Below are 55,183 nucleotides of genomic sequence, written 5' to 3'. Positions count from 1 at the left end.
TGATCTCATCATTCACTGGGGCGCCTATCTCGGCACGCCGGACGAGATTCTTGTCTCGGGCCGCCTGGGCGATGTCGGTGCCGAAATTGAAAAGGTCCGCGAGGAGGCCCGCCGGAAAAAGGGCTGGATCATGGACACTTATCTGCTGCGCAAGCAGGAGTAGGGAGTAGGGAGTAGGGAGTAGGGAAGCCGGCATCATTCCCTACTGACTACTGACTACTGACTACTGACTACTGACTACTGACTATTCTCTCACCCCGCGTCGATCTCCGCCTGCAGTGCATCCATGTGAGCCGCCGCCGCGGCGGTCGCCGCGCGCTCGATGGCGCGGAACCGGCTGACCACCGCCAGGCCGATGGCCGTCAGCTGCGCGCCGCCGCCCTTGCGGCCGCCGGTCTGCGCCGCAACCAGCGGCTTGCCGAACACCCGGTTCATGTCCTCGACCAGGTCCCAGGCGTGCTTGTAGGACATCTCCATGCCGCGCGCGGCGGCCGAGATCGAGCCGAAGGTGGCGATATGCTCCAGAAGCTCGATCTTGCCCGGACCGATCCGCCCGTCAGGATCGAGATTTATCCGCAAGCTCAGCGATGGCATTTTTGCTCCTCCTCGCTCACGCCCGGTCCCCATAGTAGAAGGTCTTCGCCGATACCGCTATTCCAAAAAGACATAGCGCACTCATCCATCCGCCTCGGCGGGCAGGCCTGCCCCCGTATTCGCCTGGTCGAAGCTCACTGTCTTGACCACCGCGAAAACCTTGCCGCCAAGCCGCAGTTTCAGCGCCTGCCGCGACTGTTCGGTGATGCGGGCCAGCACGGTCGCGCCATGGCAATCGATGCCGACTTCGACCGTCGGTCCCTCGCCCGGACTGATCGCCACAATCGTGCCGGGCAGGATGTTGAGCGCGCTGAGGCCTGTCGGTTTCTCGGTCGCGATCATCACATCGCGGGCACGAATGCGGACACGCACGCGAGCCCCTGTCATCGTCGCAAGGCGCGGCACGCGGATTTCACCGGCGGCCGAGCCGAGCACGGTCATGCCGAACACCTCGTCGTGACGCAGCACCTTCGTGTCCAGCACGGCGCCACCCTCGCCGCGCTCTTCAGCCGGCAACAGGTCGAGCCTTTGCATGACGGCCTCGGTCGGGCCACTGGCGACGACCTTGCCTTGCGCCAGCATCACCACGTCGCTGGCCAGCCGCGCCACCTCGGCGACCGAATGGCTGACATAGACGATCGGGATTTTCGTCTCGTCGCGCAGCCGCTCGATATAGGGCAGGATCTCGGCCTTGCGCGCCTCGTCGAGCGAGGCCAGCGGCTCGTCCATCAGCAGTAATCGGGGGCTGGCCAGCAGCGCCCGGCCGATCGCAACACGCTGCTTCTCGCCGCCCGACAGCTTTACCGGGCGCCGCCCGAGCAGCGGGCCGATGCCGAGCAGGTCGACGACGCCATCCATGTCGGCATAGCGCTCCTTTGCCGGCGTGAACCAGCGGCCGTAACGCAGATTGCCGGCCACGCTCATGTGCGGGAACAGGCGCGCATCTTGAAACACCATGCCGATGCGGCGTTTGTGCTTCGGCACGAAAATGCCGGCACCTGTGTCGACCAGCACGCGGCCGTCGACCTCGATGCGGCCCTTGTCGGGCCGGATCAGCCCGGCGATCATGTTGATGAGCGTGGTCTTGCCCGAACCGGATGGGCCGAACAGCGCTGTGAGCCGCCCTGAGCTCTCGAAACGGGCCTCGATGGCGAAATCGCCCAGCCGGTGGCTGATGTCGACGATGACGCTCATTCGATGTCCATCCGCCGCCCGACGCGCCGCGCCAGCACCTCCGAGGCGACCAGTGCCGCCATCGAGATGACGATCGAGATCAATGTCAGCCGCAATGCGCCCTCATCGCCGCCCGGCACCTGCGTGAAAGTGTAGATCGCGGACGGCAACGTCTGCGTCTCGCCAGGGATGTTGGAGACGAAGGTGATGGTCGCGCCGAATTCCCCCATCGCCTTGGCGAAGGCCAGGATGGAACCGGCGATCAGCCCTGGCAGGATCAGTGGTAGCGTGATGGTGCCAAACACCCACAAGGGATTGGCGCCAAGCGTGCCCGCCGCCGCCTCCATCTTGCGGTCCACCGCCTCGATCGACAGCCGGATCGCCCGCACCATCAGCGGAAAGCCCATGACGCCGCAGGCAAGTGCCGCACCGGTCCAGCGAAAAGAGAAGACAATGCCGAAATGCTCGGCCAGGAAGGCACCGGCCGGGCCGCGCTTGCCGAAAGTCAAAAGCAGGAGATAGCCGGTCACCACGGGCGGCAGGATCAACGGCAGGTGAACAACGCCGTTGAGCAGCGTCTTGCCCCAGAATTGTCCTCGGGCAAGCAGCAGCGCGATCAATATGCCGGGCGGCAGGCTGGCGAGCATCGCCACAGTCGCCACCTTGACGGACAGCCGGACCGCATTCCATTCGTCGGGAGTGAGGTCCAGCAGCCAGTTCATATTGCGATGTCAGACCCGTCTCAGTTGCTCGGCGTGAGCACGGTGAAGCCCTGTTCCTTGAAAAGCGCGCCGGCCTTGGCGGACTGCAGGCATTTCAGGAAAGCCGGCGTATCCTTGTCCTTTGAATCGGCGGTCTGGGCAACCGGATAGATGATCGGCGGATGCGAATCCTCCGGGAATGTGCCGACCACCTTGACGCCCTTTTCCGCGTGCGCGTCTGTGGCGTAGACGATGCCGAGAGCGGCCTCGCCCGTTGAAACCAGCTTGAGTGCCGCGCGCACATTCTCGGCCTGCGCCACCTTGCCTTCGACCGAGGACCAGACGCCGAGCGATTCCAGTGCCGCCTTGCCATATTTGCCGGCCGGCACCGCCTTGAAATCGCCCATGGCGAGCTTGCCGTCGCCGACCAGCTCGGCGAGGTCAAAACCCTTCTCGATCCTGGCATCGACCGTCGAATCCTTCGGCGCCACCAGCACGATCTCGTTGCCGAGCAGCTTCACCTCGGTGTCCGGCTTGGTCAGCTTCTTGTCGGAGAGATATTTCATCCAGTCGAGATCGGCCGAGATGAAGACGTCGGCCGGTGCCCCGCCCTCGATCTGCTTGGCCAGTGCCGAACTCGCGGCATAGGAGACGGTCGCGGCCTCGCCGACATCAGCCTCGCAGGCCTTGTTCACCGCATCGAGCGCATCCTTGAGGCTGGCCGCCGCGAACACCACGACCTTGTCTTCCGCATGGGCGGCCGGCATCGCCGCCATCAGCGTCGCCGCAAAACCGCCAATGGCGATCGCCCTCAACCCGAAACCTTTGCGCGTCATCGAAAACTCTCCCTGGTTTGAAATCCGTGCGGCTCACGGCCTGCCATCCGATATATCCGCATGAATATAACAAGGGAAGGCCCGGCACCTCGCGAAAACGCCTGTGCGGCGTCGATTGTTCTGGTAGGACGAGCAGGAAACCTGATGCATGTCGCCCAAAAGCGACCTCGGTTTTGAGCGAACGACATGCATGAAAGCAAAGGAGAGCCCGATGAAGGTCAGCGCCCGCAACGTCCTCAAGGGGACGATCACCGAGATCGTCAAGGGAGCCACCACCTCGCATGTCAGGATCGACATTGGCGGCGGCGCCATCGTCACCGCCTCGATCACCAATGAAGCCGTTGCCGACCTCAAGCTCGAAAAGGGCAAGCAGGCCTATGCCGTGGTCAAGGCCTCGGATGTGATGGTCGGCATCGACTGAACCGCTTGCGGCCAGAGACGGTTCGGGAAAACGGGATCCGGCCGAGCGAGGTCGCGATCGAGGCACCGCCGGCGACCGACGCCGGCCTGGTGTTCATCGGCGTCGTCCGCACCCTCTGGGCCTCGCGCGTGGTCACGCCGCGACAGGGCAGTGACGACGGCACGGTCTGCCGCATCGAAATCTTCGATCCCTGAATATCAGCACACTTCAGACCGCGATGGGCGCCTTGATCGAGGCGTCGGCGACATAGTTTTCCAGCCGGAAATCCTCGAAACGGAAGGCGAACAGGTCCTTCACCTCGGGGTTGATCCACATGGTCGGCAGCGCCCTCGGCGTGCGCCGCAATTGTTCGCGCGCCTGTTCGAAATGGTTCGAGTAGAGATGCGCGTCACCCAGCGTGTGGACAAAGTCGCCCGGCTTCAGCCCGGTCACCTGCGCCACCATCAGCGTCAGCAGCGCGTAGGACGCGATGTTGAACGGCACGCCGAGGAAGATGTCGGCGGAGCGCTGGTAGAGCTGGCAGGAAAGCCGGCCCTCGGAGACATAGAACTGGAACAGGCAGTGGCATGGCGGCAGTGCCATGGCTTCCACCTCGGCGGGGTTCCATGCAGAGACAATCAATCGCCGCGATTGAGGATTGCGGCGTATCTCCTTGAGAAGGCCCGCGATCTGGTCGATCGAGCCGCCATGGCCATCCGGCCAGGAACGCCATTGCTTGCCATAGACGGGGCCAAGGTCGCCGTTCTCGTCGGCCCATTCGTCCCAGATCGTGACGCCGTGGTCGGTCAGGTACTTGATGTTGGTGTCGCCGGCCAGGAACCACAACAGTTCATGGATGATCGACTTCAGATGCAGCTTCTTTGTCGTGGTGACGGGAAAGCCGCGCGCCAGATCGAAACGCATCTGGTAGCCGAAGACGGAGCGTGTGCCGGTGCCGGTGCGGTCGCCGCGATCGGCACCGTTTTCCAGCACATGCTGCAAGAGGTCGAGATACTGGCGCATCGGTTCCGGCTCGATTCGAGTGTTTGGGCATTATAGCGGCCAGACCGGCGGCCGAACACAGCAAAACGGCGTAAGTAGCGATTGCGAACCACTCTTCCAAACGTTTGCGCCGCCCCTCATTGCGCTGCCGGGCATTTCTCCCCGTATAGTGACGGGGAGAAAGAAGCTGGGCCGCTTCGCCGCGCCATTTCTGCAACGTTGGCGATTGGCAAAAATGGCGACAACAGCGTCCTTCTCCCCGTTCACGGGGAGAAGATGGCGGCAGCCAGATGAGGGGCAGCGCTGACGCGCGATAAAGTGAAAACAAGGCTGGAGCGGCTATTCTGCGGTGTACCAGCCTTCGCAAACTGATGCGCGAGCGTCACAGCGAGCCGAGCTTGCCCAGATCCTTGGCCACCAGATAGTAGAAAGTCACCCGGCTCTTGGTGTTGTCGGCGTGCATGGCCTTGCAGGTCTTCTCGATCGAGGCGTCGGCTTTCGCGCCGTCGCTGATGCCGAGCTTCTTGGCGACCCAGCTCTCCTTGACGCGTTCAAGCTCCTTCGGGTCCGTGCAGGACACCAGCGAGGAATCGCGGTTCCTGAGCGCAATGCCCAGATGCTTGACGATCTTTTCGACAATTTCGGCGCTGGCGCCCGCGTCGTACTTCTTCACGTCTGCAAGATAGTCGGCCATTAAATTTCCCCTCGTCGGCGCCACGGATCCGATCGATGAGGGCTGCGGCGCGCTTCGCAATCCGTGCGCTAGGTCGATAATCCCTCACCGCCCGCAAAGCTTCGGTTGAGACCGCTCCCAAGTCAACCCTTGCCGTCGCAATTTGACACAGGGACAAAGGTCCATTGCGGCCTTTCATTTCAGTCAAACGCCCCCTATATTCGTTTTGTCGGCTTGACCGACTATGGCGATAAATGGGCGATGAAATAAGCCGTTCGGACCCGGGGGCGGTACCCGGCGCCTCCACCAAAAGCCGCTGTTGAAGACAGAGCGGTTTTTGATGGGGGCGAAATAGGATCGACGAAGGTGTAAAGATCGTACTTTTGCCCGGCATTGTACCACCGTCATCGGGCTAAACTTATAGTTGCCAACGACAACTATGCGGAAGCTCGTCTCGCTGCTTAATGCAGTGCGAACGCTTCAAATCAAGCCCTAGGGGTTCGCACTTCTAGGCGGGGTTCGGAGGTACCTGGCAACAGAAACCTCCACTTCTCCCTCCCTTCAATTTGCGTCACGCAAAATGGTGCTTCCGCTGGCGGCCCCTTCGCATGCCTTCGGCAGCCATGCGTGCGCCCCCTTCTCCATGGATGGGACATTGCAAAACGATTCCGATCGATTCTTCGTGCTGACCGGCGGCCCGGGCTCCGGCAAGACCACCTTGATCGAGGCGCTGAAACAAGCAGGGTTTCCGACGGCGCCGGAGGCCGGACGCGGCATCATCCGCGATCAGGTGGCGATCGGCGGCCCTGCCCTTGCCTGGCGGGATCGCGCGCTCTTCGCCGAACTGATGCTTTCCTGGGAGCTGCGCTCCTGGCATGCCGCGCATGCCGAATCCGGTCCGGTCTTCTTCGATCGCGGCGTGCCGGACACGATCGGGTACCTCAGGCTCTGCGGCCTGCCGGTGCCGGATCACGCCGTCAGCGCGGCGCGGAAATTCCGCTATGCGCGCCGTGTCTTCATCGCGCCGCCCTGGCCGGAGATCTTTACGCAGGACAAAGAGCGCAAACAGACGCTCGACGAAGCCAGGCGCACCCATGACTCGGTGGCTGGCGTCTATGCCGAACTGGGGTACGAACTTGTGCCCCTGCCGCTCGTGCCGGTGGAGGAGCGCGTCCGCTTCATCATCGGCGAGGCCGGCCTTCGGGCATAAGGCCCCGTGGGCATGAAAAAGGCCGGGATGAACCCGGCCTTTTTCATGCGTTTGGTTTGCTTATTCCGCCGGCGCCTCGACCGCCTCGTGCGAGCGGCCAAGCGTGACCTTGGCCAGCGTGAACGAAATCACCGCGCAGAGCGTGATGCCGGCGACCATCGGCAGCGGCGTGCCGTCGAAGAACACCCCGGCGACGCCCATGGCGAGCGCGCCGATGGCGAAGTGCAGCGTGCCCATCAAGGCCGAAGCCGTGCCGGCGATCTCGCCATGTTCTTCCATGGCCAGCACCGAGGTGGTCGGGATAACCAGGCCGAGGAAGCCGTAGCCGACGAACAGCAGGGCCGCCATCACATCGAGCCGGTCGATACCCGCCGCCATCACCGCGAACAGCACCACCATCGTCGAGGCATAGCCGGTCACCGCGACGCGCACCACGCGCCGCAGCCCGAAACGCTCGGCCAGCACTCCCGTCAATTGCGACATGCCGATGAAGGCGACCGCATTGATCGAGAAGAACACGCTGTAGACCGAAGGCGACAGCCCGTAATGGTCGATCAGGATGAAGGACGAGCTCGACAGATAGACGAAGAAGCTCGCAATGCCGAAGCCGGCGATCGCCACGAGGCCAAGGAAATTGCGGTCCCCCATCAGGAAGCGGTAGCCGGCAAGCGCGGTTCCGAAGGAAGAACCGACGCGTTCTTCCGCAGGCCGCGTCTCCTTGAGCGAGGTCGCGAGCAGGATGGTGGCAAGGGCCGCCGCGCCGGTCACCGTCCAGAACACGGCACGCCAGCCGAAATTCTCGATGATCTGGCTGCCGGTCAGCGGCGCCAGGATCGGCGACACCGAAAACACCAGCATCAGCAAGGACATCAGCTTGGCCGCCTCATTGCCTGTGTGCAGGTCGCGCACGATCGCGCGCGGCACGGCCATGCCGGCGCTGGCGCCAAGGCCTTGCAGGAAGCGGAAGGCGATCAGCCACTCGATCGTCGGCGCCATTGCCGAACCGATGCCGCCGACCATGAACAGTGCAAGGCCGCCATAGAGCGGCAGCTTGCGGCCGACCATGTCGGAGATCGGCCCGACGACGATCTGGCCGAAACCCATCGACAGAAAGAAGATCAGCAGGCTCATCTGCACGGCGGCCGTGCCGGCGTGCAGATCCGCGCCGATCGACGGCAGAGCGGGAAGATACATGTCGATCGCGAACGGGCCGATGGCGGACAACAGGCCGAGCACGACCGCGATGCGGAGGAATTTGGGACTCATGATATTGGCTTCTTTCGAATCTGGCTGCCGCCGCCAGGCGACGTCTAACCCTAGGACGGTCCATACCGCGAGATTCCGACTCGCCGGGAGCGAATTCTATTCGTCTCCTCGATGCGAAATCTCTTTGCATCCTGTCCAGAAATTTAGACACTCTTGTCCAAATCGTCAATCACCTCTATATAGAATTTCATGAGACCGGGCGTTTCTCCTGACACTTTCCCGCCACGCGGCCACGAGGCCAAGCGCGTATCGATTGTCGACGCCGCCGCCAGCGTGTTCTGCCGCGAGGGCTTCGCCGGCGCCAACATCGACCTGATCGCCGCCGAGGCGGGCGTCTCGCGCCAAACCGTCTACAACCACCACGGCGACAAGGAAAAGCTCTTCATGGCCGTTGTGCGCGACCTCACCGAGCGCTGCAATGTGGGCATCTTCGCCACCATAGCCACCTTTCCCGACCAGCCAGGGGACCTCGAAGCCGATCTGATCGGCTTTGCCGTGCGCCTGAACCAGAACTGCATCTGCAACCGCGACGGAAAATTCCTGCGCAAGCTGATCCAGACCGAAGGTGAGCGCTATCCCGAATTGTTTGCCGAATGGCGCGAGCAAGGCCCGGGCAGGACATGGCCGGCAATCGCCGCCCGCCTCGCCCGCCTCGCCTATGGCGGCCATCTCGTAATCGATGATCCCGACGTCGCGGCGCGCCAGTTCCTCGGCCTCGTCAATGCCGAACTGCAGACCACCTTCATGCTCGGCGGCACACCGCGCGAGGACGAGGTGGTGCAATCGGCGACAAACGGCGTGCGCACCTTCCTGCGCGCTTTCGGCAAGCGGCCCACGGCGGCCAGCGCGAAAAAGCACGCCACGCTGGCTAACGCATAACATTTGCGGTTGCCATGAAGCCGGCTTGCCGATCAAATCGTTGGCAATAGTCCTCGCTTCGACGCGGCGGTGATCTATATGCGGTTTACGCCGCGCTCAAGCTTGATTACAGCTATGCGGACGATTCAACGGAACCCGACCACCACATGGCCGACGACCACATCCGCTACGACATTCTGGCCCAGGAGGCGTTGCGCGGCGTCATGCGCAAGGTCCTGGCCGAGGTCGCACGCACCGGCCTTCCCGGCAACCACCACTTCTTCATTACCTTCCTGACCGGTGCGCCCGGCGTGCGCGTGTCGTCGCGGTTGCGTGAGCGCTATCCCGAGCAGATGACCATCGTCATCCAGTTCCAGTATTGGGACCTGAAGGTGACGGACACCGGCTTCGAGGTCGGCTTGTCCTTCTCCGACGTGCCGGAGAAACTGGAAATCCCATTCTCGGCCGTGCGCGGCTTCTATGATCCCTCGGTCAATTTCGAACTCGAGTTCGACGTCAAGACCGACGCCCAGCCCGATGAGGAACCAGCCGCGCCCGCGCCCGAGCCGCTGACCATCGTCTCCGAGAAGAAGCCGAAGGCCGAGAAGAAGGCCGCCGCCGAAGCGGAGAAGAAGCCCGCCGCGGCTGAAGCCGGCACCAAGGGCGCCGAAGTGGTTTCGCTCGACGCCTTCCGCAAGAAATAGGCTCCCGGGCTCTCGCCATGGCCGACATCGTCAATCTCCGCCAGGCTCGCAAGCAGAGGGCGCGGGACGAGAAGCTGCGCGTCGCCGAACAGAACCGGATCCTGCACGGCCGTTCCAAGGCGGACAAGCAACGCGATCGGCAGGTCGCCGACAAGGCCGAAAAATTTGTCGAAGGCCATCGCCTCGAGCCGTTCGGCAAGGACGAGCAATGAGCGTTCGGCCGTGAGCGTCGTCGAAAAGCGCTCCGTGACCATTCGCGGCCATCGCACCAGCTATTCCCTCGAAAAACCCTTCTACGACGATCTCGTCGCGATCGCGGCGCAGAGAAAGCTGACGCTCGCAGCACTCGTGGCCGAAGTCGACGAGACCCGGCCCCGTGACACCAACCTGTCCTCGGCGCTGAGGCTGTACGTACTGCAGTGGGTGAAGCGCGGACCGATCTAGGCGCTCTCGACCGGGTCCGTCTTTTTCCCGCGCCTGGTGCCGAAGCCAAGCAAGGTTGAACGATCACGCTCCTCGGCCTGTTTTCTGGAGCGCACGCGCATCAGATCCTTCCAGCCGACATAGCCAACCAGCTTTGCGTCCTCGCGCGAGACGACCGGCAGATGCGACACGTTGGCCATCAACAGCTTGTCGGACAGACCTTCCAGATATTCGTCGGGAAAAGCGAGCGTTACCTTGGTTCCGGCGAGCAACTCGCCGAGCGTCGTGGTCCTGTGCGTGCCGGCACGGCGCCAGCGCAGGATCGCCGGCGGATCGATGAGACCGAGCACCTGCCCGTTGTCATCGATCACGGGAAAACTCGGATGGCGTGTCTCAGGCGCGGTCAGGAAGGCCGCCGCGCCATGCAGCGTCATCGTCGCCGGCACGCTCTCGACCTGCGACGTCATCACCTCGCGCACCCTGGTCAGCGCGAACGGATCGACACGATATTCGCGCACGAGGTGGTGCCCTCGCCTGGCGATCTTCTCGGTCAGGATCGAACGCTTCATCAGGAGCACCGTCACGGCATGCGCCGCCGCACAGGCCGCGATCAGCGGCACCAGCACATGCGTGTTGCCGGTCAACTCGACGGCGAAGAAAGTAGCCGTCAGCGGCGCGCGCATCGTGCCACCCATCGTGGCCGCCATGGCCAGCAGCGCCCAGAATCCCGGATCCGCCGCGGGCAGTATCCCGGCAAGCACAGCGCCCATCGCGCCACCCATGATCAGCAGTGGCGCCAGCACGCCGCCGGATGTTCCCGAGCCGAGCGCCACCGACCAGATGATCGCCTTGACCACGAGCAGGAGAAGCGCCGCGGTGGCGATCGTGCGTCCATCCAGCATGTCGGCGATGTTGTCGTAGCCGACACCGAGTGCCCGTGGTTCGATCAAGCCGCCGACGCCGACCATCAGGCCGCCGATCATCGGCCACCACATCCAGTGGATCGGCAATTTCTGGAAGGCGTCCTCGCAGGCATAGACCATCTGGGTGAGCAGTCCCGACAACAGGCCGGCGCAGATGCCGACCAGAACCCAGCCGCCGAGCCCGGTGAACGACACCGCCATGCCGCCCTGGAACGGAAAGATCGGCCCGGGCAAATGCAGCACGGTGCGCTCGACCTCGGCCACGATGGCCGCCACCGCCACCGGAATGAAGCTGCGCGGCGTCCATTCGAACAGAAGCAGTTCCACCGCCAGCATGATCGCGGCGATCGGCGTGCCGAACACCGTGGTCATGCCCGCCGCCGCTCCCGCCACCAGCAGCGTCTTGCGCTCATTGTCGGTGACCGGCAGCATCTGCGCGATCAGCGAGCCGATCGCGCCGCCGGTCATGATGATCGGGCCCTCGGCGCCGAAGGGTCCGCCCGAGCCGATCGAAATCGCCGATGACAGCGGCTTCAGGATCGCAACCTTGGCATCGAGCTTCGAGCGCCCGAGTAGGATCGCCTCGATGGCCTCGGGAATGCCGTGGCCACGGATCTTCTCGCTGCCATAGCGTGCCATCAGGCCGATGATCAGTGCGCCTATCACCGGCACCACCACCGCGGCGTAACCGAGCGGCGTGTCCTGCAATTTCAGGTCGTCGAGCGTGAACTGGCCGAAATAGGCGATGTTGGTGGCGAGCCGGATCAGTTTCAAAAGCACGATGCCGGCGAACAACCCCGCCGTGGCGACCACCACGGCTATGGTGGCAATGGTCAAGACCCGCGCGTCGGTGGTGAAATCGCGCAAGTGACCGTTTTCGGAATGATGGGGCTTCATGGCTGGCTTTCTGGCGGCGGCCGGATCTCGGATATGTGGCACGGGCGAAGATGCCAGCCGGCTTTGTCGGCTCGCTATGTATCGTAATACGATATAAATTCAAGCCGGTCTGCACCAAAACCGTTTGAGCCTTTTGCCGGAATGGAACAAATGTCTGGAATGACGCAGCCCGGAAAATCTCGCCCCGCCATCAAACAGTCCGACTACCAGCGGCTGTCCGAGTTCCGCTACCTGATCCGCCGCTTCCTCGAATTCAGCCAGGTGCAGGCGGAAGACGCCGGCCTGACGCCGCGCCAGCACCAGGCCCTGCTGGCGATCAAGGGATTTCCGGGCGGCGGACCGGTGACGGTTGGCGACCTGGCGGAACGCCTGCGCATCCGCCACCACAGTGCCGTCGAACTGGTCAATCGCCTCAGCGAGGCGGGCCTGGTCACACGGGATCAGGACAAGGATGACCACCGCCGTGTACTGCTGCGGCTGACCGAGCGCGCCGACGATTGCCTGGCTGAACTGTCGGCGGCGCATCTCGACGAGCTTTCTCGCATCGAACCCATGCTGCGGCGCCTGCTCGACCAGGGTCGCGAGTGACGCGCAGGCGTCTTGCGCCGGATGGCATGGTGATTTTTTGCGGCGCCCGAATCCTTTGACCTCGCCGCAACGTCCAGGGGATGAAGGCCTCAAAGGGAGAGACGCAATCGAAAGGAAGCCCAGCGATGAAACGTCATCTGATACGCTACAAGACCAAACCCGAACGAGCCGACGAGAATGAGCGGCTGATCAAGGCGGTCTTCCAGGAATTGCATGACAAATCGCCGGACGGCGTTCGCTACATGACCTTGCGATCCGGCGACGGGACTTTCGTCCATCTGGTCGAGACGGAAACCGATGCCCATGCCGAGATCATCACCGGATTGGCCGCATTCGAGGCTTTTCAAAACGGCATCAGGGATCGCTGCAGCGAACGTCCGCAACGCGACGAGATGACCGTGGTGGGCAGCTATCGGATGCTGGATGAGTGACAGGGGCAGACGGCGTCATCGAACGGGAGGCTTATGAACATTCCCATTCCCGGCGAGCAGCATCGGCTCTTTGAGCGCCTGTCTGGGGAATTGCGCCCCAAGCTGCACCGCTATTGTGCCCGCATGACGGGCTCGGTCATCGACGGCGAGGACGTGCTGCAGGAGGCGCTGGCCAAGGCATTCGAGGCGTTGCCCAACGCCGGCCCGATCGCCAATCCGGAAGGCTGGCTGTTTCGCATCGCGCACAATACGGCGCTCGATTTCCTGCGCCGGCGCTCCCGCGAAAAGACCACCGCCGATGAGGACCCCGACATGATCGTCGACCCGGTAAACCCCACCATCGATCGTCAGGCCGCGGCCGCCGGGCTGCATACCTTCATGCGTCTTCCCGTCGCACAGCGAAGCAGCGTCGTCATGATGGACGTCCTGGGCTATTCCCTGCAGGAGATCAGCGCGATGCTCGACACCAGCATTCCTGCAATCAAGGCGGCACTGCATCGCGGCCGCGACCGGCTGCGCCGGATCGCCGACGAACCGGACGACCGCCCTCTTCCCAGGCTGGGCGCCACTGAACGACTGCTGCTCGATGCTTACATCGACCGCTTCAATGCCCGTGATTTCGACGCGGTGCGCGACATGCTGGCGCAAGAGGTGCGGTTGGAACTGGTGGCCAGGACACGGCTCAACGGCCGCAAGGACGTCGGCACCTACTTCAACAACTATTCCCGGGTGCAGGATTGGCGTCTTGTGCCGGGCTTCGTCGAAAACAGGCCGGCAATCCTTGTCCGCGATCCTGGCAACCCAATGGCGCGACCCGCCTATTTCATCCTGCTGGCCTGGCAGGACGGCAAGCTCGCCGCCATCCGCGATTTCCGCCACGCCCGCTACGTTGCCGACGGTGCCGAGTTGTTCGTTCCCTGAGACGATCGCCCTTCGGGAGAGCAACTGGGAAGGCCTGTCCTACTGCCCTACTGCCCTACTGCCCTACTGCCCTACTGCCCTACTGCCCTACTGCCCTACTGCCCTACTGCCCTACTGCCCTACTGCCCTACTGCCCTACTGCCCTACTGCCCTACTGCAACGACTTCAGCAGATTGTCGATCGTGAACGGATTGGACTTCGGCTTGGCCGGCGGTGGATTGTCGTTGGCCTCAGGCAGCGGCGCACGCTCGACCTTGGGTGCCTGTTCCGCGGCCTTGCGTTCGGCCTCGAGCCTGGCCCTTTCCCGCGAAGCAACGCGCAGCGCTTCTTCCGCCGTCTGCCGCTCCTGTTCGGCCTGTGCCTTGGCGGCTTCGTCGGCGGCTTGCTGCTCGGCCGCGGCTTTCGCATCGGCCTGGGCTTTCGCCTCTTCGTCGGCCTTCGCTTTCGCTTCAGCCTGGGCTTCAGCCTCCGCTTTCGCCTTGGCGTCCGCCTCGGCTTTCAGCCGCGCCGCTTCCTCCTGCCGGCGCAACTCTTCGGCGGCCTTGTCGCGCGCGTCCTGCAACGCAGCGTAGTAGCGCACCTCGCGCCGCAGCCTCTGCTTTTCGAGCAGCGCCGCCTGCATCGCCTCGACGCGCTGCTGCTCTCTTTCCAGCGCGCGCTGGGTCAGGAACTGCGCCAGCGGCTCGCTGTCGAACCGCCGCGTGACGGCGCCGAAAGGCCCTTCGGCGGTGAAATTGACGACCGGCTCCGAACCGACCAGTGCCTCGTCGCCTGGCCGATAGGTGATCGCGCCCTTGGCGGAGACCGTGCTGGTGTTGAGATCCGCCGTGATGTCGGTGGACAGGGTCGCCGCGAGATTTTCAAGGCTGATCGGCGGCGCCCGCAGCGTGCCGCCGGCAATCGTGAAGGCGATGTCGGCATCCTTGGCGGCGAAACTGCCATCGGCCGCGATCCCGGGCGCGAAGCCGGCGGTCTTTGCCACGTCGATGTCGCGCCCGATCGCATCCGCCTTGGCCAGGAAGGCGCTGAACGCATCGGGATTGACGCCGGCGATCTGCAAGCTTCTCAGCGTCGCGGTACCGGAGCCGGACAGAGCGGCGATCATCGCATCGACCGACTTGCCGCTGGTCGACAGCGTCGTCGAGAAATCGCCGATGCCGCCAACGCCGGCATCCGGCAACACGTTCGCCAGGTCGGCGCCCGCCAGTTTCATCTGGCCGGTGAAGAGCCCGGTGCCTTCATTGTTCTTCAGCTCGAACAGGCCGGTCAACGCACCACCAAGAAGCTTCGCCTTGAGGTCCGAAACCCGGATGCCTTCCTTGTCGAGCTTGAGCGAAAAGGCGGCGTCATAGGCGGTGGCGAACGGTCCGGCGGCAAGCGCTGATGTCGTCAGGTCGAGGTCGGCCGTGAACGGCAGGCTGGATTTCTGGCTGAAGGGCGAGGACGGCCAAACGCCGCCCTTGTCGCTCGCGCTCTTGTCGGCCCCGTTCTTCTTGTCGACAAGGAAAGCGGAATCGCCGAACAGCGCCACGGCCATCGGATCGAGATCGAGCTCATCGAGCGCCAGCGCGCCGGCCAGATGCGGAACGCCGTCTTTGGTGTCGATATTGACGTCGCCGGAGACCGCCGCTTCGTTGACGGCGCCGCTGACACTGTCCAGCACCAGCAGACCGTTGCCATAGTCGCCCTGGGCCGAGAGCGACGTCGACATGCCCGCTCCCATGCCCGGCAGGCCGATGCCTGTCGTCATCAGCCAGGGTTCGATGTCGGCGGCATCGAGATCGATCTTGCCTTTGGCGGTTGGCCCTTGCGGCGTGTCGGCGATCGTCCCTTCGAAGCCGGCCTTGAAATCGTTGCCGACAAGGCTGAAAGTCGTCGCGAGACCGCCGCCAAGCGTGCCTTTGGCCTGGATGTCGGTGTGTGCCTCGCCCAGCATGCCAAGCGGCAGCGCCGGCAGGCCGTAAAGCGCCAGCAGTGCCGTGGCATCCGGGCTCTTGGCGTTGAAGGTCAGCGTCACCGGTGCCTCAAGCAGTCTGTCCAGCGCGCCCTTCCCCGACAGCGAAGCCGAAAAGGCCGAGCCTCCGGCGTTACCCTGCCCGCTTACTGCCAATCCCGTCGTGCCGTCGCCATTGTCGGCGGCGCTCGCCACAAGGTCGACACGGGCATCCTGGAACAGGTCCGGATAGGCGGCGGCACGGCTCGACAGCCCCTTCAGCACCGCACTGTCGGGATAATGCTGCGTGGCAACGTCGATCAGCGGCTTGAGGTCGACAGCGACGACGGAAGCGTCGAGCTTGCCGGTGGGGCTCGCCGGGAAATCCTTGATCCGGCCCGTGGCGCTGATCGAGGCGCCCGCCAGCCCGCCGACCGACAGCCGGTCGACTTCAAGCAAACCGTCACGCAGCCTGAGCGCGGTGTCGACCGTGTCGGCGGTCAACCCGCCGGCGCTGACCGGCCCGGCCTTGATCTGGAAATCGAGATCGCGGTCGGCAAAGCGGTTGGCCCCCTTGTCGCTGACGAAGATCGAGGCGAAGGCCGCCAGCCCATCGACGTCAAGCTCGCCGCCTTCAAGCCGCATCAGCACCGATGGCCTGGCTTCGTCAGGCTGGCTGGAATCGATGCGTCCGGAAAACTTCGCCTTGCCCAGGATCAGTTCGAGGTCGCTGAAGGCCTGGCGCTTCTCGGAGAGATCGACCTTGGCCTTGAAGCCGGCGGCGGGCAGACGGCGGATCGCCTCGTCGACATCCTTCGACAGCCAGGCGGCAAAACCGGATGGCTGCGCCACAGCCAGCAGCAGCGAGCCGGTGAAGCCGAAATGGTCCTCGACGCTCAGCATGCCATTGGCCTCCAGCGTCGTGCGGCCGGGCAAGGTCGCGGCGAGTGATTTCACCGACCAGCCCCCTTCGACCGGCTCGGCGGAAAGATGGACGTCGCGGACCGTCGTATCGCCGGCCACCACCGCCGGCAGCTTCACCTCGACGGTGCCGGGTATGGTCGGCTTCGGCAGCCCGAGCAGCGCTTGCTCCAGCCCGGCAATGCGCTGTTCGAGCGTCAGGCCGGCCCCGGCCTGGGCGCCGACCGCCTCGTCGAACTGTACCTGCGCGCCATTGGCCTCGATGGCGAAGCTGGGCTTCTGGCCGAGATCGACCGAGGCCTTGCCGTCGGCTGTATAGGGGTTGTCCAGCGGTCCGGTCTCGAAGCGGAATTCGTCGACGCCGAGCTTCTGGTGGTCGAGCGAGAACTTGCCGTTCAGCCGGAAACCCGGATCGGGCTTGCCGGCGCTGACCTTCACCGTCTCGCCATCGTTGCCGCGCAGTTGGGCGCTGTTCTTGTCGGCGCCATTCTTGTCAGCACTCGAAATCTTGAACTGGCCGGAATAGACGGCGGCGCCGTTGACGATGCCGGCATTGCCGTCGGTCTCGATGACCAGCGGATAAGCATCGGGATCGGCCTTCAGCCGCAGCCGCATCTGGCCATTGCCTTCGGCCTTGCCGGTCGACGCCGCCACAGTGGTGCGCAACCCGTCCAGCCGCAACGTGCCGTCCATGCGCCATGGGCCGGCCAGCGACTTGGCCGAAATGGTCGAGTTGATTTCGGAAAAGACGTGGCTGCGCCCGCCCGCCGCATGGCGCAGTTCGACCTGCCCCTCCGTCACCGTCAGCTTCTCGATCGAGATCTGGTTGAGATCGAAGGGCGAGGATGGCCGTATCGCCCAGTCGACCGTGCCGTCATTGGCAATATCGATGGTTGCCTTCGGGTGCACCAGCCGCATGTCGAAGATCAGCACCTCGCCGCGCAGGAAGGGTGCCAGTTCCGCATCCATCGAAAACGTCTCGACGGTCATGGCCGGCTGGCCGTTGGGGCCACCGGCGACGGCGACGTTGGAGAACGTCACCGAGGGGAATGGCAACAGCCTGGCCGTGGCGTCGCCCTGCACGGTCACCTTGCGGCCGAGGACGGCGCTTGCCTCGCGCTCGAACTGAGCGCGGTAGCCGGTCCAGTCGACAAAATACGGTCCCACCAGCGCCGCGCACAGCACCAGAACGAACAAGCCACCGAAGATCACGAACAGGCGTGCGAGCATCAGCTCCGAACAGGTTGATTGAAATTCTGCCGCACTCTACCCGCATCCGCGTGTCGATAAAGAGGCAATTCATCCAGTATTGCGTCATCCTGGGCGATCTGAAACAAATCCGGGAAAAGCGGAGATTATCGGATGTCGAGCAAGAATTGGGACCGTGTGCCGATCGATGCGCAGAGCGTCGATGCTCCGCTTTCGCAATCGGCGATTTTCCTCGTCGTCACGGTCGCCGCGGAACAGCCGGCCCTGACCAAGGTTTGTTCCGTGCTCGGCGAGCTTGACGACCTGGTCAAGACTGTCGGGTTCCGCGACCTCGGCGGCCACCTGTCGTGCATTGCCGGCATCGGCCGCGATCTCTGGGACCGTCTCAGCCCGGGCCGGCGGCCGCTGGAACTGAAACCATTCGCGCCGATCAAGGGAGCGGTCCACTCGGCGCCCTCGACACCGGGGGACCTCCTCTTCCACATCCGGTCCGAACGGCCCGACATGTGCTTCGAGTTCGAGCGTATCCTGCTCGACAGGCTTGGTCCCGATGTGACCGTCGTCGACGAGGTGACGGGCTTCCGCTACTTCGATGCCCGCGACCTGCTCGGCTTCGTCGACGGCACCGCCAACCCGACCGGCCTCGACTTGCCCGCCTCGGCGCTCGTGGGCGACGAAGATGGCCATTTTGCCGGCGGCAGCTATGTCGTCGTCCAGAAATATCTGCACGATATGCAGGCCTGGGCGCGCATTCCGACGCCCGAGCAGGAGGCGATCATCGGCCGAACCAAGATCGACAACATCGAGATCGATGATGACGACGCGCCACGCAAATCGCACAAGTCGCTGGCCACGATCGAGGATGCCGACGGCAACGAGTACGACATATTGCGCGACAACATGCCGTTCGGCAGGCCCGGGCAGAACGAGTTCGGCACCTACTTCATCGGCTATAGCAGGTACCTCTGGGTCACGGAGAAAATGCTGCAGCGCATGTATGTCGGCGACCCGCCGGGGGCTTACGACCGGCTGCTCGACGTCTCGACACCGCAGACCGGCACGACATTCTTCGCGCCAACCCGTCCCATGCTGCAAACCCTTGTCCAGAACGCGCAGGACCAAATTCCCGCCGCACGGTAAAGCGGCGGGCCGACAGCCATTGTCCGCAGGGACCTCAGCGTGCGTCGCGCTTGGCTTGCGCCACCTTGGCTGCCTTGCGCTGCCGGCCGAGTTCGGCCGGACGGACCAGCTTTGGCGCCCGCTCATTGGCCACGGCCCGCATACCGTTGTGAGCTGTGCGTGAATTGTGCGCGGGACCATCCGCTGCCGCACCTTGCTTCAAGGCCAGCGCCTTGCGTGCGTTCCCGACCAGGGAAACGCGGGCCGCCAGTTGGCGTCGCCGTTCGGCCTCGCCATTCAGCCGCCGCATGGCCATGGCCAGCACCGCCAGCTTCACCTGCGAGCCACCATCGGACTTTGAAGGTGTAGTGCCTTTCGGCGCACCCTTGCCACGAATCTCGCGCCGACGGCGGTGCGCTTCGGTCTGCGCCTTGTCGCGCCGCTCCCGCAGCAGCTTGACTAGACCGGAAAGGTCGGCGTCGGAAAGGTCCTGCACCGCCGGATGGTGCGACTTTTCCACCAGTTCCCTTTCATCGGCGCTCAGCGCGCGCGCTTCTTCCTTGCGTGAAATGGCCATCACGGTCCTCCTCAGCTGACGTGCCTGTTCTTTCAGGCCGCCTCGGAGCGTCGGCCCGAATGGTGGCGCGGTCAAGACGAGCCTTTTCGTGAGGCCCTACCCCATATCGGGCAATATCTTGCCGGGGTTCATGATGTTTTGCGGGTCCAGCGCCTGCTTGATGGTGCGCATGATGTCGACGCCGTGGCCGAGTTCGCGGCGCAGGAAGCCGATCTTGCCCTGGCCAATGCCGTGCTCGCCGGTGCAGGTGCCATCCATGGCGATCGCCCGCAGATTGAGCCGCGCGACGAACTTTTCCGACAGCGCGATCTCGTTCGGGTCGTTCACATCCATCAGCACCAGCACGTGGAAATTGCCGTCGCCGGCATGGCCGACGATCGGCGCGATCAGGCCCATCTCGGCGATGTCGGCTTCGGTTTCGGTGACACATTCGGCAAAGCGCGAGATCGGCACGCACACGTCGGTCGACAGGCCCTTGGCGCCCGGCCGCAGCGTCAGCGACGACCAGTAGGCATCGTGCCTGGCCTTCCACAGTTTGGTGCGCTCCTCGGCGACGCTGGTCCACAGGAACGGGCCGCCGCCATTTTCCTCGGCGATCATGCCGAACGTCTCGGCTTGCTCGGCTACGCTGGCGTCGCTGCCATGGAACTCGACGAACAGGCACGGGCTCTCGGGATAGTCGAGCTTGGAATAATTCTTCATCGCCCGCATCTGCAACCCGTTGACCAGTTCGATGCGCGCCACCGGAATACCCATCTGGATCGTCGCGATGACGGCGTTGCAGGCCGCCTCTACGCTCGGGAACGGACAGACGCCGCCCGAGATTGCCTGCGGAATGCCTTGCAGCTTCAATGTCAGCGAAGTGATGATGCCGAGTGTGCCTTCCGAGCCGACCAGCAGCCTAGTCAAATCGTAGCCGGCCGAACTCTTTTTGGCCCGCTTGCCGGTCGTCACCGTCTGGCCGTCCGCCATGACCGCCGTCAGCGACAGCACGTTCTCGCGCATCGTGCCGTAGCGCACCGCATTGGTGCCGGAAGCCCGCGTCGCCGCCATGCCGCCAAGCGAGGCATTGGCGCCCGGATCGATCGGAAAGAACAGGCCGGTGTCGCGCAGATGCCGGTTCAGATCCTCGCGTGTCACGCCAGGCTCGACCGTGCAGTCGAGATCCTGCGGGTTGACCGAAAGAATACGGTTCATGCGCGACGTGTCGACCGAAATGCCGCCGCCCGGCGCGTTGGTGTGGCCTTCCAGCGAGGAGCCGACACCGAAGGCGATGACCGGCACGCGATGCGCCGCGCAGGCGCGCACGATCTCCTGCACCTCGGCCGTCGTCTCCGGGAAAGCGACGCCGTCGGGCGCCTGCGTCGGGATATAGGTGGTGGTGTGCGCGTGCTGCGAGCGGATGGCCTGCCCCGTCTGGAAGCGCTCGCCCAGCTGTTGCTTGAGGATGCCGAGCACCGCCGCGATGCCTTCCTCGTTGCGTTCGACCGGATTGAGGTCGCTCAGAGCCATGAATTCCTCCGCGAATGGACCAGCGCCCACGCTTGTTTTGCAGCTATGGATGCCTAAAGCAATTCCGGGAAAAGTGCGAAGCGCTTTTCCTGGGAAAGCCGCATGCGCATTCCCTGGGGAATTGCGTCAGAACAAAAGAGCCTCCGCAGTCACACTCTGTCCAGCACCAGAACAAGGAAGTTTCGATGCCCATCCCCGCCCCCTTCGTCTCCAGGCCCATGGACATCGAGAAAGACTGGATCGATTACAACGGCCATCTCAACATGGCCTATTACAACGTCCTGTTCGACCGCTGCTCGGATGAGGCTTTCGAGGCGATGGGCATGGGGCTGGACTATGTGAAGGGGCGCCGTCTCACCATCTACACCGCCGAGGTCCATGTCTGCTACGTCCAGGAACTGCATCTCGACCACAAGGTCACGGTCTCCTTCCAACTCATCGACCATGACGCGAAGCGGCTCAGGTCCTATCAGGAAATCCGCCATGTCGACGGCTGGCTCGCCGCCACTTCCGAGACGCTGTCGCTGCATGTCGACATGGCGGGGCCGAAGGTCGCGCCCTTCCCCGCCGATGTGCTGGCCAGGATCGAAGCCATGCGCGCCGCCCATTCGGTGCTGCCCATGCCGGAGCGTGCCGGCCGCGCGATCGGCATCAAACGCAAGTAGGGCGAAGCCGATATCCATGCGGATTCGGCACGGCCAGGCATTGGGTCTGACTTCAAAGCCACACCCTGAACTCAAAATCGCGGAGCCCCCGATATCCACCGGCAGCGGTGCTTGAAGCGGGTTTGGACCGGCATTAACCTTACCGAGGTTTTAACGGGAACAAGCCAATTGAGCCGTTGAACGACTCAGCGGAGCGGTCGAAAACCATCCGCATAGAGCTGTTTACGAGCGGCGGGGCGAAGCCGGTTCGAGGGACGTGCATGAAAACCGACATCAAGGTCGAGGTGGACAGGCTGGCCGCTGATCCGCGCATATCGGACTATGATTTCTGGCGATCGATCAAGAACGTCGACAATGAAATCTTCCATATCGCCAACAACAACGAGCCGATCCCGTTCGACATGATCCGCTGGCGCAGCATTTTGAAGCGCGCCCGCCTGAAGCGCGGCCACGCATAGCGTCCGCGAGTCGGCATCAGAAAAATCGGGCGACCGAATGGGTCGTACCGTTTCACGGCGGTCGCCTGACTGCCGCCAGCGGTGAACGTGCCGCCACCGGCGATGACTGGATGATGGCCGTATTCGTCATCGCATAGGGGATGATGCGGTCGATCACCCGTTCGAGTTCGGCCACCGAGCCGACATGGGCGAGCGCGATGAAGCAATCCTCGCCGGTCACCCGGTCGCATTGGGCGATCTCCGGCAGCTCGCGAATGATGTCGGCGACGATCGACAATTGTCCCGGCACCGGCCGGATGCGCAGCCACGCCGACAGCGTCAGGCCAAGCGCGGCGGGATTGATCCGGACGCAATAGGCTTCGATGACGCCATTCTCCTGCAGCCGCTTGATGCGCTCGGCGACACTGGGCGCCGACAGGCCGACCGAGCGCGCAAGCTCCGCCGTGCTGGTGCGCGCATCCGTTTCCAGCAGGCGCAGGATTTTCACATCCGCCGCGTCAAGATCGGCATTTTCAGTTCGAAGGCGCTTCAACGAAAACTCCTTTCTTTCGGGAGCGAAATTGCCGGAGAATTCGGCCATTCGCCATATCAAGTAGAAAAACTGCCTGCGATACTGATCCGATGAACGATCAGACGCAAGCGCCAGCTGCCGGCCCTGCCATCAACGGCCCCGTGCTCGACACCCTGGCGGGAAGGTTGCCGCCGCATGTCTGGTTCGGCGTCAGCGCAATCTTCCACTATCTCGGCCCGGCCTTCGCGGTGCTGCTGTTTCCGCATGTCGGCGTGCTCGGCATGGCGTGGCTGCGCATCGCCACAGCGGCGCTGATCTTCGCGTCGCTGACGCGCCCCTGGCGAAGCTTCACTCGCGCCGATCCCGCAACGCGCCTGCTGCTGCTGGCTTTCGGCGCCTGCCTGGCGGTGATGAATTGCTCGTTCTACCTTGCGCTCGACCGCTTGCCGATCTCGCTGGTGGCGGCGATCGAATTCGTCGGCACCATCGGCGTCGCGCTCGTCGGCCTCAGGAGCGTCCGCAACCTGACTGCCCTTGCCGTCGCGGTTGCCGGCACCTTGATGCTCATCGACGTCAGATGGTCCGATGATCCCGTCGGCCTGTTCTGGGCCTTCCTCAACGGCGCGCTGTTTGTCGGCTACATCGTGCTCGGCCACCGCGTCGCCCGTTCCGGCGCCGGCGACGGCATTGCGGGCCTCGGCGCCGCCATGGCGGTCGCCTTCATCGTCGTGCTGCCGATCGGCTTCGCGGATGCGCTGCCCGCCTTTTTCTCACCGACGCTGCTGGTCGCCGCCATCGGCGTCGGCATCTGCTCCTCGGTCATTCCCTATATCTGCGACCAGCTTGCCATGTCGCGGTTGCCGCGCTCGAGTTTCGCCCTGATGCTGTCGCTGCTGCCGGTCACGGCAACGCTGATCGGAATCGTCGTGCTGCGCCAGATTCCGAGCCTGATCGATTGCCTCGGCATCGCACTGGTGGTTGCCGGTGTCGCCTTTCACAAGCCTGCGCCCAGCGACTAGTCGCAGGAAAGCCTTTATCTTCAACTGCTTGCAGAACTGCCGGGTCGGTTCCCGATCTCGCCTGACTGCGACAAGACGCTTAAGATTGAACCAATTTCGCCTTTAAGCCGTTGTCCCCTACGAAAACGGCTTGGAGTGACACCATGGACTGGAAACGGACCAGGGAGCCTGCCGACGCTTGGCACATGACGGATGACCTTCATGTCGAGCATGGCAAGGGCGACCCGTTCGCGGCGGCGATTCGCGCTACCCGTATGTCGATGATCATCACCGATCCTCGGCGGCCTGATAACCCGATTGTCTTTGCCAATGACGCTTTCCTGCGGCTGACCGGCTATGAGCGACAGGAAGTGCTGGGCAAGAACTGCCGCTTCCTGCAGGGGCCGAAAACCGACGAGGCCGCTGTCGAGCAAATCCGCGCGGCGATCGCGGACAACGCCGATGTCAGCGTCGACATCCTGAATTATCGCAAGGATGGTTCGACCTTCTGGAACGCGCTCTACATCAGCCCTGTCTCCAACGACAAAGGCGAGGTGCAGTTCTTTTTCGCCTCGCAACTCGATGTCTCGGATCGCAAGCGCTCGGAACATCGCATCACCGCCGACAAGGATCGCTTCGAGAAAGCGGTGAAGGAACGCACCGCCGAGCTGGAAGCAGCCCTTGAGGCGCAAACCACCTTGCTGCACGAAGTCGATCATCGGGTGAAAAACAATCTGCAGATGATCTCATCGCTCATCATCATGCAGCGCCGGACCATAAAGGATGAAGCGATCAGGCATTCGTTGACCACCATGCTGGAGCGCATCGAGGCCCTCAGCACCGTGCATCGCCGGCTCTACCAGTCGAAGGATGTCAGCCGGTTCGACGTCTCGGATTTCGCCAAGGACCTGGTGACGGATCTTCTGACGGCGTCGGGGCGATCCGGGATCAAGTCGAACCTTGAGCTCGAACCCATTGTGATTTCGGCAGAGAAGGCGACGCCTGTCGCGCTGATGGTCAATGAACTCGTCACCAATGCCTTGAAGCATGCTTTCAAGGAAGGGCCGGACGGGACCACGGCGGGCCGTATCGGCATCAAGATGAGCCAGCCCGACGGCCATTTCAACATCGAGGTCTCGGACGATGGCGTCGGCATGGCCGAAGCCAATGGCGATGCCTCGTTCGGCATGCGGCTGATCAAATCGCTCGCCCGCCAGTTGCACGCCGATATCGAATGGCGTGACGCCGGCCCCGGCACCAAGGTCGTGATCTCGATGCCAAACGAACCGCAGCAAAAAGGACACTCCCATGACTGAACCACTCAAGGTCCTGATCGTCGAGGACGAAGCGCTGTTGGCGATGGAACTGGAAAGCCTTGTCGAGGAAGCCGGCCATAGCGTCGTCGGCTGGGCGACGTCTTCGGCGGAAGCAAAAAGCATGGTCGAGTCCACGGATGCCGACATCGCCTTTGTCGACATCCACCTTACCGACGGTCCGACCGGCGTCGACGTGGCCCACTATATCGGCGAAAAGAAACGTTCGATGGTGGTGTTCATGACCGCCAATCCGAAGCGAATCCCCGACCATTTCGCCGGCGCTATCGGCGTCATCGCCAAGCCCTATACGATGAACGGGCTGACGTCGGCGTTGCGGTACCTGCAGGAGGGCGTGCGCCGCCCGCCTCCGGTTTCGACACGTCCAGCCGGATTCACCCTGTCGCCGGCCTACGCGGCGGTCTGGGCGCCAGCGGCCTGACGTCCTACGCCAGTTTCTCCTTCAGGAAGGCGATCGTCCTGCCCCAGGCGAGATCGGCCGCCTTCTTGTCATAACGCGCGGCCGACGTATCGTTGTTGAAGGCATGGTTGGCGCCTTCATAAACATAGACCGTGTATTCGACATGGGCGGCATCGAGCTCCTTCTTGAAGGCGTCGATGCCGGCATTGGTGCGATCGTCGAGGCCGGCATAGTGCAGCAGCAGCGCGGCCTTGATCTTCGACACATCGGCGGCCTTCGGCTGCATGCCGTAATAGGCGACGCTCGCCGCGAGATCCGGCGCATTGACGGCCAGCATGTTGGCCGTGCCGCCGCCCCAGCAGAAGCCAATGGCGCCGACCTTGCCATTGCCGTCCTTGTCGGCCTTCAGGAAAGCGACGGTCGCGACGCCGTTGGCGACAGTCTGCGCCGGGTCGAGCTTCGTGAACATGTCACGCGCCTTGTCCTCATCGGCGGGTGTGCCGCCAAGCGGCGACAGGAAATCCGGCGCCAGCGCCACGAACCCCTCCAGCGCCACGCGCCGGGCGACGTCGCGTATATGCGGGTTGAGCCCCCTGTTTTCATGGATGACGATGACGGAGCCGAGCTTGCCGGCCTGGTTTGCCGGTTTGACCAGATAGCCCTTCATCTCGCCGCCGCTGCCCGGATAGGTGATCTCCTCGCCTTTCACCCGCGGATCGTTGTCGGCGACGATTGCCGCGTGGGCGGAGTTCGCCGCCAGCATCGGCGCGATCGCGGCCGCCGCGGCACCCGATCCGGCAAGCCTGGTCAGCTGTTCCATGAAGCGCCGGCGGTCGAGCGTCAGATGCGTGTATTCGTCATAGGCGTCGATCATCGCCTGGGTGATGGCGGGCTTGTCGGTGGCGGTGGATTTGGTCATCGGCGCACTCCTCGGTCTCGCTATCTCGATGCGACGTCCCGTCGTTCGCAAGATAGGGGTGGGCCTTGCATCGTCCAGTCACGGAGCGGTGACGCCCCGTCTCTCCGGCAAGGCGCGGCGCCATCATCCCAATTGGCGTCATCACAATTTTGTCATCGACGACAAATCTTGATGGCACCGCCACAATAGTGGGGGAAACTGACCATACGGCCGCCCCATGGCGCGGCCACGGTCCTGAAAGGATCGATCTGAAAGGAAGCCGCCGATGACCATGCCCTCGCCGATCCTGGCAACCGCCTTTATCGTTGCCGCAGCCGCGATCCTGGCGATGCGCGCGGCCTTTGTAGCGGCGAGCCGGAAGTCCATGGTCAAGGTCCGCGTCCGCCAGCGCCATCCGGCAAACACGAAAACCAAGGGTTGAGGTGAAGTCATGGACGTACAGGATATCGTGAACACCGTTTCGCAGAAGGCCGGCCTTGACCAGGCAACGACGGAAAAGGTCGTCGGCACCATTTTCTCGGTACTGGAGCACGAGGCGGAAGGCACCAGCGCCTCATCCTTCTTCGCCAAGATTCCGGGCGCCGATGCACTGGCACAGAAATATGACGTCATGGCCGCCGCCCCTGCCGGCGGCGGTGGCGGCTTCCTGTCCTCGCTGCAAGGCGCGCTTGGCGGCGTTCTCGGCGAGAAGGCGGGCGCGCTGGTCAACGGCCTCGCTGCCCTCAAGGCATCCGGCCTCGATCTGGCGCAGATCCAGAAGGCTGGCGAGACGCTGGTCCAGCAAGCCGAAGCCGCGGCCGGCCCCGATCTGACCAACCAGGTGCTGGGCTCGGTGCCCAGCCTGAAAAGCCATCTCGGGCTCGGCTGATCGTCAATTCGCCGAGCTTGCCCCTAGGCAACCCACTGCCTACTTGGGCAGCGCGTAAGCCATCACATAATCCCCTGGCTTGGTGCCGACCGAGCCGTGGCCGCCGGCGACGATGACCACGAACTGGCGTCCGTCGGCGACCGTATAGGTCATCGGCGTCGACTGACCGCCGGCAGGCAGCCGCGCCCGCCAGAGCTCCTTGCCCGACGTCAGGTCGTAGGCGCGCAGATAATCGTCGACCGCGGCACCAAGGAAGGCGACGCCACCGGCGGTGATCATCGGCCCGCCAATGCCGGGCACCCCGACCTTCAGCGGCAGCGGCAGTGGCGTCATGTCGTAGACGGTGCCGTTGCGGTGCTTGTAGTTGATCGTGCCGGTCCTGAGATCCACCCCGGCGACATACCCCCACGGTGGCGCCTGGCAGGGAACGCCGAGGGGAGACAGGAACGGCCCCATCACAACCGCATAGGGCGCGCCTTCATTGCGGTTGAGCCCGTGCTCGCTGCCCTTGGTGTCGTCGCCCGGCGCCGGCACGTCGGCGCGCGGAACGAGCCTGGACGTGAAGGCGAGATAGGTCGGCATGCCGAACATCACCTGCCGCACCGGATCGACCGCCACGCCACCCCAGTTGAAGGTGCCGAAATTACCGGGATAGATCAGCGATCCCTGCACCGAGGGCGGCGTATAGCGGCCTTCGTAGCGCAGTTTGTGGAAGGCGATGCGGCAGGCCAGCTGGTCGAACATGGTGATCCCCCACATGTCGGCTTCGATCAGCGGCTTCGGGTTGAAGGAGAGATCGGACGAAGGCTGCGTCGGCGACGCATGGTCGCCCTCGATGGCGCCGCCGGGCGCCGGCACTTCCTTGACCGCGATTACCGGCTCGCCGGTGCGCCGGTCGAGCACATAGAGGTCGCCCTGCTTGGTCGGCCCGACCAGCGCGGGCACGATCGTGCCGTCGGCCTTGGTGATGTCGATCAGGCTCGGCTGCGCCGGCACGTCCATGTCCCACAGGTCGTGGTGCACCGTCTGCCGCACCCATTTCAACTGCCCGGTATTGAGATCGAGCGCGGTGATCGAGGAGGAGAACTTCTCGACATTGGCGCTGCGTCCAGCGCCGAGCTGGTCCGGCGTCTGGTTGCCGAGCGGCACGTAAAGCAGGCCAAGCTTCTCGTCGGCGCTCGGCGTCGACCACATGTTGGGCGAGTTGGCGGTGTAGGTCTGGCCGGCCGGCAGCGGCGTCGTCTGGTCCGGATTGCCGGAATCCCAGTTCCACAGCAGCTTGCCCGTGCTCGCATCATAGGCGCGGATAACGCCCGACGGCTCCTGCGTCGAATAATTGTCGTTGACCGCGCCGCCGACGATGATCTTGCCGCCCGCGATCAGCGGCGCCGAGGTCGAATAGTAATAGCCTGATTTGGGGTATGGCATGTTGGTCAAGAGATTGAGTGTGCCGGCCTCGGCGAAGGCGGGACAGACCTGCCCGTTGGCGGCGTCGAGCGCGATCAGCCGGGCATCCGAGGTCGGCAGGTAGACGCGGGTCGCGCAAGGCTGGCCGGCGGCGCCGGCGGCATCGGCATAATAGGACACGCCGCGGCAGGTCTGGTGCTGGCGGTCCTTGTCGAGCTTGATCTTGGGGTCGTAGCGCCATTTTTCCTTGCCGGTCGCGGCGTCGACCGCGATGGCGAAATTGTGCGGCGTGCATATATAGAGCGTGTCGCCGATCTTGAGCGGTGTCACCTGGTATGTGGTCTCGCCGACATCGTCCGGCCCCTTCACGTCGCCGGTGCGATAGGTCCAGGCCGGCTGCAGATTGGCGACATTGTCCGGCGTGATCTGGTCGAGCGGCGAATAGCGCTGGCCGAATTGCGTGCGGCCATAGAAGTGCCACTCGCCGGCCGGCACGTCGCCGCCGAGATTGGCGTTGGGGGTCACCTTGTCGGTGTCAAGCGCGCCGGCGATGTCCTTCGGGTCCGTGGTCATCGAATAGCCGGCCACCGCCAGTGAGGCCAGCACGGCCAGGATCAGCGGCGCGCGCCCGTCAGGACCGGCAAGGCCCCGCCGCGCCCACGGCGTCAGCAGCCATAGCGCCACCAGCACGATGATGCCGCCGCGCGGGCCGAGTTCCCACCAGTCGAAGCCGGTTTCCCAGACCGCCCAGGCCAGCGTGCCGAGCACGATCGCCGCGTAGAGCCACAGCGCGGTGGAGCGGCGCCGGTAGAACAGCCATGCGGTGATCAGGAACGCGAGGCCCGATATGATGTAGTACCAGCTGCCGCCCAGCGAGGCCAGCCAGATGCCGCCAGCGCCAATTGTCAGACCGAGGAGAAAGAGAACAAGGGAGGTGATGGTTACAGCCAAGATGATACTCCTTCGACTGTTGCGCGCTTCTCGCGGCCATGGGCAACCCGGCATTGCGTTCCTGCCCGGCACACAACTTTCTCCCGCCCGCCTCGCCTGTCAAGCTTGTGCCAAGGGCCCAGGGGCAGTGCTCGGTCTAGCTGCAAATGCGCGGCGGGTTGAGCGTCATGCGTGCCAAGGTGGCCGGATAAGCGGCTTTACCGGGAACAAAACGTAGACAGTTCTGGTCTTTCCCAACCGAATCACTACATTCGGGGACGATGTCCGGCTTTTCCGAAGACATGCCCTTTTTCGACGAACCCAATGCGCGGCCCACGGCCCCGTCGGGCATTGCCGCGCGCGCCATGGCTGCCCGCGGCGGCCACAACAATGCGCCGGACTATCTCCGGGGGCTGAATCCGGAACAAAGGCTGGCGGTGGAGACCACCGAGGGTCCTGTTCTGGTGCTGGCCGGCGCCGGCACCGGCAAGACGCGCGTGCTCACCACCCGCATCGCCCATATTCTCGCCACGGGGAAAGCCTTCCCCTCGCAGATTCTGGCCGTGACCTTCACCAACAAGGCCGCGCGCGAGATGAAACAGCGCATCGGCATTCTGATCGGCGAAGGCAATGTCGAGGGCATGCCGTGGCTGGGCACCTTCCACTCGATCGGCGTGAAGCTGCTGCGCCGCCATGCCGAGCTCGCGGGTCTGCGTTCCGACTTCACCATCCTCGACACCGACGATGTCGTGCGGCTGATCAAGCAGCTGATCCAGGCCGAGGGCCTCGACGACAAGCGCTGGCCGGCCAAACAGTTCGCGCAGATGATCGACGGCTGGAAGAACAAGGGCCTCGGCCCCGCCGAAATCCCCGAGGGCGACGCACGCAGCTTCGCCAACGGCAAGGGCCGCGAGCTCTACAAGGCCTATCAGGAGCGGCTGCAGACGCTGAACGCCTGCGACTTCGGCGACCTGCTCTGTCACCCGATCCGCATCTTCCGGGCCAATCCGGATGTGCTGAAGGACTATCACCGGCGCTTCAAATACATCCTCGTCGACGAATACCAGGACACCAACACCGCCCAGTACATGTGGCTGCGCCTCCTGGCACAGCGGTCGGACAGCGGGCGCGGGTCAACGTCGACGGATCTGCGATCGGCCGAAGGCCGCAAGCCCGACCAGGCGTCGGCCGGCCAGGCCGCCCCTGCGGAGGCCCGCGAGCGAAGCTCGCGTGCGGCCGTGAGCGAAAACAAAGTCAACATCTGCTGCGTCGGCGACGACGATCAGTCGATCTATGGCTGGCGCGGCGCCGAGGTCGACAACATCCTGCGCTTCGACAAGGATTTTCCCGGCGCCACCATCATAAGGCTCGAGCGCAACTACCGCTCGACCGCGCATATACTCGGCGCTGCTTCGCATCTCATCGCCCACAATGAGGGCCGTTTCGGCAAGACGCTGTTTACTGACCGCAACGACCCCGAGGACGGCAAGGTCAATGTCCACGCCGCCTGGGATTCCGAGGAGGAAGCCCGTGCCATCGGCGAGACCATCGAGGCCTATCAGCGCCAGAAGCATAATCTCAACGACATGGCGATCCTGGTGCGGGCGTCCTTCCAGATGCGCGCCTTCGAGGACCGCTTCATCACGCTCGGCCTGAACTACCGCGTTATCGGCGGCCCGCGCTTCTACGAGCGCATGGAAATCCGCGACGCGCTGGCCTTCTTCCGCGTCGTTGCCAACAGCGGCGACGACCTCGCCTTCGAGCGCATCGTCAATGTGCCGAAGCGCGGCCTGGGCGAAGCCACCATACGCCAGATCCACGACACGGCGCGCGCCCTGCGCATTCCGATGCTGGAGGCCGCCGGCAATCTCGCCGAAAGCGACGAGTTGAAGCCGAAGCCGCGCGCCGCTTTGCGCGAAGTGGCCGCCAATTTCGAGCGCTGGCAGAAGGCGCTGGAAACCAAGCCGCACACCGAACTCGCCGAGACCATTCTCGAGGAGAGCGGCTATACCGACATGTGGAAGAACGACCGCTCGGCCGAAGCGCCGGGTCGGCTGGAGAACCTGAAGGAACTGATCCGCTCCATGGAGGAGTACGAGTCGCTGCGCTCGTTCCTCGAACATGTGGCGCTGGTCATGGATGCCGAGCAGAATGCCGGGCAGGACGCCGTCTCCATCATGACACTGCATTCGGCCAAGGGCCTCGAATTCGAGACGGTTTTCCTCCCCGGCTGGGAGGAAGGCCTCTTTCCCCACCAGCGCGCGCTCGATGAGGGCGGCCGCTCCGGGCTGGAGGAAGAGCGCCGGCTGGCCTATGTCGGCCTCACCCGGGCCAAGAAGAACCTGCATATCTGGTTCGTCTCCAACCGCCTCATCCACGGGCTCTGGCAATCGACCATCCCGTCGCGCTTCCTCGAGGAGCTGCCGGAGGCCCATGTCGAGGTCGCGGAAAGCGGCAACAGCTATGGCGGCTATGGCAATTCCTACGGCGGCGGCTCATTCGCCTCCGGCCGCGGCGGCCGCCAGAACCCCTACGGCGCGTCGCGCTTCGACAATGTTGGCGCCAACAATGGCGGCACCGAGAAATCCGGCGCCTTCTCCAACACCTATTCTACGCCCGGCTGGCAGCGCGCGCAGGCCAACCGCACCGAGGCGACAGACCGCAACTGGGGTTCGCGCTCTGGACACCAGGTCGAGCGCATCGGCTATGGCGAGACAGACAGCGGCTACGGCGCCGGCCGCACGAGCGTAAAGGGCCGCACCATCGACGGCGAACTGGTCGCCAAATCCGTCTCCGACACGCCGTCCGCCTTCAGCGTCGGCGACCGCGTCTTCCACCAGAAGTTCGGCAACGGCAATATCTCGGCCATCGAGGGCAACAAGCTGACCATCGACTTCGACAAGGCAGGGCAGAAACGCGTGCTGGACGGGTTCGTCGCGGCGGTGTGAACCGAACCCTGCGGGCTTCGCGCAAAGCCGGCGAAGGCAATCAATCCACCTTCTTCTCGCCCCGCTCGCCGGCCTTGACGATGTCGCCCGTCGTGAACAGGATTTCCTTCAGTTCCGCCCGCCAGTCCTTCTTCTGGCGCAGCAGGAATTCCAGATCCATGCCGAAATGCTTGAACTCCTCGCCTTGTGCGTTCTTCATGATCGCCTTGGCCTGAGGGTCCTTCTCCACCGAAATGCGCTGTTCGTACCAGCCGATCGCTTCCGCCTCCTCGATCAGCGAGGTGATCATGCGGGCAAAGGTCCGCACCTTCTGCGGCAGTTCTTCAGGCGGCTCGTGATACTGGTCGAAACCCATGTCGTCCTCCGTGGTTCACTCCATGAATGCCTGGGAATGGTGCCGGTTCCGCATCATCGCTGCAATTCGGCCAATGCCCTTTCCAGCGGCGCCGACGAAATCTGGATCGGTCCGGAGAACGCCACATCCATGTCCAGGATCAGGTAGATCGCCCCGGCGATCAGCGCGGCCGACACTATGAGGGTTCCGGCGGTGATTGTATTCTTCGGTGCCCTGAACCCGAAACTGGCGAAGATCAGCGCCAGCCAGGTGACCAGCATGGCGATCAGCGGCCAGGGAATCGTACCCTCCGACTGCTCGACAAGGACCCAGCGCAGTTCCAGCACCTTCTGCAGGCGCTGGCGTCCATCCTGCAGAAGGGAACCGCGTACAGCGTCGGGAGGGGTCAGCCCATTCAGCCGCACGCCAATCTCCGTCAGCAGGCGTTCGGACAGCTGATTGGCGGCGATGGTCGTTTCGCTATCTTGCGACGAGGTCTCCACCACCCGCTGCACATAGGCGACCAATGGTTGGCGCACCGCGTCGGTTTCCGGGCCATACTGGCGCAAGGTCCTGTCGAGCAGGATCAGCTCCGTCGCATAGGCGTGCACGTTGTGATCGATCGATTCGAAGGTGTTCTTGGCCGAGTTGATCATCAGGCCGAGTATCAGCGAGGTCATGACCCCGAACAGATTGGCGGCGAGCCTAACCACCGTGTTCGTGTCGTCATCACGATGCCTGGCCGGCAATCTCGGCCAGATCGTCATGCTGGCGAACGCCGACGCCGCCAGGCACAGGAAAATCACCAATGCGATCAAGGCTTCGCGCATGAAGCGCATTTCTGCACGGGACGCACCAATTGCCAATGCCAGGGCGACCCATCGAAGGCGAAAGTCGAGGGTATTCGTGGTTCCAATGCGATATGGCAGCGCCTTGCCGGGCCAAAAGGTGGCACGCTAGTGTCCTCTTGTCCGCAAACAGGGCAATTCGAGCAGCAAGGAGGTCGGCATGTCTGGAAGATCATCCTTGCCGCTCCTCTGGCGCCGGCCGCTGCTGCCGGCCCTGCTTGTGCTGCTGGCGGCGGCGATCTTCCTCGCCGACACGATCACCAATTTGGAGATCGCGGTCGCGGTCTTCTATGTCGCCATTGTCCTGATCGCGGTGCGCTATCTCGACCAGCGCGGCGTGGCGATGGTCGCGGCGGCCTGCATGGCGCTGACCGTGCTGAGTTTTTTCCTCACGCGGGCGGGTTCGGTGCCGGCAGGCGTGATCAACTGCGCCATCAGCCTGGTGGCGATCGCCGTCACCGCCTATCTGGCGCTGCGCACCGCCGCCGCCGAGGCGTCCGCCCGCGAAGCACAGGCACAGCTCGCCCACATCACGCGGGTGACGATGCTGGGCGAGTTGACGGCCTCGATCGCCCACGAACTCAACCAGCCGCTGGCGGCGATCGTGTTGAACGGCAACGCCGCCCGGCGCTGGCTGGCGGCTGGCAACCCGGATGAGGCCGGCAAGGCGGCCGAGCGCATCGTCAGGGATGCCGAACGCGCCAGTGAGCTGATCAAGCGCCTGCGCGACCTGACGCGCAAGGCAGCCGGCAAGGCCGTCCGGCTGGATGTCAATCAGCTGATAGCCGAGACGCTGACCCTGGTGGAGAACGAGGCCGGCAGAAGCCATGTCTCCTTGCGGACAGAACTCGCCGGCAAGCTGCCTCGAGCCGAGGCCGACCCGGTGCAGATCCAGCAGGTCATCCTCAACCTCATTCTCAACGCGATCGAGGCGACGAGCGGCGAGCAGGAGCGCGACGTGACAATCGTCACCAGTGCCGGCAAGCCCGGCGAGATCGTGATCGAAGTCCGCGATTCAGGCCGTGGCCTGAGCGGCGTCCAGCTCGACCATGTCTTCGACGCCTTCTACACCACCAAGCCCGAGGGCCTGGGCATGGGGCTTGCCATCAGCCGCTCGATCATCGAAAGCCATGGCGGACGCATCTGGGCCCAGCCGGCAATGCCGCGCGGTGCCGCATTCTTCTTTTTGCTGCCGGCAGGCCGGACAGGATCGCGCGGGTCGAACCAATGAAGCAAGCCAGCGGATCGGAAACGAGCAAACCGGAACAGATCGTTTTCGTCATCGACGACGATCCCGCCATGCGCGAGGCGCTCGACAGCCTGCTGCGCTCGGTCGGGCTGGATATCAGCTGCTTCGGTTCGGTCGCCGAATTCCTGGGAGCGCCGCGGCCGGACATCCCCTCCTGCCTTGTGCTGGACGTGCGCCTGCCCGGCAAAAGCGGCATGGACTTCCAGAAAGAGCTCGCTCGTTCCGATGCGCCGCTGCCCGTGATCATCATGACCGGTCACGGCGATATCGCCATGTCGGTGCAGGCGATGAAGACCGGAGCCGTCGATTTTCTGCCAAAACCGTTCCGAGAACAAGACCTGCTCGATGCTATAGCCGCCGCCCTGGACAAGGACCGGTCGCGGCGGGCGCAGAAAGCCGAGATTGATATCCTGCGCGAACGCCTGGCGACGCTGAGCGAAGGCGAGCGCGGCGTCGTCGCGCTGGTGGTCCAGGGACGGCTCAACAAGCAGGTCGCCGGCGATCTCGGCGTCAGCGAGATCACCGTCAAGGTCCGCCGCGCCCGCGCCATGCGCAAGATGCAGGCCGGCTCGCTGGCCGAGCTTATCAAAATGGCCGCCAAGCTCGGAATCTGACCCCTTCAAGCCGGCGGATAAGCCGTTATTTTCCAATGCGTTGCCAGCGCGTCCCTTTCCACGGGATCTGCCTCCTTATGCCTTGGTATCAAGCCATATACCTAAGATTCCGGCGCTCGCGTTGACACGCTGCAAGCCATGGGCGTAAGGCGGCGTGGCTTCGGCTGACCGAGGCATCAACTCGAGATCGAACAGGTTATGGACAGCTATCCCAGTCGCTGTCCGGATCAAGCCCCAGGCACGGTCCGGACACTGGCCCCATCAACAGATTTGGTTTCCGGCATGTGGCGCCGGTCGGGCCTCGGCAGGGCATAACCCGCCTGCGGCTCGCCTTGCCGTCCCGCCGGACCGCGAGAGGTGAGCCATGAACACCAATGTCATTCCCATCCGCGCGCGCCCCTTCGCGCGCTCCGCTTCAACTGTACGGCCGTCTGTTGCAACAACGCGCGGCCTGGCGGGCGAGGCCGGCTTCACCATGCCGCCGACCCGGCTCGTCTGCGTCTGGCGACGCGGCACGGTGAGCGGCCGCCTGGAGTGCCGCTGGACGCAGGAGCAAAAACCCGTTTCCGAAGAGGGCGTCAGTCGTCGAACGGCCCTGCCACGGCACGCCGCCTGAGCCCCTCTTCGACGCCGTCCAAACCTCCGCGCTGACGGCCGCGCCCTGGCGCCCGGCGCGACCGCCTCCCGGTCGAAGCCTTTCGCAGGCCCGCAACCATCCGGGCTTTCTCCCAAGCCATACCGCAATCGGCCCATCATCCGGAGGCCCATCATGATCTTCCTGCCTCACAACCGCAATTCCCTGGGCGAGGCCGCGGCCCTCGCGCGTGGACGCATCGCTCCCAACATCTACGACACCGTCGCCTTCGCCATGCTGGTGGCCTTGCTGGTGCTTCTGGCGCATGGCGCCGCCGGCATGCGCGCGCCAACGACACTGCTCACCACCTCGCCGGTGACGCTCGATCTCGCCAACCTGCCGGAATACGCGCTGCGCACCACGCTGCGCATGTTCGCCGCCATCATCGTGTCGCTGATCTTCACCTTCACCGTGGCGACGCTGGCCGCCAAGAGCCGCCGTGCCGAGATGGTGATCATTCCCGCGCTCGATATCCTGCAATCAGTGCCGGTGCTGGGCTTCCTGACCTTCACCGTCACCTTCTTCATGGGCCTGTTTCCCGGCAGCCAGCTCGGCGCTGAATGCGCGGCTATCTTCGCCATCTTCACCAGCCAGGCCTGGAACATGGCGTTCTCGTTCTACCAGTCGCTGCGCACGGTGCCGGGCGACCTCGATGAGGTCAGCCGTGGCTTCGGCCTGTCGGCCTGGCAGCGGTTCTGGCGGCTGGAGGCGCCGTTCGCGGCCCCCGGCCTGGTCTGGAACACGATGATGTCGATGTCCGGCGGCTGGTTCTTCGTCGTCGCCTCGGAAGCCATCACCGTCGGCACCACCACCGTGCAACTGCCTGGCATCGGCTCATGGCTGGCGCTCGCCATCGACAAGCAGGATTTCAGGGCCGTCGCCTGGGCCGTGATGGCCATGGGCGTGCTCATCCTGCTCTATGACCAATTGCTGTTCCGGCCCGTTGTCGCCTGGGCCGACAAGTTCCGTTTCGAGCAGACCGCCGGGCAGGAAAAGCCCCGCTCCTGGGTCTACGATATCCTGCGCCGGGCCCGGTTGCTGCAGACCGTGGGATTGCCGATCGTATGGCTCTGGCAGCGCGCCATGCTGCTACGACTGGGCAAGCGTGCCATGCCGGCAGCGTCCGCCGCATCGCGCCGCTTCTCGCGCGCGCTCGACATCGCCTGGCTGGGACTGGTGCTGATTGTGGCCCTGTGGGGCGTGGTCGAGACGGTCCTGTATCTCAGGCAGACCCTTGGCTGGAACGATGTGGCCGAAGCCTTCAGCGGTGGCCTGCTCACCTTGCTGCGCGTGGTCGTGCTGATCGCCGTGGCCAGCGTGATCTGGGTGCCGATCGGCGTCTGGATCGGCTTGCGGCCGGCGGTCGCCGAACGCGTACAGCCGCTGGCGCAATTCCTCGCCGCCTTCCCCGCCAACGTACTGTTCCCGTTCGCGGTGATCGCCATCGTTGCCACCGGCGCCAACCCCAGCATCTGGCTGTCGCCGCTGATGGTGCTGGGCACGCAATGGTACATCCTGTTCAACGTCATCGCCGGCGCCAGCGCCTTCCCTTCCGATCTCAAGGAGGCAGCCAGGGTCTTCAAGATACGGTCCTGGTCGTGGTGGAAGAACGTCATGCTGCCGGGGATTTTCCCCTATTACATCACTGGCGCGCTGACCGCCTCCGGCGGTTCGTGGAACGCCTCGATCGTCGCCGAACTGGCAAGCTGGGGCAACACCAGGCTCGAAGCCTTCGGGCTCGGCTCCTACATCGCCAAGGCCACCGAGGCCGGCGATTTTCCGCGCGTCATCCTCGGCATCGCCGTGATGTCGCTCTTCGTCACCCTCTTCAACCGCACCCTCTGGCGTCCGCTCTATGTCTACGCCGAACGCCGCATGCGGCTCGACTGACCCCCACTCTTTCAGGAGACTGATCATGAACCAGGCTGTCATCACCCAAGCTGTCATCACCAAGAACCGGCCGCTCGTCGAAGTCCATGGCGTCTGCCAGACCTATGACAAGGGCAGCGCCGGCAAGCTCATCGTCCTCGACCAGGTCGGGCTGACGCTGGGTTCCGGCGAGATCGTCGGCCTGCTTGGCCGCTCCGGGTCCGGCAAGTCTACTTTGCTGCGCTCGATCGCCGGCCTGATCCGGCCGAGACAGGGCGCCATCACCTTCGAGGGCAAGGCTGTCTCCGGCACGCCGGACGGCATCGCCATGGTCTTTCAGAGTTTTGCGTTGTTTCCCTGGCTGACGGTCCTGCAGAATGTCGAACTCGGGCTCGAGGCACAGGGCGTCTCGCCGGCAGTGCGCCGCAAGCGCGCGCTGTCGGCCATCGACCTGATCGGCCTCGACGGTTTCGAGAACGCCTATCCGAAGGAGCTGTCGGGCGGCATGCGCCAGCGCGTCGGGCTCGCCCGCGCCCTCGTGGTGCATCCCAAGGTGCTGTTGATGGACGAGCCGTTCTCGGCGCTCGACGTGCTGACGGCCGAGACGCTGCGCACCGACCTGCTCGACCTCTGGTCGGAAGGCCGCATGCCGATCGAGTCGATCCTGATGGTGACGCACAACATCGAGGAGGCGGTGCTGATGTGCGACCGCGTGCTGATCTTCTCGTCCAATCCGGGCCGCGTCGTCGCCGAGCTCAGGATCGACCTACCGCAGCCGCGCAACCGGCTGGATCCGGCGTTCCGCGCGCTGGTCGAGGACATCTATGCCCGCATGACCGCCAGGAAGGAGCCGGGCAGCCCTGCCCGCGACGGCGTCTTCCCGGGTTCGGGTATCGCCATGGTGCTGCCGCGCGTTTCGACCAACCTGCTCGCGGGCCTGATCGAGGCGGTCGCGGCGGCGCCTTACAAGGGGCATGCCGATCTGCCGCCGCTGGCCGCCAGCCTGCAGCTCGAGATCGATGACCTGTTCCCAATCGCCGAAACGCTTCAGTTGCTGCGCTTTGCCGAACTGGCCGAGGGCGACATCCAATTGACCCTGGCCGGCAAACGCTTCGCCGAAAGCGAGGTCGACGCGCGCAAGCAATTGTTCGCGCAGCAGCTCGCGACCTATGTGCCGCTGGCCGGCCACATCCGCCGCGTGCTCGACGAACGCGCCAACCACAAGGCGCCAGCCCGCCGCTTCCGCGACGAACTGGAGGACCACATGTCCGAGGGCTATGCCGACCAGACGGTGCGCGCCGTCATCAGCTGGGCTCGCTATGCCGAATATTTTGCCTATGACGAGGAGAGCGATCTTTTCACGCTCGACAACCCGACATGAGCAATCCCAGGATAAGTGCGAAGCGGTTTTCCAGGGAAAGCGCATTTCTCTTGCTTTGCGCAATTCCCAAGGGTGTCGCGGCTACCGCTCACGAAACCGGTGCCGCGCCGCCCTCTTCGGTGCGCCGCGCGATGAATTCGTCGAGCACGCCTGATGTGGCCGCAGCCGATGCCGGCGGCTCGAAATCGGCAACCGCGCGCCGCCAGACCCCGGTGGCGCGTTCGCTCGCCGTCTTCGATCCACTTTGCGTCCAGTTGCCGAAGTTCGACCAGTCGGCCACCAGCGGTTCGTAGAAGGCGGTGCGGTAGCGCGCCATGGTGTGGCCAGCCGAGAAGAAATGGCCGCCCGGTTGCACTTCGGCGATCGCCTCGAAGCCGATCGCATCCTCGTCGCCCGGCGTCGCGGCGCAGAGTTCGGCGACCGTCTGCAGCGCCTCGATGTCGGTGATCATCTTCTCGAAGGAGACGCTCAAGCCGCCTTCCAGCCAGCCGGCGGCATGGATGCACATCGTCGCTCCGGCCAGCACCGAGCCCCACAGCGCGAACTGCGTTTCGTGTGCTGCCTGCGCGTCCGAGATGTTGGCGGCACTGCCGCCGCCGGACCGCCAGGGCAGTCCGGTGAAGCGCGCCAGCTGGCCGGCACCCAGCGTTGCCTTGACATGCTCCGGCGTGCCGAAGGCCGGCGCTCCGGATTTCATGTCGACATTGGAGGAGAAGGAGCCGTAGACGACCGGCGCGCCGGGCCGCACGATCTGCGCCAGCGTCAGGCCCGCCAGCGCCTCGGCATGCTGCAGCGCCAGCGCGCCGGCGACCGTGATCGGCGCCATTGCACCCGCCAGGCAGAACGGCGTGATGACGGAGACCTGGCCGGCCCTGGCGAAATCGATGATGCCTTGCGCCATTGGAATGTCGAGCTGGCGCGGCGAGTTGGTGTTGATGACGGTGTAGCAATGCGCGTTTGCCAGGAACTCGTCCTGCGACAGGCCACGCGCCAGCCGGATCATCTCGAAACCGTCCTCGACCTGCGGCGTGCCGCGCGCGAAGACGAACGGGAACTTGTCGGACAGCGTCAGTTGCGCGCGGTTGACGGCATAGTGGCGAAAGCGGTTGTCGACATCCTGCGGTTCGATGCAGGGGCCTAGCATGTGCAATACGTCGAAATGCTGCACCAGCCGCAGCAGATCCTCGAAATCGGCCAGCGTGCCCGGCCGCCGGCCACGTTCGAGATCGGTGACGTTGGGCGCGCCGCACCCGGCCAGGAAGGTCATCGACCCGAGTTCCAGCGTCAGGTCGCGGGAACGGTCGCCGGCTTGGGCATGGATCGACTTCGGCGCCGAGGCGAGAGCCGCCACCACCATGTCGCGGCCGATGCGTACCATGTCGGTATCCGGGTCGACCAGCGCGCCGGCACTGGCGAAATAGTCACGCGCCTGCGGCAGCAGCACCTTGATGCCGAGCTCCTCCAGAACGCGCAGCGCCGTGTCGTGGATCGAAGCCACCTGGTCATCCGAAAAGATCGGCTGCGGCAGGAACGGGTTCTTCAGCAACCGGTAATTGGGCCGGCGGCTGCTCTCGCTGCCGGCCTCGCCGGTGCGTCCACGTCGGCGCTCGCGCCTGCCGTCTCGTGCCGCGTCATCGACCATCGAAAATCCTCCTCATTGCCGCATCGCCTTGCCCGAGGGATCGTAGGGCGAGGCCGCGATGATCCGTGCCGGCCGCTCGACGCCGACAATGTGCACCGAAAGCGCCGTCCCCTCCTCGGCAAAATCGTCGTCGACCAACGCCAGCGCGACGCTCTTGCCGATCGTGTAGCCAAAGCCGCCCGAAGTGACGAAGCCGATGCGTCGGCCGTCGCGCCAGACCGGCTCGAAGCCGCTTGCGTCGGCATCAACGGCATCGATCTCCAGCGTCACGATCCGCCGCGAGGTACCTGCCTGGCGTTCCGTCAGTGCCGCCTCGCGGCCGACGAAATCGCCCTTGTCGAAGGCGATGAAGCGGTCGAGGCCGGTCTCGCCTGGCGTGTAGCCCTGCGTGAATTCGCGTGACCAGATGCCGAAGCTTTTCTCCAACCTGAGCGCATTGAGCGCGTAGTAGCCGACCTCGGCCAGGCCAAGATCTTCACCGGCCGCAAGCAGCGTGTCGCGCAGCGTGGCATGCATGGTTACCGGGCAACTGATCTCGAAGCCGAGCTCGCCGGCGATAGAGAGGCGGGCAACCCGCGCCCGCACCATGCCGATGTCGAACGTGCCGCAAGCCATGAACGGCAGTGCGGCGGCGGAGACGTCCTGATGTGTTGTACGCTCCAGGATTTTCCGCGCATTCGGCCCGGTCAGCAGGAAGCCGCCCGTTGCGTCGGAAATGTCTGTGACCGTGACGCCCTCTCCTGCCTGGCTCTCGAACCAGCGCATGTGGAATTCCCTGAGATAGTAGGAACCCATCAGCCAATAATCGTCGCCGCCCCAGTTGATTACCGTGAGGTCGCCCTTCAGCCGCCCGTCCGGCCCGAGCATCGGCGCCAGCCGCGCCTGTCCCGCCTTCGGCAGCTTGCATGCCAGCAGCCGGTCGAGCCATGCCTCCGCATTCGCGCCGGACACCGCATAACGTGAATAGGCCGAGATATCGACGAGGCCAGCGGCACGCCGGACCTGCAGCGCCTCGTCGCCGACGATGTCGAAGGCGTTGGACCGCTTGAGCGTGGTGCTTTCGCGAAACCCCATCGGCGCGAAATAGGCCGGGATCTCCAGCCCCCACGATGCGGTCCACTCGCAACCCGCGGCACTCATGCCGTCATAGGCGCCGGGGCGTTTCAAGGGCCTGCCGGCTGGCAGACGCTCATTGGGAAAGGTCATGACGAAACGGCGCGAATAGAACTGCCGCGTCGTCTGCTTCAGATATTCGCGATTGGCGGCGAAGGCGCCATAGCGGGCGATGTCCATGCCGAAAATGTCGGCCTGCGGCTCGCCGTAAATCATCCATTCGGCCAGCGATTTGCCGACGCCGCCGCCCTGGCTGAAGCCGGCCATGACGCCGCAGGCGACCCAGTAGTTTTTCAGGCCGCGCACCGGTCCGACGATAGGGTTGCCGTCCGGCGTGAAGGTGAAGGCGCCGTTGACCCATTTGCGGATGCCGGCGCTCGCCAGGCAGGGAAAGCGCTCATGCGCCTTGGCGAGTTCGGGACTGATGCGGTCGATGTCTTCCGGGGTCAGCTCGATCCCGTAGTCCCAAGGCGCGCCGTCCATGTTCCAGTGCTTCGGGTTCTGCTCGTAGACGCCAAGCAGCACGCCCTTGCGCTCCTGGCGCAGGTAGGAGAAGCCGTCGAGGTCGACGGTGATGCCGATCTCCCGGTCAAGTGCCGCGATCTCCGTAATGTCCTCGGTGACGAAATAATGGTGCTCCATCGGCGTCACCGGCAGGTCGACGCCGGCCATGCGTCCGAGCTGCTTGGCCCAGAGCCCGCCGGCGTTGACGACATGCTCGGCGACGATGGTGCCCTGTTCGGTGACGACGTCCCAGCGACCGTCCGCGCGGGACTTCAATTCGACGACACGGTTGCGCAGGATCACCTCGGCCCCGCGCTTCTTCGCGGCGCCAGCATAGGCATGCGTGGTGCCGTAGGGGTCGAGATGGCCTTCGTTGGAATCATGCAGGCCGCCGAGCACGCCGGTGACATCGACGATCGGGCAGATCGCCTTGATCTCTTCGGGAGTCACCAGCCGCGCGGTTTCGATGCCGACCGACTGGAACACCGCCCAGGCCGATTTCAGCCACTCCCAACGCTGGGGGTCGCTGGCGATGTTGACGCCGCCGGTCATGTGCAGGCCGATGTCCTGGCCGGACTCGGCCTCGATCTCGCGATAGAGGTTGATGGTGTAATCCTGCAGCGCCGCGACGTTGGGATCGGCATTGAGCGCATGAAACCCGGCCGCCGCGTGCCAGGTCGAACCGGCCGTCAATTCGGCGCGCTCGATCAGTGCGACATCGGACCAGCCGAACCGCGTCAGATGGTAGAGCACCGAGGCGCCGACCACCCCACCCCCGATGACGACTGCGCGGTAGTGCGGCTTCAAGGCTTCCCTCCCGGTCTGTCAGAAGCCGCACCATATACGCGCTGTACATAAGTGTCTAGTGCTGCGCCTGCTGACTCGAAATGGATTCGGGGTGATCTAATTCTCGCCCCGAGCGCACGTCCTCGCAGGGCAATGAACACGCGGGCGGGCATACGTGCCGCGCTGTCACGCAAGCATCATGTTCGCGCCGTAGACCGCTTTCCGGGGAGCGGCGCGCGGCATCATCGATGTGCCGCCTCCTTGAGCTTCTTCGTTCTTCGGCCGCTCCGTCACATCCGTCACCAAGAGGACCATCCATGAAACACCTGCACCGAACCGTCGCGCTCGGCGTCGCGCTGACCTTGTTCACCGCCTTGACGCCGGCGCTCGCCGACAGCACCGCGACCGTCGGCGCCACCAGCTTTGTCAACAAGGGCCTGGTGGGCGTTGGCCGCATTCCTGCCGCCCAGCGCGACAAGTTCGGCGAGACGTTCGGCTCAGGCTCCGGCATGTCGATCGACGTCGCCGGCTGGACGCATGACGCGGGCACCTACAAGGGTTCGCTCTGGTTGCTGCCGGACCGCGGTTACAACGTCGCCGGCACCACGGACTACCGGCCGCGCCTCAACACCATCGGCATCGAGTTCACGCCGGCGGCACCGGGTGCTGCTGGCCAGGAACAGACAGGCGTGAAGGCAACGCTTGCCGACACCTTGCTGCTCACCGACGACAAGGGCACTGATGCCACCGGCCTCGATCCGCTGTCGGATGTGCGCGCCGCGGCTGGCGACATGCCGATGCTGCCCGCCGCCACCAACGGCAAGCTCGCCCTCGACAACGAGGCGGTCGTGCGGCTGCCCGACGGTTCGATGTTCGTCTCCGATGAATATGGCCCGAATATCTACCGGTTCTCGGCGCAAGGCCGCCTGATGTCGGCGACCCAGCCGCCGGCGGCCCTGGTGCCGATGCGCAAGGGCGCACCGAACTTCTCCTCTGACAATCCCGGTCCAGGTGCAGCCGACCCCGATCCGAAGGATCCCGATACCGGCCGCCAGAACAACCAGGGCCTGGAAGGCATGGCGATGACGCCGGACGGCAAGTTCCTGATCGCCGTGCTGCAATCGGCGACTAGGCAGGACGGTGGCGATTCAGCTTCGACCCGGCAGAACACACGGGCGCTGGTCTATGACGCCTCCGACCTCGCCCATCTCAAGCTGGCGCACGAATATGTCGTGCCGCTGCCTGTGTTCAAGGACGCCAAGGGCAAGACCAAGGTCGCCGCCCAGAGCGAGATCGTGGCGTTGTCGGACACGGCGTTCCTGATGCTGGCGCGCGACAGCGGCAACGGCCAGGGCCTGAAGGGCGATACGTCGCTCTACCGCGAAATCAGCATCGTCGATGTCTCGTCCGCCACCGACATTGCCGGCGGTCCTTTCGATGCCGCTGACAAGCCGCTCGCCCCCAAGGGCGTACTCGACCCGTCGGTGACGCCGGCCAAGCTGACGCCGTTCATCGACATCAACGACAATGCCGAGCTTGGCCGCTTCGGCCTGCACAATGGCGCCCCCAACGACCAAAACAACCTGTCCGAGAAGTGGGAAGCGATGTCGCTGGCCAGCGTGCTCGATCCGAAGCTGCCCGACGATTATTTCCTGTTCGTCGCCAATGACAACGACTTCCTTGCCCAGGACGGTTTCCAGGTCGGGGCGCCCTACAAGGCCGACGACGGCGCCGATGTCGACACCATGTTCCTGGTCTATCAGGTCACGCTTCCCGGCCTCGCCAAGAAGTAACGCCTGAAAAGGCGGGCGCCCAGCGCGCCCGCCTCAACGACGTCAAACGGCTGACCGTGAGGACGCCTATTTCAAGAACTCCGCGTCCTTCGGCACGCCCGCGTCGATCGGCTCTGCCGTCCTGCTCGACACAGCCATGATCTTGCCGGCGGCCGACAGGTTCGGTCGAACGAAGACCTGTGCGGGGCCGTCGACGCGGCTGTAGAGGTCGATGATGTCCTGGTTCATGAAGCGCACGCAGCCGGGCGACGCGTTCTTCCCGATGGAATCCCACTCTGGCGTGCCATGCAGCCGGTACATCGTGTCCTTGCCGTCGCGGAAGAGATAGAGGGCGCGGGCGCCCAGCGGGCTCTGCGGGCCGGGCGGCATGCCGTCCTTGTATTTCGCCAGTTCCGGCCGGCGCTGGATCATTTCCGGCGGCGGCGTCCACACCGGCCACTCTTCCGCGCCTGCACCACCGCGCTGCCGGTCCATCCAAAACCGGCCTTGCCGAGGCTGACACCGTAGCGGATGGCCTTGCCGCCGTCGCGCACCAGATACAGGAAGTGCTCGGAGACATCGACGACGATTGTGCCGGGTTTCTCTCCGGTCGGGTCGGCCACGATCTGGCGCACGAACTTCGGATCGAGCCTGGCCACCGGGATTGCCGGCAACTGATAACCCTCATCGGTGCGCGCCGCGTACATGCTTGCGGCATCGCCGAACGCCGCATCGGGCGGCGCCGCGGCAACCGGTGGCGGTGGCGTCGCCACATCCGTCGTGGTGCAGGCCGAAAGAGCCATGAGGCCGCGCTCAAAGCGGACGCACCCAGAAAAGCGCGCTGGCTCAGGCGCTCGGAAAACAGCGGAATATCGGACATGATCCCCCCGGCTTGTCCATATTTGATAAGGATATGCGGACCCCACGCCTAGGGATCAATACCCATTCCGGGAGCTTTGAGAACATGATCGGACCAAGGCAAGTCCAGGAAGATGCGTTCGGTCTGCCGGGCAGAGCGCATAGCGCTTTCCCCCTTTGTAATTGCGTCGAACAGGGCGATTGAGCGGTTCGCCGCTTCGTGAAGCTGTGAACCGCTCAAGATACGCCAAGCGGAATTTTCCGACGCCGCATCGACCTGTGCCGTTGAATCGGCAATCATCGCGGACCGAGTTGGGATAAGCCTCCAGCCATGACCGAAAAAATGCCCACGCGCCGGCGCACCGGCGACCTGACCAGCGGCCCGATCCCACGCACGCTGCTGCTGTTTGCCTTGCCGGTGTTGGGCTCCAACGTGCTGCAGTCGCTCAACGGGTCCATCAATGCCGTCTGGGTCGGCCGTTTCCTTGGCGAATCGGCCCTGACGGCCACCTCCAACGCCAACCTCGTCCTGTTCCTGATCCTGGGCACGGTGTTCGGCATCGGCATGGCGGCGACCATCCTGGTGGCGCAGTCGGTCGGTGCCCGCGATCTGCCCGAGGCGCGCCGCATCGTCGGCACCAGCGCCACCTTCTTCTTCCTCGTTTCCATAGTCTTCGCGGTATGCGGCTGGATCTGGGTCGACGCCATCCTCAACACGCTTGGCACACCGGCGGACGCCTTGCCGCTGGCGCGGTCCTATCTGCGCATCATCTTCATCGCCGTGCCGATGATGAACCTTCTGTCCTTCGTCATGACCGTGCTGCGCGGCGCCGGCGATTCGCGTACGCCCTTCTTCTTCATGGCGCTGGCGGTCGTGCTCGATATCGTGCTCAACCCCCTGCTGATCCGCGGCATCGGCCCCTTCCCCGAACTCGGCATCGCCGGATCGGCGACTTCGACGCTGATCGGTCAGACCGTGAGCGTCATCGCCATCCTTGTCGTGCTCTATGCGCGCAAGCATCCGCTGCGGCTGGCCGGCGCCAATCTCACGCTGCTGTGGCCCGACCCCGCCTTGCTGCGCATTGTCGTCTTCAAGGGCGTGCCGATGGGGCTGCAGATGATCGTCATCTCGGCGGCGGCGCTGACGGTGATGGGCATCGTCAATTCCTACGGCTCGCAAGTAGCCGCCGCCTACGGCATCGCCGCGCAGCTGTGGACCTACATCCAGATGCCGGCGCTCGCCATCGGTGCCGCGGTCTCCTCGATGGCGGCGCAGAATGTCGGCGCCGGCCGCTGGGACCGGATCGGCCGCGTCGCCGCCTCCGGCGTCGGCTTCAACCTTGTCCTGACCGGCGCTCTCGTTGCGCTGTTGTGGCTCTTCGACCGCTCGATCCTCAGCCTGTTCCTGAGCAGCGACAGCGCGGCGATTGATATCGCCGCCCATATCAACACCGTGGCGTCCTGGTCGTTCATCCTGTTCGGCGTCACCATCGTGCTGTTCGCCACGGTGCGCGCCACCGGTGCGGTGATGCCGCCGCTGATCATCCTGGTGATCTCGGTGCTCGTCATACGCACCGGCTTTGCCTATTTCATGCGCGGCGTGATCGGCGAGGAAGCGTTGTGGTGGAGTTTTCCGGCTGGCTCGATCACCTCGCTGGTTCTGGCCGCGGCCTATTACCGCTTCGGCGGCTGGCGCACCATGCACATGATCGAGGACAGGCCGGCCGCCGGCGAGCCGCCGGATACCGGGCTTGGCGTGCCGCGTGAGCGCGCGAACATGGCGCCTGAAACGCCGAACGGCTGATCACCGACAAGGAAAAAAGGGCCGCGGATGACGCAGCCCTTTTTCGTTACGGCATTCGAGATCTGCCCTATTTGCAGGGAAAGCCGGGCGCGATCTTGCACTTGCCGGGCCGCGGCTTGTGCGGCGGGCGATGGTGCGGAGGACGGTGATGGGGCGGCTTGTGCCAGTGCGGCGGCCGATGATGCGGCGGACGAACGATGACGATCGGCGGACGAACGACATGGGCGCGCGAAAGATAACCGGAACTGGCCCAGCCGCTGACACCACCGCCATGGATCCGGCACCAACCCGGCTGGCAGCCGGCCACGTCGACCCTGAAGCCGGCCGGCAACGTCCCGACCCTGGCGTATCCCGCGCCGGGCCCGCTACGCACGTTGAGATTTGTCGTGGTATGAGCGCTGTAGGCGAAGGCCGCGGCGGATGTTCCGAAGACGGCGGCCAGCATGGTCGCTATCGCAAGCAGAAATCGAAATCTCATCAGTCCCTCCATTCGGTCCCCGGCCGTTCGACGGCTCGACCAAGGGTTGCATCAGAAGGGAGAGAAAACAGCGGGAAAGTCAACAACCGGCCAAGGCCGATCATCACATCGGCAACTTCGGCAAGGGAGTTTTCCCGGACATGGTTGAGGAATTTCCCGAGTGCCGTTTATCGGCCCGGAAACTTCCGCTAACAGTTTACTGTCTTTCGACAATTCATTGCGGGCGGAGGCGGTGAGCATGGGCAAAGGCAGGGTCGAGGCATTCACCGACGGCGTGGTGGCCATCATCATCACCATCATGGTGCTGGACCTCAAGGTGCCGGAGGGCGAGGACTTTTCCGCCCTGGCGCCGCAATTGCCGATCTTCCTGTGCTACGTGCTCTCATTCATCAATGTCGGCATCTACTGGAACAATCTGCACAACATGTTCCACACCGTGCAGCGCGTCGATGGTGGCGTGCTGTGGGCAAACCTGCATCTGTTGTTCTGGTTGTCCCTGATGCCGGTAACGACGGCTTTCATGGGCGAGAACCATTTCGCCACGGTTCCGGTCGCGGTCTACGGTTTCGATCTTGCAATGTGTGCGACCGCCTACGGCATCCTGGTCATCGCCCTGCACCGTCTGCATGGGCCGGATACCGCCTTCGCCAAGGCAATCGGCAGTGACCGCAAGGGAAGGCTTTCGCTTGCCGGCTACCTGGCGGCGATCGCGCTTGCCTTCCTCAACCGGTGGATCGGCGTGGGCCTCTATGTTGCCATCGCCCTGGTGTGGCTGGTGCCGGACACGCGCTTTTCGCGCGTTCTCGAGAAATAGCGCGGGAAACCAGCCTTATTTACGCATCGCCTTTAGCGTTTCCGCCACCGAAGCGGCAAGGTCGGCATAGCGCTCCTCCAGCCGTTCGGCTGCCTTGATGATCGAGAAATCATGGCCGAATTTCTCCAGCGCCATACGCAGTTTCTCGACGAATTCGGCCTGCTTTTCCAACGCCGAGAACAGCGTCTTCACCTGGGCTTCGCTGATATCGGGGTTGGCCAGCATCTGCGGCACCTCTCGCCCCATCTGATCGCCGGTGGCGGTCTGTTCCTTCAGAATTGCAACCCAATCCGTCAATAGAAAATCTCCTTTACCAGGATAGCATGCGCAGCCTCGACCAGCCCGGTCAACCCGGACACGTGCCGACGCAGGCTTGCGCAAGCCTGTTCCGGCACTAAGTTCTGCGCCATCGAGAAAAGGATCCCGTTGCTCATGATCACCGACGCCGAAATCCAGACCGCCCTGCCCGCGCTCAGCCCCGGCAACACCGCCGTCATCACCGGCGCCGCGAGCGGCATTGGGCTGGCGGCCGCCAAACGACTTGCGTTGATGGGCATGAGGATCGTGCTCGCGGACATCGCCGGGACCCGCCTTGACGATGCCTCCCGGGCAGTCTCGGCCATTGCCGGCGACGACGCCGTGCTTGCCGTTGCATCGGACGTTTCGAAGGCCGATGAGGTCGATCGTCTCGCCGACCGGGCATTCGGCGCCTTCGGCGAGATTTCGCTGCTGATGAACAATGCCGGTGTCGGCGATAACCCGGGCAAGCCCTGGGAAAACCGTGATGCGTGGAAGCGGCTGCTCGACATCAATTTCTGGGGTGTCGTGCATGGCGTGGAGGCCTTCGCGCCACGCATGCTGGCATCGGCCAGACCGGGCCTGATCCTCAACACCGGCTCCAAACAAGGCATCACCACGCCGCCCGGCAACCTTGCCTACAATGTCTCCAAGGCAGGCGTGAAGACATTCACCGAAGGCCTGGCGCATGCGCTACGCAACGAGCCTGGTGCCCGCCTGTCGGCGCATCTGCTCATCCCCGGCTTCACCTATACCGGCCTCACCGAGGGTGCTACGGAAAAACCGGCCGGTGCCTGGACCGGCGAGCAGGTTGTTGATTTCATGTTGGAATCGCTGGTCAGCGGCGATTTCTACATCCTGTGTCCGGACAATGACGTGGCGCGCCCCGTGGACGAAAAGCGCATGGCCTGGGCGATCGGCGACATCATCGAAAACCGCCCCGCCTTGTCGCGCTGGCACCCGGACCACAAGGATGCCTTCGCGGCCTTCATGAAAAACTGATCTTCACGTCCTCAGGCCGCACGCTTCTTCGGAGCTCGTTTTTGCGCCACGGCCTTCTTCGCGGCCATGGCGGCGATCTTTTCGTCATGCCGTCGCGCCGCCCGTTCGCATTTGTCGCGGATCTCCTCGACCTCGGATTCCGTCAGGTGCTCGATGCCGATGAAGCGGTTGTGGCCCTCGCTGACCCGGATCAGTTCATCGAGCTTGGCCTGGATCGCCGCGCCGTCGCGGTTCTGGGTGTTCTGGATGAGAAACACCATCAGGAAGGTGATGATGGTCGTGCCGGTGTTGATCACCAATTGCCAGGTGTCCGAGAAGCCGAAGAACGGCCCGCTTGCCGCCCAGACGACGACGATCAGGCCACAAGCGGCGAAGGTCAACGGTAGGCCGGCTATGTGGGCGACCCAGTTGGCGACCTTGGTGAAAAGCTTTTCCATCTGTCGAGAACCCTCAATGGCTGCCGCGATGAGAAACAACCGACGACCGTTCCAGGTTCCCACCGGCAACAAATACGTCAGGCGCAATTGAATGCACGCAATGGGAGCATTCTACGGAAAACACACCTTATCGGTTTAATGTCATGGTAACCATGCAGGCAGAGAGCCTGTTCCTTCCGCTTCACGGCGGTTTAACTCCAGCCCCTTCCGCCGCGCCACCCCCGCATGGCGGAAGGGGTTTCCAGAAAAGCGCCGACCGGCACACTGACAGACGGTCGGCTCCGCCTCCCGCAACTTGCTTCGCAGCCTGTGCGCCATGAGTGGCTCGCCGCTTCCTTGAGACGGTGACTCTTCTAGGCGGCGTCGTTTTCCCAACGGTCGAGGAAGGCCTCGATCGGCATTGCCTGGATGTCGGGAACCGCCCTGGCGAGTTTCTCGACCGGCCAGTCCCACCAGGCGAGCGCTTCGATCCGTGCCGCGACAGCCGGGGGAAAGCGCCGTCGCAGCGGCTTCGCCGGCACGCCGGCGACGATCATGTAGGACGGTACGTCCTGCGTCACCACCGCATTGGCTCCGATGACAGCACCATTGCCGACAGTGATGCCAGGCATGATCACCGCACCGTGGCCGACCCAGACGTCATGGCCGATGGTCACGGCATTCGCTCGCCGCCGCTCGCGGAACGCGGCATCGACGCCCAGCCAACGAAAATACTCGTTCGGCCGATAGCTGACCTTGTGCTGCGTCAGCCGCTCGATCGGATGTTCCAGCGCATTGATGCGGCTGTTGGCGGCGATCGAGCAGAATTTGCCGATGCTCGTATAGATAGCCTCGGCATGGCGCTCGAAATAGGAGAAGTCGCCGACGCTCACTTCGCGCAGCACCACCCGCTCGCCGATCGAGGCGTAGCGGCCAAGCTTGCATGCCTTGAGTTCCGCGGTCGGATGGATGCGCGGCTCGGGGGCCTTGAGGACGAGGTCTTCGGAACGGTCCATGCGGCGGCTTTACGTCAGAGCAATTGCTCCCGCAAGGCAGGAGCAATTGTCCGTGGGGCAATCAGCACGAATGACGTCCACCCCGCCTAGTTCGGCTTGCCCTTGCTCCACACCACGTTCTGGCCGTAGAGCGGCACTGTCGTGACCGACATTTTCGCCGAGCCGTTCTGCACCTGGCGGGAATGCGAGAGGTAGATCAACGTCTCGTTGGCCTTGTCGTAGATGCGGTTCACCACCTGCTTCTTCCAGATCAGGCTGAGGCCTTGCTTGAACACCTCCTCGCCGCCCTCGCTCATGTCGATGTTGCCGATGGTGATAGGACCGGTCTGGCGGCAGGAGATCGAGGAATCGCTGGGATCCTCGAACCAGTTGCCCTTGTGCAGGCGATCGATGACGCTGCGGTCGAAATAGGCGACATGGCAGGTCACGCCATCCACCTTGGGGTCCTTGATCGCGTCGATCTTGATGTCGTTGCCGACCCAGTCGACGCCCACCTTGCCGACTTCCTCGGCGACGGCGCCGCCGGTGCCGAGCGCAAGGCATGCGGCCAAGGCGCCGCCGATCACTTTTCGCCCAATCAGTTTGCGCAAAGGAGGTCTCCCGCGGTTCGAGTTGCCGGTTTCAGGTGGGGCGCGTTGTGCCGCTTTGCAAGCGGATGCGTCAACGCCACCGCGGTTGCGGCAACGCGGCACTTTGCCTGCGCGGGGCCGAACCGCTAAGACAGTCGCACCGGCGCGGCATTGAGCCGGCGCGATGATTTCTGCGGACGGACTTTTCTGATGATGCGTTCTATCCTGGTCGGTATTCTCGTCCTGATGGCGGCCGGCATCGGCTGGCTGACCTTCGACTGGTATCGCGGCCACTATGGCGGCGAACCGTTCGGCGCACCCTTCACCCTGGTCGACCAGAAAGGCGCGCCGATCACCGAGGCGGCATTCAGGGGCCAGCCCAGCGTCGTCTTCTTCGGCTTCACCCACTGTCCCGAGGTTTGCCCGACCACGCTGTTCGAACTCTCCGGCTGGCTGAAGACGCTCGGCGACGACGGCAAGACCCTGCACGCCTATTTCGTCTCGGTCGACCCGGAGCGTGATACGCCGGCGGTCATGAACGCCTATGTCAGCAACTTCTCCGACCGCATCACCGGCATCACAGGCGACCCGGACAAGGTCCATGCCATGGCAAAGTCGTTCGGCATCTACTGGAAGAAGGTTGATACCGGCGACGGCGACTATACGATGGACCACACCGCCTCGGTGCTGCTGCTCAACGGCAAGGGCGACTTTGCCGGCACGATCGCCTATGGCGAAAGCGCCAGCACCGCGGTCGAAAAGCTGAAGCGTCTTGCCGCGAAGGGCTAGAGTTTGATCCCGAAAAGTGGAAACCGGTTTTCTTGGACAAACGGTTCCGTTTGTCCAAAGATCAAGCCCGAATAAGAAACTCCCGATGACCCAGACGCGGATCCATTTCACCACCGGAAAGATCGAGGCGGAGCGCGTCTTCGCGGCGCTTGAGTTGGCCTTCGAGGATGAAGGCTTGCCGATTGCCGTGCTCGAAGTCGACGAGGACAAGGACATCCACGAGGTCTCGCTCTACGCCGATGGCGACGTCGACGCCGTCGAGGCGCGAGTGAAGGACATTCTTGCCGGCCTCGCTTTGTCGAAGCCGGTCGAGCGCGAGGCACTGCCCGACATCGACTGGGTGGCGCGTTCGCTGGAAGGCCTGAAACCGGTGCGCGCCGGCCGTTTCTTCGTCCACGGTGGACATGATCGCACAAAGCGTCACAGTGGCGAACTCGCCATCGAGATCGAGGCAGGCCTCGCCTTCGGCACCGGCCACCATGGCACCACCGCCGGCTGCCTGGAAATGCTGGAGAAGGTGGTGCGGCGCGAGCATCCCCGCAATGCGCTCGACCTCGGCACCGGCAGCGCGGTGCTGGCCATCGCCGTCGCCAAGCTGGCGCATATACCGGTGCTCGCCACCGACATCGATCCCGTGGCGGTGAAGGTCGCCGCCGCCAATGCGCGGCTCAACCATGTCAAGGCGCTTGTCGAAACGGTGACCGCGCCGGGCTTTCACCACCCGATCTTTGGCAAGCGTGCTCCCTTCGATCTCATCGTCGCCAACATATTGGCGCGGCCGCTGATGCGGCTGGCGCCGCAAATGGCCAGGCATATCGCGCTCGGCGGCTCGATCGTGCTGTCAGGCATTCTCGATCGCCAGCGCGACGCCGTCATCTCGGCCTATGTCGGCCAGAATTTCCGGCACGTGCGCACCTTGCACCGCGAAGGCTGGGTGACGATCCATCTCAAGCATTGAGACAGGTCGAGCACCGCAGCGCCCGCAGTCGAAAGATCCGTTCCGAAATTGTTGCCAAAAGCCAAAACTCCGCCGACCGGAGTCGGCGGAGCCTTGAATGCTGTTTTCTACCAGCTTCAGACGCCTGTGAGGGAAACAGGCCTTTCAAAACTTCGCCACGGCATGGATGTTCCACCCCAACAGCAAAAAGCCCGGTCGCTTAGAACCTAATGCCCAGATTGGCCTTGAAGCCGTTGTCGAAGGCATCCGGCCCGAACTGTCCGGCATAGGACAGGCCGAGTGTCGCGTTGCGCGCCAGTTGCACGTCGAAGCCGGCTTCGACCAACATCGCATCCCTGGCGATCGGCGCACCGGCGATTGTGAAGTCGTCGCCGCCGGCAAAGGCGACGGTCGACAGCGGTGTCACATCGCCGAAGGCATGGCGCCAGCCGAACATGCCGCGCGCGGTCGCCGCCACGCCGCCGATGGTAACGTCGGTGGAGGCTCTGACGCCGAGCGTGGTGAAGGTCGCATCCGACGACGAACTGCCGCTGGTCAGCGCCGCGGTGCCGCCCTCCGCGAAGCCGTCTGTATGCAGGTTTACGTAAGCAAGGTTGGCGAAGGGCTCGAAAGCAAACGGCCCGGCATCGGTCTTGTAGGCCAGCTCGCCGAAGGCTTGCGCGGTCGCGGCGTCGTAGTCGGCCGACAGGCCGTCGGTGAAGCCCTGGAACGCGACTGAACGTGACGTCGAGATCCGGTGCCAGGTGTAGGCGGCGCCGGTGCGGAAGGCGATGGCGCCCCAATTGGTCCCGCCATAGAGACCGAGATGGTAATTGTCGCTGTCGCCCGACGAGGCCCTGTCGTCGGCATTGAAGCTGGTGCGGCTGTAGCCACCGACCACGCCGATGCGCCAGTCGCCGGCCAGGCCGTCGGCGCCGACCAGCAGGCCGCCCGTCGACCGGTCGAAGGCGGCCGCATTGCCGTCGCTGTCGGTACCGCCCCAGGACCCGAACCCCTGCGACCAGACGGCGAAGCGATCGGTGTCGGCGGGCACAGACTGAACGCCGTCCTCGCCATAGGCCATGACCGGCAGCGAAGCTGTCTTGCCGCTGTCGCCGAAGGCACCACGCAGGCGCGCCGTCACCGCG

General features: G+C 64.2%; 55 protein-coding genes, 1 other RNA gene and 1 pseudogene (2 of these 57 cut by a window edge). 32 read left to right on the top strand and 25 right to left on the bottom strand.

The features are described 5' to 3' along the window. Window positions 1–163: the 3' portion of a precorrin-6A synthase (deacetylating) gene (cobF, locus tag EB815_RS18815; RefSeq protein WP_056573090.1), read on the top strand. Its footprint begins 599 nt before the window's first position; the window shows 163 of its 762 coding nt (coding positions 600–762); the start codon falls outside the window, past its left edge; it ends in the stop codon at window positions 161–163. An 89-nt stretch (window positions 164–252) separates the two neighbouring features. Here cobF and EB815_RS18810 read toward each other — a convergent pair whose 3' ends face one another. The 4 genes from EB815_RS18810 to modA form a co-directional block, all read right to left on the bottom strand. Beyond that, window positions 253–594 (bottom strand): winged helix-turn-helix domain-containing protein, encoded by a 342-nt coding sequence (locus tag EB815_RS18810; RefSeq protein ID WP_056573094.1) that lies wholly within the window; start codon window positions 592–594, stop codon window positions 253–255. Between the two features lie 81 nt (window positions 595–675). After that, a complete protein-coding gene (gene modC / locus EB815_RS18805; RefSeq protein WP_056573097.1) occupies window positions 676–1,788 on the bottom strand; it encodes a molybdenum ABC transporter ATP-binding protein in 1,113 nt (370 codons plus the stop codon). Next, window positions 1,785–2,489 carry a molybdate ABC transporter permease subunit gene (modB, locus tag EB815_RS18800; protein ID WP_056573100.1) on the bottom strand — a complete coding sequence of 235 codons (705 nt, stop codon included), beginning with the start codon at window positions 2,487–2,489 and terminating at the stop codon, window positions 1,785–1,787. Before modB ends, modC begins: the two co-directional genes overlap by 4 nt. A gap of 20 nt (window positions 2,490–2,509) precedes the next feature. After that, the gene (modA, locus tag EB815_RS18795) at window positions 2,510–3,304 is read right to left on the bottom strand and encodes a molybdate ABC transporter substrate-binding protein (RefSeq protein WP_056573103.1); all 795 of its coding nucleotides are present in this window, start codon (window positions 3,302–3,304) and stop codon (window positions 2,510–2,512) included. 211 nt (window positions 3,305–3,515) lie between these two features. On the opposite strand from modA, the gene EB815_RS18790 reads away from it, so the two are divergent. Both EB815_RS18790 and EB815_RS18785 read left to right on the top strand, forming a co-directional pair. After that, entirely contained in the window at window positions 3,516–3,725 is a 210-nt protein-coding gene (locus EB815_RS18790) for a TOBE domain-containing protein (protein WP_056573106.1), read from the top strand. A gap of 5 nt (window positions 3,726–3,730) precedes the next feature. Beyond that, window positions 3,731–3,919: a hypothetical protein gene (locus EB815_RS18785; RefSeq protein WP_056573108.1), complete on the top strand. Its 189-nt coding sequence runs from the start codon at window positions 3,731–3,733 to the stop codon at window positions 3,917–3,919. Window positions 3,920–3,932: 13 nt separating this feature from the next. On the opposite strand, the gene EB815_RS18780 is transcribed toward EB815_RS18785, so the two are convergent. Then, a complete protein-coding gene (locus EB815_RS18780) occupies window positions 3,933–4,727 on the bottom strand; it encodes a thymidylate synthase (RefSeq protein WP_056573111.1) in 795 nt (264 codons plus the stop codon). Window positions 4,728–5,088: 361 nt separating this feature from the next. After that, a complete protein-coding gene (locus EB815_RS18775; RefSeq protein WP_056573114.1) occupies window positions 5,089–5,400 on the bottom strand; it encodes a DUF2853 family protein in 312 nt (103 codons plus the stop codon). Between the two features lie 168 nt (window positions 5,401–5,568). Between EB815_RS18775 and ssrA the strand changes: the two genes are divergently transcribed. Together ssrA and EB815_RS18765 are read left to right on the top strand one after the other, a co-directional pair. Further along, window positions 5,569–5,929, top strand: a transfer-messenger RNA (tmRNA) gene (ssrA, locus tag EB815_RS18770). 105 nt (window positions 5,930–6,034) lie between these two features. Further along, window positions 6,035–6,589: an AAA family ATPase gene (locus EB815_RS18765; protein ID WP_244494103.1), complete on the top strand. Its 555-nt coding sequence runs from the start codon at window positions 6,035–6,037 to the stop codon at window positions 6,587–6,589. A 60-nt stretch (window positions 6,590–6,649) separates the two neighbouring features. Here EB815_RS18765 and EB815_RS18760 read toward each other — a convergent pair whose 3' ends face one another. Further along, on the bottom strand, window positions 6,650–7,855 hold the full coding sequence (locus tag EB815_RS18760) for a multidrug effflux MFS transporter (RefSeq protein WP_056573119.1): 1,206 nt from the start codon (window positions 7,853–7,855) through the stop codon (window positions 6,650–6,652). 189 nt (window positions 7,856–8,044) lie between these two features. Between EB815_RS18760 and EB815_RS18755 the strand changes: the two genes are divergently transcribed. From EB815_RS18755 to EB815_RS18740, 4 genes are all read left to right on the top strand, one after another. Next, entirely contained in the window at window positions 8,045–8,734 is a 690-nt protein-coding gene (locus tag EB815_RS18755; protein WP_056573122.1) for a TetR/AcrR family transcriptional regulator, read from the top strand. Window positions 8,735–8,880: 146 nt separating this feature from the next. Then, on the top strand, window positions 8,881–9,417 hold the full coding sequence (locus tag EB815_RS18750) for an SspB family protein (protein WP_056573125.1): 537 nt from the start codon (window positions 8,881–8,883) through the stop codon (window positions 9,415–9,417). Between the two features lie 17 nt (window positions 9,418–9,434). Next, window positions 9,435–9,629: a DUF4169 family protein gene (locus EB815_RS18745; RefSeq protein ID WP_056573129.1), complete on the top strand. Its 195-nt coding sequence runs from the start codon at window positions 9,435–9,437 to the stop codon at window positions 9,627–9,629. A gap of 10 nt (window positions 9,630–9,639) precedes the next feature. Next, window positions 9,640–9,861 carry a ribbon-helix-helix domain-containing protein gene (locus EB815_RS18740; protein ID WP_056573132.1) on the top strand — a complete coding sequence of 74 codons (222 nt, stop codon included), beginning with the start codon at window positions 9,640–9,642 and terminating at the stop codon, window positions 9,859–9,861. Here EB815_RS18740 and EB815_RS18735 read toward each other — a convergent pair. Further along, window positions 9,858–11,660 (bottom strand): chloride channel protein, encoded by a 1,803-nt coding sequence (locus tag EB815_RS18735; RefSeq protein WP_081295089.1) that lies wholly within the window; start codon window positions 11,658–11,660, stop codon window positions 9,858–9,860. The two genes, EB815_RS18740 and EB815_RS18735, sit on opposite strands and share 4 nt — an antisense overlap. A gap of 150 nt (window positions 11,661–11,810) precedes the next feature. Between EB815_RS18735 and EB815_RS18730 the strand changes: the two genes are divergently transcribed. The 3 genes from EB815_RS18730 (at window position 11,811) to EB815_RS18720 (ending at window position 13,600) form a co-directional block, all read left to right on the top strand. Continuing rightward, window positions 11,811–12,248: a MarR family winged helix-turn-helix transcriptional regulator gene (locus tag EB815_RS18730; RefSeq protein ID WP_056573138.1), complete on the top strand. Its 438-nt coding sequence runs from the start codon at window positions 11,811–11,813 to the stop codon at window positions 12,246–12,248. A 125-nt stretch (window positions 12,249–12,373) separates the two neighbouring features. Then, entirely contained in the window at window positions 12,374–12,679 is a 306-nt protein-coding gene (locus EB815_RS18725; protein WP_056573141.1) for a hypothetical protein, read from the top strand. A gap of 33 nt (window positions 12,680–12,712) precedes the next feature. Next, window positions 12,713–13,600: an RNA polymerase sigma factor gene (locus EB815_RS18720; RefSeq protein WP_056573143.1), complete on the top strand. Its 888-nt coding sequence runs from the start codon at window positions 12,713–12,715 to the stop codon at window positions 13,598–13,600. Window positions 13,601–13,751: 151 nt separating this feature from the next. Here the strand turns inward: EB815_RS18720 and EB815_RS18715 are convergent, their stop codons facing one another. After that, window positions 13,752–17,684, bottom strand: coding sequence for an AsmA family protein (locus tag EB815_RS18715; RefSeq protein ID WP_056573146.1), 3,933 nt, complete (start codon window positions 17,682–17,684; stop codon window positions 13,752–13,754). 132 nt (window positions 17,685–17,816) lie between these two features. On the opposite strand from EB815_RS18715, the gene EB815_RS18710 reads away from it, so the two are divergent. Then, window positions 17,817–18,803, top strand: a complete 987-nt coding sequence (locus tag EB815_RS18710; protein WP_056573149.1) for a Dyp-type peroxidase — start codon at window positions 17,817–17,819, stop codon at window positions 18,801–18,803. 34 nt (window positions 18,804–18,837) lie between these two features. On the opposite strand, the gene EB815_RS18705 is transcribed toward EB815_RS18710, so the two are convergent. Continuing rightward, window positions 18,838–19,359: a hypothetical protein gene (locus EB815_RS18705; protein ID WP_056573519.1), complete on the bottom strand. Its 522-nt coding sequence runs from the start codon at window positions 19,357–19,359 to the stop codon at window positions 18,838–18,840. Between the two features lie 96 nt (window positions 19,360–19,455). Continuing rightward, window positions 19,456–20,871, bottom strand: a complete 1,416-nt coding sequence (locus EB815_RS18700; RefSeq protein ID WP_056573152.1) for an FAD-binding oxidoreductase — start codon at window positions 20,869–20,871, stop codon at window positions 19,456–19,458. A gap of 185 nt (window positions 20,872–21,056) precedes the next feature. On the opposite strand from EB815_RS18700, the gene EB815_RS18695 reads away from it, so the two are divergent. Next, the gene (locus EB815_RS18695) at window positions 21,057–21,536 is read left to right on the top strand and encodes a thioesterase family protein (RefSeq protein WP_056573155.1); all 480 of its coding nucleotides are present in this window, start codon (window positions 21,057–21,059) and stop codon (window positions 21,534–21,536) included. Window positions 21,537–21,796: 260 nt separating this feature from the next. Further along, window positions 21,797–21,994 (top strand): hypothetical protein, encoded by a 198-nt coding sequence (locus EB815_RS18690; RefSeq protein ID WP_056573157.1) that lies wholly within the window; start codon window positions 21,797–21,799, stop codon window positions 21,992–21,994. A gap of 52 nt (window positions 21,995–22,046) precedes the next feature. On the opposite strand, the gene EB815_RS18685 is transcribed toward EB815_RS18690, so the two are convergent. Further along, complete coding sequence (locus EB815_RS18685; RefSeq protein WP_081295126.1) at window positions 22,047–22,526, bottom strand: Lrp/AsnC family transcriptional regulator; 480 nt, start codon at window positions 22,524–22,526, stop codon at window positions 22,047–22,049. Between the two features lie 89 nt (window positions 22,527–22,615). On the opposite strand from EB815_RS18685, the gene EB815_RS18680 reads away from it, so the two are divergent. The 3 genes from EB815_RS18680 to EB815_RS18670 all read left to right on the top strand — a co-directional run bounded on the left by EB815_RS18680 (window position 22,616) and on the right by EB815_RS18670 (window position 25,258). Then, window positions 22,616–23,524, top strand: coding sequence for an EamA family transporter (locus EB815_RS18680; protein ID WP_056573160.1), 909 nt, complete (start codon window positions 22,616–22,618; stop codon window positions 23,522–23,524). A 143-nt stretch (window positions 23,525–23,667) separates the two neighbouring features. Further along, window positions 23,668–24,819 (top strand): histidine kinase dimerization/phosphoacceptor domain -containing protein, encoded by a 1,152-nt coding sequence (locus EB815_RS18675; RefSeq protein WP_056573163.1) that lies wholly within the window; start codon window positions 23,668–23,670, stop codon window positions 24,817–24,819. Further along, entirely contained in the window at window positions 24,812–25,258 is a 447-nt protein-coding gene (locus EB815_RS18670) for a response regulator (RefSeq protein WP_056573166.1), read from the top strand. The genes EB815_RS18675 and EB815_RS18670 overlap by 8 nt, the downstream gene beginning before the upstream one ends. 4 nt (window positions 25,259–25,262) lie before the next feature. Here the strand turns inward: EB815_RS18670 and EB815_RS18665 are convergent, their stop codons facing one another. Further along, on the bottom strand, window positions 25,263–26,156 hold the full coding sequence (locus tag EB815_RS18665; protein ID WP_056573168.1) for a dienelactone hydrolase family protein: 894 nt from the start codon (window positions 26,154–26,156) through the stop codon (window positions 25,263–25,265). A 265-nt stretch (window positions 26,157–26,421) separates the two neighbouring features. On the opposite strand from EB815_RS18665, the gene EB815_RS18660 reads away from it, so the two are divergent. Then, on the top strand, window positions 26,422–26,577 hold the full coding sequence (locus EB815_RS18660; protein WP_081295088.1) for a hypothetical protein: 156 nt from the start codon (window positions 26,422–26,424) through the stop codon (window positions 26,575–26,577). A 9-nt stretch (window positions 26,578–26,586) separates the two neighbouring features. Beyond that, window positions 26,587–27,024, top strand: a complete 438-nt coding sequence (locus EB815_RS18655; RefSeq protein WP_056573171.1) for a hypothetical protein — start codon at window positions 26,587–26,589, stop codon at window positions 27,022–27,024. Window positions 27,025–27,063: 39 nt separating this feature from the next. Here EB815_RS18655 and EB815_RS18650 read toward each other — a convergent pair whose 3' ends face one another. Continuing rightward, entirely contained in the window at window positions 27,064–29,382 is a 2,319-nt protein-coding gene (locus EB815_RS18650; protein WP_065005570.1) for a glucose/quinate/shikimate family membrane-bound PQQ-dependent dehydrogenase, read from the bottom strand. Between the two features lie 260 nt (window positions 29,383–29,642). Between EB815_RS18650 and EB815_RS18645 the strand changes: the two genes are divergently transcribed. Then, the gene (locus EB815_RS18645; protein WP_056573177.1) at window positions 29,643–32,309 is read left to right on the top strand and encodes an ATP-dependent helicase; all 2,667 of its coding nucleotides are present in this window, start codon (window positions 29,643–29,645) and stop codon (window positions 32,307–32,309) included. A 40-nt stretch (window positions 32,310–32,349) separates the two neighbouring features. Here the strand turns inward: EB815_RS18645 and EB815_RS18640 are convergent, their stop codons facing one another. Continuing rightward, on the bottom strand, window positions 32,350–32,664 hold the full coding sequence (locus EB815_RS18640) for a hypothetical protein (protein WP_056573180.1): 315 nt from the start codon (window positions 32,662–32,664) through the stop codon (window positions 32,350–32,352). A gap of 53 nt (window positions 32,665–32,717) precedes the next feature. After that, on the bottom strand, window positions 32,718–33,473 hold the full coding sequence (locus tag EB815_RS18635) for a DUF4239 domain-containing protein (protein WP_056573522.1): 756 nt from the start codon (window positions 33,471–33,473) through the stop codon (window positions 32,718–32,720). Between the two features lie 178 nt (window positions 33,474–33,651). On the opposite strand from EB815_RS18635, the gene EB815_RS18630 reads away from it, so the two are divergent. The 5 genes from EB815_RS18630 (at window position 33,652) to EB815_RS18610 (ending at window position 39,238) form a co-directional block, all read left to right on the top strand. Further along, window positions 33,652–34,722 (top strand): sensor histidine kinase, encoded by a 1,071-nt coding sequence (locus EB815_RS18630; protein ID WP_065005569.1) that lies wholly within the window; start codon window positions 33,652–33,654, stop codon window positions 34,720–34,722. A 68-nt stretch (window positions 34,723–34,790) separates the two neighbouring features. Continuing rightward, entirely contained in the window at window positions 34,791–35,354 is a 564-nt protein-coding gene (locus EB815_RS18625; protein WP_245303378.1) for a response regulator, read from the top strand. A gap of 364 nt (window positions 35,355–35,718) precedes the next feature. After that, window positions 35,719–35,970 carry a hypothetical protein gene (locus tag EB815_RS18620; protein WP_155772524.1) on the top strand — a complete coding sequence of 84 codons (252 nt, stop codon included), beginning with the start codon at window positions 35,719–35,721 and terminating at the stop codon, window positions 35,968–35,970. Between the two features lie 153 nt (window positions 35,971–36,123). Continuing rightward, complete coding sequence (locus tag EB815_RS18615; protein WP_056573188.1) at window positions 36,124–37,878, top strand: ABC transporter permease; 1,755 nt, start codon at window positions 36,124–36,126, stop codon at window positions 37,876–37,878. A gap of 25 nt (window positions 37,879–37,903) precedes the next feature. Further along, window positions 37,904–39,238 (top strand): ABC transporter ATP-binding protein, encoded by a 1,335-nt coding sequence (locus EB815_RS18610; RefSeq protein ID WP_065005567.1) that lies wholly within the window; start codon window positions 37,904–37,906, stop codon window positions 39,236–39,238. 88 nt (window positions 39,239–39,326) lie between these two features. On the opposite strand, the gene EB815_RS18605 is transcribed toward EB815_RS18610, so the two are convergent. Continuing rightward, entirely contained in the window at window positions 39,327–40,880 is a 1,554-nt protein-coding gene (locus EB815_RS18605) for a trimethylamine methyltransferase family protein (protein ID WP_056573194.1), read from the bottom strand. 12 nt (window positions 40,881–40,892) lie between these two features. Then, window positions 40,893–43,304, bottom strand: a complete 2,412-nt coding sequence (locus tag EB815_RS18600; protein WP_056573197.1) for a GcvT family protein — start codon at window positions 43,302–43,304, stop codon at window positions 40,893–40,895. Between the two features lie 296 nt (window positions 43,305–43,600). On the opposite strand from EB815_RS18600, the gene EB815_RS18595 reads away from it, so the two are divergent. Then, on the top strand, window positions 43,601–45,076 hold the full coding sequence (locus EB815_RS18595; protein WP_056573200.1) for an esterase-like activity of phytase family protein: 1,476 nt from the start codon (window positions 43,601–43,603) through the stop codon (window positions 45,074–45,076). A gap of 66 nt (window positions 45,077–45,142) precedes the next feature. Here EB815_RS18595 and EB815_RS34265 read toward each other — a convergent pair. Further along, window positions 45,143–45,935, bottom strand: a pseudogene (locus EB815_RS34265) (L,D-transpeptidase). Window positions 45,936–46,244: 309 nt separating this feature from the next. Between EB815_RS34265 and EB815_RS18585 the strand changes: the two are divergent. Beyond that, on the top strand, window positions 46,245–47,717 hold the full coding sequence (locus EB815_RS18585) for an MATE family efflux transporter (RefSeq protein ID WP_056573207.1): 1,473 nt from the start codon (window positions 46,245–46,247) through the stop codon (window positions 47,715–47,717). A gap of 67 nt (window positions 47,718–47,784) precedes the next feature. Here the strand turns inward: EB815_RS18585 and EB815_RS18580 are convergent, their stop codons facing one another. Beyond that, complete coding sequence (locus tag EB815_RS18580; protein ID WP_056573526.1) at window positions 47,785–48,195, bottom strand: SH3 domain-containing protein; 411 nt, start codon at window positions 48,193–48,195, stop codon at window positions 47,785–47,787. Between the two features lie 238 nt (window positions 48,196–48,433). On the opposite strand from EB815_RS18580, the gene EB815_RS18575 reads away from it, so the two are divergent. Beyond that, window positions 48,434–49,009, top strand: coding sequence for a TMEM175 family protein (locus tag EB815_RS18575; RefSeq protein WP_056573210.1), 576 nt, complete (start codon window positions 48,434–48,436; stop codon window positions 49,007–49,009). Between the two features lie 15 nt (window positions 49,010–49,024). On the opposite strand, the gene EB815_RS18570 is transcribed toward EB815_RS18575, so the two are convergent. Next, on the bottom strand, window positions 49,025–49,306 hold the full coding sequence (locus EB815_RS18570) for a hypothetical protein (protein ID WP_056573213.1): 282 nt from the start codon (window positions 49,304–49,306) through the stop codon (window positions 49,025–49,027). 135 nt (window positions 49,307–49,441) lie between these two features. On the opposite strand from EB815_RS18570, the gene EB815_RS18565 reads away from it, so the two are divergent. Then, on the top strand, window positions 49,442–50,308 hold the full coding sequence (locus tag EB815_RS18565) for an SDR family NAD(P)-dependent oxidoreductase (protein WP_056573217.1): 867 nt from the start codon (window positions 49,442–49,444) through the stop codon (window positions 50,306–50,308). Window positions 50,309–50,319: 11 nt separating this feature from the next. Here EB815_RS18565 and EB815_RS18560 read toward each other — a convergent pair whose 3' ends face one another. The 3 genes from EB815_RS18560 to EB815_RS18550 form a co-directional block, all read right to left on the bottom strand. Beyond that, a complete protein-coding gene (locus EB815_RS18560; RefSeq protein ID WP_056573219.1) occupies window positions 50,320–50,745 on the bottom strand; it encodes a low affinity iron permease family protein in 426 nt (141 codons plus the stop codon). Window positions 50,746–51,098: 353 nt separating this feature from the next. Then, window positions 51,099–51,740: a DapH/DapD/GlmU-related protein gene (locus tag EB815_RS18555; RefSeq protein ID WP_056573222.1), complete on the bottom strand. Its 642-nt coding sequence runs from the start codon at window positions 51,738–51,740 to the stop codon at window positions 51,099–51,101. 86 nt (window positions 51,741–51,826) lie between these two features. After that, window positions 51,827–52,330 carry a CreA family protein gene (locus EB815_RS18550; RefSeq protein ID WP_056573225.1) on the bottom strand — a complete coding sequence of 168 codons (504 nt, stop codon included), beginning with the start codon at window positions 52,328–52,330 and terminating at the stop codon, window positions 51,827–51,829. A 189-nt stretch (window positions 52,331–52,519) separates the two neighbouring features. Between EB815_RS18550 and EB815_RS18545 the strand changes: the two genes are divergently transcribed. After that, window positions 52,520–53,098, top strand: a complete 579-nt coding sequence (locus EB815_RS18545) for an SCO family protein (RefSeq protein WP_056573228.1) — start codon at window positions 52,520–52,522, stop codon at window positions 53,096–53,098. Between the two features lie 85 nt (window positions 53,099–53,183). Further along, window positions 53,184–54,056 carry a 50S ribosomal protein L11 methyltransferase gene (locus EB815_RS18540; RefSeq protein ID WP_056573229.1) on the top strand — a complete coding sequence of 291 codons (873 nt, stop codon included), beginning with the start codon at window positions 53,184–53,186 and terminating at the stop codon, window positions 54,054–54,056. Between the two features lie 199 nt (window positions 54,057–54,255). Here the strand turns inward: EB815_RS18540 and EB815_RS18535 are convergent, their stop codons facing one another. Next, window positions 54,256–55,183: the final stretch of an autotransporter outer membrane beta-barrel domain-containing protein gene (locus tag EB815_RS18535; RefSeq protein WP_162258929.1), read on the bottom strand. Its footprint extends 2,000 nt past the window's final position; the window shows 928 of its 2,928 coding nt (coding positions 2,001–2,928); its start codon lies off the right edge, out of view; the stop codon is at window positions 54,256–54,258.

The organism is Mesorhizobium loti (genome assembly GCF_013170705.1).
Lineage (GTDB): Bacteria > Pseudomonadota > Alphaproteobacteria > Rhizobiales > Rhizobiaceae > Mesorhizobium > Mesorhizobium loti_D.
Note: the sequence above shows the minus strand (reverse complement) of the source record. Positions and strands in the feature narration are given on the sequence as shown.

What these genes read in the sequence shown, in the direction of transcription:
- EB815_RS18670 (WP_056573166.1), top strand. Translation starts at nt 24,812, where the DNA reads ATGACTGAACCACTCAAGGTCCTGATCGTCGAGGACGAAGCGCTGTTG.
- EB815_RS18715 (WP_056573146.1), bottom strand. Translation starts at nt 17,684, where the DNA reads ATGCTCGCACGCCTGTTCGTGATCTTCGGTGGCTTGTTCGTTCTGGTG.
- modC (WP_056573097.1), bottom strand. Translation starts at nt 1,788, where the DNA reads ATGAGCGTCATCGTCGACATCAGCCACCGGCTGGGCGATTTCGCCATC.
- EB815_RS18655 (WP_056573171.1), top strand. Translation starts at nt 26,587, where the DNA reads ATGGACGTACAGGATATCGTGAACACCGTTTCGCAGAAGGCCGGCCTT.
- EB815_RS18705 (WP_056573519.1), bottom strand. Translation starts at nt 19,359, where the DNA reads ATGGCCATTTCACGCAAGGAAGAAGCGCGCGCGCTGAGCGCCGATGAA.
- EB815_RS18610 (WP_065005567.1), top strand. Translation starts at nt 37,904, where the DNA reads ATGAACCAGGCTGTCATCACCCAAGCTGTCATCACCAAGAACCGGCCG.
- EB815_RS18755 (WP_056573122.1), top strand. Translation starts at nt 8,045, where the DNA reads ATGAGACCGGGCGTTTCTCCTGACACTTTCCCGCCACGCGGCCACGAG.
- EB815_RS18620 (WP_155772524.1), top strand. Translation starts at nt 35,719, where the DNA reads ATGAACACCAATGTCATTCCCATCCGCGCGCGCCCCTTCGCGCGCTCC.
- EB815_RS18665 (WP_056573168.1), bottom strand. Translation starts at nt 26,156, where the DNA reads ATGACCAAATCCACCGCCACCGACAAGCCCGCCATCACCCAGGCGATG.
- EB815_RS18560 (WP_056573219.1), bottom strand. Translation starts at nt 50,745, where the DNA reads ATGGAAAAGCTTTTCACCAAGGTCGCCAACTGGGTCGCCCACATAGCC.
- EB815_RS18725 (WP_056573141.1), top strand. Translation starts at nt 12,374, where the DNA reads ATGAAACGTCATCTGATACGCTACAAGACCAAACCCGAACGAGCCGAC.
- modA (WP_056573103.1), bottom strand. Translation starts at nt 3,304, where the DNA reads ATGACGCGCAAAGGTTTCGGGTTGAGGGCGATCGCCATTGGCGGTTTT.
- EB815_RS18595 (WP_056573200.1), top strand. Translation starts at nt 43,601, where the DNA reads ATGAAACACCTGCACCGAACCGTCGCGCTCGGCGTCGCGCTGACCTTG.
- EB815_RS18605 (WP_056573194.1), bottom strand. Translation starts at nt 40,880, where the DNA reads ATGGTCGATGACGCGGCACGAGACGGCAGGCGCGAGCGCCGACGTGGA.
- EB815_RS18640 (WP_056573180.1), bottom strand. Translation starts at nt 32,664, where the DNA reads ATGGGTTTCGACCAGTATCACGAGCCGCCTGAAGAACTGCCGCAGAAG.
- EB815_RS18675 (WP_056573163.1), top strand. Translation starts at nt 23,668, where the DNA reads ATGGACTGGAAACGGACCAGGGAGCCTGCCGACGCTTGGCACATGACG.
- EB815_RS18630 (WP_065005569.1), top strand. Translation starts at nt 33,652, where the DNA reads ATGTCTGGAAGATCATCCTTGCCGCTCCTCTGGCGCCGGCCGCTGCTG.
- EB815_RS18660 (WP_081295088.1), top strand. Translation starts at nt 26,422, where the DNA reads ATGACCATGCCCTCGCCGATCCTGGCAACCGCCTTTATCGTTGCCGCA.
- EB815_RS18745 (WP_056573129.1), top strand. Translation starts at nt 9,435, where the DNA reads ATGGCCGACATCGTCAATCTCCGCCAGGCTCGCAAGCAGAGGGCGCGG.
- modB (WP_056573100.1), bottom strand. Translation starts at nt 2,489, where the DNA reads ATGAACTGGCTGCTGGACCTCACTCCCGACGAATGGAATGCGGTCCGG.
- EB815_RS18700 (WP_056573152.1), bottom strand. Translation starts at nt 20,871, where the DNA reads ATGGCTCTGAGCGACCTCAATCCGGTCGAACGCAACGAGGAAGGCATC.
- EB815_RS18720 (WP_056573143.1), top strand. Translation starts at nt 12,713, where the DNA reads ATGAACATTCCCATTCCCGGCGAGCAGCATCGGCTCTTTGAGCGCCTG.
- EB815_RS18680 (WP_056573160.1), top strand. Translation starts at nt 22,616, where the DNA reads ATGAACGATCAGACGCAAGCGCCAGCTGCCGGCCCTGCCATCAACGGC.
- EB815_RS18690 (WP_056573157.1), top strand. Translation starts at nt 21,797, where the DNA reads ATGAAAACCGACATCAAGGTCGAGGTGGACAGGCTGGCCGCTGATCCG.
- EB815_RS18810 (WP_056573094.1), bottom strand. Translation starts at nt 594, where the DNA reads ATGCCATCGCTGAGCTTGCGGATAAATCTCGATCCTGACGGGCGGATC.
- EB815_RS18635 (WP_056573522.1), bottom strand. Translation starts at nt 33,473, where the DNA reads ATGCGCGAAGCCTTGATCGCATTGGTGATTTTCCTGTGCCTGGCGGCG.
- EB815_RS18750 (WP_056573125.1), top strand. Translation starts at nt 8,881, where the DNA reads ATGGCCGACGACCACATCCGCTACGACATTCTGGCCCAGGAGGCGTTG.
- EB815_RS18540 (WP_056573229.1), top strand. Translation starts at nt 53,184, where the DNA reads ATGACCCAGACGCGGATCCATTTCACCACCGGAAAGATCGAGGCGGAG.
- EB815_RS18760 (WP_056573119.1), bottom strand. Translation starts at nt 7,855, where the DNA reads ATGAGTCCCAAATTCCTCCGCATCGCGGTCGTGCTCGGCCTGTTGTCC.
- EB815_RS18555 (WP_056573222.1), bottom strand. Translation starts at nt 51,740, where the DNA reads ATGGACCGTTCCGAAGACCTCGTCCTCAAGGCCCCCGAGCCGCGCATC.
- EB815_RS18730 (WP_056573138.1), top strand. Translation starts at nt 11,811, where the DNA reads ATGTCTGGAATGACGCAGCCCGGAAAATCTCGCCCCGCCATCAAACAG.
- EB815_RS18585 (WP_056573207.1), top strand. Translation starts at nt 46,245, where the DNA reads ATGACCGAAAAAATGCCCACGCGCCGGCGCACCGGCGACCTGACCAGC.
- EB815_RS18575 (WP_056573210.1), top strand. Translation starts at nt 48,434, where the DNA reads ATGGGCAAAGGCAGGGTCGAGGCATTCACCGACGGCGTGGTGGCCATC.
- EB815_RS18615 (WP_056573188.1), top strand. Translation starts at nt 36,124, where the DNA reads ATGATCTTCCTGCCTCACAACCGCAATTCCCTGGGCGAGGCCGCGGCC.
- EB815_RS18625 (WP_245303378.1), top strand. Translation starts at nt 34,791, where the DNA reads ATGCGCGAGGCGCTCGACAGCCTGCTGCGCTCGGTCGGGCTGGATATC.
- EB815_RS18790 (WP_056573106.1), top strand. Translation starts at nt 3,516, where the DNA reads ATGAAGGTCAGCGCCCGCAACGTCCTCAAGGGGACGATCACCGAGATC.
- EB815_RS18695 (WP_056573155.1), top strand. Translation starts at nt 21,057, where the DNA reads ATGCCCATCCCCGCCCCCTTCGTCTCCAGGCCCATGGACATCGAGAAA.
- EB815_RS18710 (WP_056573149.1), top strand. Translation starts at nt 17,817, where the DNA reads ATGTCGAGCAAGAATTGGGACCGTGTGCCGATCGATGCGCAGAGCGTC.
- EB815_RS18580 (WP_056573526.1), bottom strand. Translation starts at nt 48,195, where the DNA reads ATGAGATTTCGATTTCTGCTTGCGATAGCGACCATGCTGGCCGCCGTC.
- EB815_RS18780 (WP_056573111.1), bottom strand. Translation starts at nt 4,727, where the DNA reads ATGCGCCAGTATCTCGACCTCTTGCAGCATGTGCTGGAAAACGGTGCC.
- EB815_RS18735 (WP_081295089.1), bottom strand. Translation starts at nt 11,660, where the DNA reads ATGAAGCCCCATCATTCCGAAAACGGTCACTTGCGCGATTTCACCACC.
- EB815_RS18565 (WP_056573217.1), top strand. Translation starts at nt 49,442, where the DNA reads ATGATCACCGACGCCGAAATCCAGACCGCCCTGCCCGCGCTCAGCCCC.
- EB815_RS18775 (WP_056573114.1), bottom strand. Translation starts at nt 5,400, where the DNA reads ATGGCCGACTATCTTGCAGACGTGAAGAAGTACGACGCGGGCGCCAGC.
- EB815_RS18545 (WP_056573228.1), top strand. Translation starts at nt 52,520, where the DNA reads ATGATGCGTTCTATCCTGGTCGGTATTCTCGTCCTGATGGCGGCCGGC.
- EB815_RS18645 (WP_056573177.1), top strand. Translation starts at nt 29,643, where the DNA reads ATGTCCGGCTTTTCCGAAGACATGCCCTTTTTCGACGAACCCAATGCG.